Below are 57671 nucleotides of genomic sequence, written 5' to 3'. Positions count from 1 at the left end.
AACGGCTTCGGTGAAACCGCCAACAGCTTTATGCCACCAGTCGCGGCGATTGAGCGTATCGAAGTGATCCGTGGCCCCATGTCCACCCTCTATGGTTCAGATGCAATGGGTGGGGTCGTCAACATCATTACCCGCAAACCGGCCAAAGAGTGGATGGGCGCCCTTACCCTGGAAAATACCCAACAGCAGCACCGGGAATTTGGCAACAGTGCGGCGGTCAGTTTCTATACCAGCGGTGCCCTGATCGAAGACAAATTGGGGCTGACCCTGCGCGGCAGTGTGTTTGACCGCAGTGCCTCTGATATTCGCTATCAGGACGCCAATGGCCTGGAAAAAACACCGATCATGGGGGCAAACCCGGTAAAATCTGATATTCAGAATCTGGGCGGAAGAGTGACGTTCACCCCCACCAGCAATCAGGATATCTGGCTGGACATTGATCGCGGCAATCAGAAATATGACAACAGCGAGGGCCAGCTTGGCACCCTGGATACACCGACCAAGATCGGTGGTTACGAGAAACAGCAACGCTACAGCCGCGATCAATACGTGCTGGCCCACGATGGCCGTTTCAGTTTCGGTAACCTCTCCAGCAGCATTACCCGCAGCGAAACCGACACCGAAGGACGGACCCTGCCCAAAGGTGTTCCGGGGAAAACGGCAGGTGCTCCCCGTACCCTTGAGCTGGAAAACACCATAGTCGACAGCAAGCTCGTCACAGTGCTGGGTGACAATACCCTCTCGGTCGGCGGCCAGTGGTGGAAAGCAGAGATGATCGACGGGGTTGCTACAGCACCGTTCGAGCATAAGCAACTGGCACTGTTTGCTGAAGATGAGTGGCGCTTCCTGACTGATTGGGCACTCACTGTTGGTGCTCGTTATGATGACCACAGTGTGTTTGGTAGCCAGCTCAGTCCACGTGGTTATCTGGTGTGGAATGCCAGCAGCAACTGGACCTTTAAGGGGGGGGTCAGCCAGGGTTACAAGACCCCTCGCCTGGATCAACTGACCAGCGGCATCGTCGGATTCGGCCGCCAAGGGGCTCTGCCGCTCCTCGGCACCCCCAGCCTGACACCCGAGACCACCACCAGTTCGGAGCTGGCAGCCTACTATCAGGCCGATAATGGCTTTAACGCCAACCTCACCCTGTTCCAGAATAACTTCAACGACAAGATTGCCAGCGGCACGCCGGTAGCTAACTGCCATTACAGCAAGGCGCCCAATCAGCCCGGCTGTGTCGATATAGGAACCAGCTGGAACGATATCAAAGAGTTTGGTCAGACAGTCAATATCGACGAGGCCATTACCCGGGGGGTCGAGGTAGGATCTTACATTCCGCTGGCAGAGTATTGGGATCTCAAAGCCAACTACACCTTCACCGATAGCGAGCAAAAATCGGGCTCACAAGCGGGCCAGCCGCTGACCGATACCCCCAAACACATGGTCAACATGAAGCTGAACTGGCAGACCACTGCCCAGCTGAATACCTGGCTGCAGGGTGAGTATCGCAGCAAGCGTTGGCGCGGGGTCGGTGCCGAGCAAGAGGCGTTTGGTGATTACAACGCATTTACGCTGTTCCACCTGGGTGCGTCATACCGGATCAGCGAGAATGTCACCGTCAATGGCACCATCTACAACTTGCTGGATGAAGACTTCTTGCAGTACCACGCCTATAACGACGCTGGCAAAACTGAGTATGCCAACGAATACAACAATAATCAGGAAGGGCGCCGCTTCTGGATCTCGACCAATATCACCTTCTGATCCTCTGATCTGCACTTAACAAAGATGGCCCGTCACGGGCCATCTTTGTTAACGTTAGCGGACGTCATCAGGTCATGGAGACACTCGTCTGCCGACCCCATCGCCTCACCCTTACTGCATCATTGGCAACGATTGCCAACAACCGTTCCTACCATCATTGCCATCAGGCAATTGAGGGCGAGCAAAGCGTGATATCGGTTTGCTCACTGAGCTTCTGGCGCAACCAATAAGCCGATTCAACCTCGACAAAACAGAGCAGATCACCGCCGTTGGCCGCCATCGCCATCAGCTGTTCAAAACGCAGTTGCTGTTGTTGCTCCCACGCGGCAGCGAGTTTCACCCCATGGGCCTCATCGACAACCTCACGGCGCAGCTCAAACAGGTTATCGGTGATCGGGCTGTTGATCTTGGCCGCACTGTGCCAATACATCAGCAGGTTATCCATCATCTCGGTGTCGTAGTTGGCCAACGCATCCAACTCGGGCGTGTCGCCGCTGTCACTGGCGGCAAAATCACACCAGCCGGAATTGAGTGACGCCAGCTCATGTGCCACCGCCCCTTTGACATGCTTGCGTAGCACCGCGATATCGGCTCCCTTGCGCGCAGGCAACCACACCTCACCCTGATGAGCATCCAGCAGTGACGTCAATAAAGACGTGGGGTAGACCGGAAAGCGGGGACAAAGTGAATGCAGCAGGGATACCAGAGTGATCTTGACCATGAGCGATACCTTGAACTAAGCGCACAGCCGCCAACGGCCGCACTATGTAAAAAAGTGCCTTATCCTATCACGTTTACAGTGGTTAGACCCTTGGTGAAGCCAGTTGGCCAAGCATTTGATTCCGCCGAAAAAAACAGCATTTGAAACGAGCAATCCAGCCAAAGATCAATAATTTGAACCAGCGCCCACTAAAGTGGATTCGGGGATGCTAGTTTGCATACATCTTTAGCGTAAGGAGTGAATCCATGATTGGGATCGACCAGGTTTCTAACGAATTTGTCAACGATTTGAAAATACTGGCATGCTTTGATCCGGCCAACATGAGTTTGGGGATTAAATTACGCAGCGATATGTCTGACGACCTGTGCCAGGCAGCTGCCCGTCTGCATCAGCAGGGGCTCATCAGCGCAGTAGATGGCGGCTATCTCACCCCGTTCGGCATGACCATGGTGGAACACCTGCAGCACCTGCTGGTCGCACTCAAGCCCCTTTAATCGGCTGTGGTGCCCAGAGCGAAAAGTTAAGTAGCTCCCAACGCTCGCCTTGATGAAGATGGCAAGCAAACAGCAAAGGACCTTCGGGTCCTTTCACTTTGCCATCCACCAACCACTCCCCCTCTCTTTTTGGTACCAGTCGCGCCTTTATTTCTTCGGGCTGTAACGCTTGCCCAAGACGGACTTGGACAAATTGCTGGCAGATCACCTGTGCTTCCATCGCGGAGTGAACCGGTACCGGCGCGTCAGAAGTCGGTGTCAGGGTGGCAGCAAGCAGAAGCGATAGCAGCATGATTCAGCACATGGGAGTCAGTAGCGGAAGCCAGATAAACAAAAAGCCGTGGCACCAGAGGTACCACGGCTTTCTTAAATTCTGTAAGAATTACAGAGCAGTTACGTTCTCAGCCTGCGGGCCTTTCTGACCAGTGGTCACGGAGAACTGTACGCGCTGACCTTCAGCCAGGGTGCGGAAGCCGGCACCTTGAATTGCGCTGAAGTGAACGAAAACGTCCGGGCCGTTTTCTTGCTGGATGAAGCCAAAACCTTTGGTTTCGTTGAAAAACTTAACGGTACCGGTGATCATGTTAGACATATCTTTAAACCTGTATTCAAAATAATTACTTATGCTTTTCAGCGGATAAAGCTTAAAAAACGGGATGACTATGAACAACAGGACAAGATGTAAAACATCGTATTCATTGACATAACTATCGCCCTTTCAAGCTGGAGTGAATTATACGCAGCTTTGTCGATTACGCAAACAAATTTGTGCCCTGCCAATGGCAGGGCACAACTGTCTATAGCGTGGCGGCTTCCAGTGCATCCACCAGCACCTTGAGAAAACGGGCAGCCTCCCCACCAGTACAAGCCCGATGGTCAAATGTCATCGACAGTGGCAAGGTTCTGACCGGACGCGCTTCACCATAAATGAACACCACTTTCTCGAACAGTTTGCCTGCCCCTATGATGGCCACTTGCGGCGGCGTGACGATGGGACTGGCATAGCGGCCCGCGATGGCGCCGAAGTTGGTGAGGGTGATGGTCGCCCCCTGCAACATCTCACGGGGCACCGCTCGGGCCTTCACATCGGCGATCATCCGATCCAGCCCCTGTCGGATATCGGCCACCTCCCGCTCGGCCACGTTCTCCATCACCGGCACATAGAGGCCATGCTTGGAATCCACCGCAATGGCTACATTGACCTCTTTGAACAGCCGCCTTGACAAGGTTTCGCCATCAAACCAGGCGTTCATGGAGGGTTCGGCGCTGCACGCCACGCCAATGGCCTTGATCAGGCGCACCGTCACATCTTCATCAGGGCGCCAGTGACGCAAATCCACCTCATCGGTGATACTGACCGGCACCACCGTCTGATGAGAGAGCTCCATCGCCTTGGCCATGGCCCGCCGTGACCCTTTGAGGAACTCGTTGCCGCTGCGCTGCTGGGCCTCGAATGCCTGCTGCACATCCAGTTCGATCACCATGCCGCCGCTACCACTTCCCTTGATCCGCTCGATATCCAGACCCAGTTTTTGTGCCAGCAACCGCACGGCAGGCATGGCTTGCACCAGCGCGCCACCCGGGGCTATGGCCCCCACCACGAAGTGATCCTCGATATGTTGCTGATGGGCACTCACCTTGCCCACCACAGTGCCATCATCCTCGCCCCCCTCGAACTCCACCAGCGGCGCGCCGATATGGAGAATATCTCCCTCGGCACCACAGAGACGGGCGATCACCCCGGCCACCGGAGAGGGCACATCCACCAGCGCCTTGGCGGTTTCCACCGACAACAGCACCTGATCGACAGCAACGGTATCACCGGCACTCACCTTCCATTCGACGATCTCGGCTTCGGCCAACCCTTCACCCAGATCCGGTAATTTGAAAAATTTCATAGCCACTGGTTCTCCATCAGCTGGTGAGCGGCATTGGCAATATCCTGCTCGGTGATGAGGTAATACGCTTCGTTGCGATAGTAGGGAACGGCGGCATCCACGCCGGTCAGCCGTTTGGGCGGCGCCTTGAGGCTTGGAAGTGCCTGTTCGGTCACCCGCGCCACAATTTCGGCTCCGACCCCGAAGCTGCCACACGCCTCGTGTACCACCAGCAGCCGGCCGGTCTTGCGCACCGAAGTCAGGATGGTCGCCATATCCAGCGGCTTGATGGTGGCCAGGTCCAGCACTTCACACTGGATATCCTGCTCGGCCAGCAGGTTCGCCGCCCGCATCACCTCCTGAATGCAGGCTCCCCAGGCCACCACAGTAATATCGCGGCCCGGTCGCAGGGTGAAACAGACATCCAGCGGCAAGCCGACACCGTCATCCACCACCTCGGATTTCATCGAGCGATAGATGCGATCCGGTTCGAAAAACATCACGGGATCCGGATCGCGGATGGCCGAGAGCAGCAGGCCATAAGCACGCCTCGGGCTGGAGGGGATCACCACCCGCAGCCCCGGAATATGGGCAAACAGCGCCTCGACACTCTCGCTGTGGTGTTCCGGCGAATGAATGCCCGCGCCATAGGGAGAGCGATAGACAAGGGGACAGGAGAGGCGGCCACGGGTGCGGTTTCGCATCCGCGCCGCCTGACAGATGATCTGCTCCATCCCGGGGAAGATGAAACCCTGAAACTGGAACTCCGCCACCGGCTTGAGCCCCTGGGTCGCCATGCCGACCGCCACCCCGGCGATCAATCCCTCGGCCAGCGGCGTGTCGATCACCCGCTTGAAACCGAACTTGTCGCGCAGGCCCACGGTGGCGCGAAACACCCCGCCGTTGACCCCCACATCCTCACCCAGCACCACCACATCCGGGTCGTGCTCCATCTCGTAGTGAAGGGCCATGTTGACCGCTTCCAGCAAACTGATCTCACTCATGGCCAACCTCCTGCTTCATCCCCTTGGCAATCACTCGCTCGCGCTGGGGCAAGAGTTCGGCGGGCAGGCTGGCGTAGTGGTAATCGAGCATCGCCTCCGGCGGCTGGGGGGCCATCGCCTCATAACGGGCGACCGCCTGCTCTACCTCTCGGGCGGCGTCTGCCAGCAGGCTCTGCTCCTGCTCTTCATTCCACCACCCTTTGCTATGCATAAACTGGCGCAGCCGCTTGACCGGCTCCTTGGCCCAGGCGGCCTCGACCTCGGCCCCGTCGCGATAGCGAGTGGCATCGTCGGCCGTGGTGTGATCGCCGAGGCGATAACTGACCGCCTCGATCAAAGTCGGCCCCTTGCCGCTGCGGGCCCGTTCGACGGCACTGCGGGCGGCATCGTAGACCGCGACCACATCGTTGCCATCCACCTGCAGGCTGCGCACCCCGGCGCCAATCCCCTTCTGGGCCAGCGTAGGGGCGCTCGATTGCAGCTTACGCGGCACAGAGATGGCCCACTGGTTGTTGTTGACTATGATGACCATCGGCAGGTGCCAGACACCGGCGCAGTTGAGCCCCTCCAGAAAGTCCCCCTTGGAGGTGCCGCCATCACCGATAGTAACCACGGCGACCCGTGGTTGATTACGCAGTTTGAAGGCAGACGCAATACCACAGGCGTGGGTGATCTGGGTGGCGATGGGGACGCAAATCGGGAGATCTTCAGAGGGAGTCCCATCGAGCTTGAGAAAATAACTGCCCCGCTCGTCACCGCCCCAATATTGCAGGTTTTTCTCCATCGGTACGCCCCGCACATAGAGGGTGGGCATGTCCCGATAGTAGGGGACGTAGACATCCTGCGGCTGCATGGCCAGACCAATGCCAATCCCCACGGCTTCTGCGCCGAGATGGGAGGGAAAAGTACCGAGTTTGCCGGTTCGTTGCAGCGCAATCGCTTTTTTGTCATAGCTGCGCACCATCACCATATTGCGATAGAAGGTGTGCAGTATCGCCTTGTCCAGCCAGGTCGGTAAGGTGGCGACCGGGCACCCTTCCGCATCGAGGTAACGAAGGAAAGGGATGTCGACATGGGTCATAACTGGCTCCTTGCCGTTGTGAGCGCCACCGATGCTGGTGACACCTAGATGTAAATACCTTGTTAAATAAAAAGCAAAGGAATTTACTCAGGTAAGACCAGTAGAAACTTCTTTAAAGTAGTGAAGGAGCTGAATTTTCGGCGATGAGTGGCAAGGTATGCCGTAAATGGTGCAACTTTGCAGTACTGAAGACAGGATGCCGAATGTTGAAAAGGGGAGCCAGGCTCCCCCTTGAGTTACTCAAGTCAGCGGTTACTCCAACCAGCAGTTACGCCAGCCAGCAGTTACGCCAGCCAGTGTTGCAGCTGGCGGGCCATGCCGGCTGGCAGCAGGTGAGCGCGACTCAGCAAGTGGCTGCGCCAGGGTTCGGCCAGCAAGGTGGGGCAAATTCGCATCTCCCGTCCCCGGTCAGCCACGCGCACCAGCCGATCTACGAGGGTCTCCAGCGGCGGATGCGCCAGCCAGTGGGGATAGAGATCGGCAGTCGTGATACCGGCCAGCTCGCACACCCTCTCCTCTTCCTCATCTCCCTTCTCATCAACCATTGGCCAGGGGTGAAGCACCTGCAGCCAACCCGGCCGTGCCGCCTCCAGCAACTGGCCCAGGGTCAGCTGCGCAAAGTGGGGATCCCCTGCGGCTTTGAGCAGATGACGCGCCCCCGCCAGCACCACCACCCCGCGCGAGGGAAGAGTAAACAGATGGTCGGCCAGCCCCTGATCCCGCCCCCTGTTGTGCTGCTGCCACAGCGCTGGGGTCAGCTCTTGCCACTCGAATAAAGGCTCGCAGAGATGCACCCGCAGTCGCTGATGTGCAGGACACGCCAGATTGCTCTGGCGCAGGGCGGTGAAGAGAGCCGGAAACTCGGGGGCCATCCAGGCGGGAAAGGCGCAGGAGTCGAGCCAGACCGGATAGAGCCGCGCCAGCGTCAGCGGCTCCCCCTGCCAGCTCTCCTCCCCCGCCAGCCAGGCATCGAGCAGCCCCTGATGGCGGCGGTTGCCGCACTCCAGCACCAGATCGGTCATTATTCCCCAGAGTGCCGGATCGCACAGCCAAGCGTGCTGGCGCCGGATAAAGTCGGGGTGCCAGTGAGGCTCCCCCAGCCCCACCAGCTTGCCCGCCAACAAGGCTTCCCGGATGGCGGCAATCGGGGTCATGCATCCCCCTCCTGCCGGATGTGCGGTTGTTGTCCGACAACATCGACCCGCTCACAAATAAGGGCGCCGATCTTCGCCAGCCAGTCGGGATGCACCATCTCCTGATGCAGGCAGGGGAAGCGCTCATAGCGGATTTCGCCTTTTGTCAGCGACGCCCAGCCGCGCCCATCCAGCCAGGGCTGGCGGGAGGCTGACGCCTCGATAAAGGTCACCTCCCCGTGATAGCAGTAGTCGACTGGCTGGCGGATCAGCCGGTTGTTGTGGCCAACCAACTCGATCATGGCGCTCACCACCTGCTCGTCGAGCATGGCCAGCGCACTCCCCTCTGCCCCCAGTCGGGCCACCACCTGGTCGCGAGTGAGGGAATCCAGCGCCTCGTCTGCAACCGCAATGCCTCCCATCCGCAGCAACGCATCGAGCATCCGCTGCTCGTCGGGCAACGGCTGGGTTTGCCACTGCTGACAGGGGTAGGCATCGAGCAGCAGCACCATGGCCACCTCCTGTCCCTGCTCTTGCAGCATGGCGGCCATCCGGTGCACCAGCATGCCCCCCAGCGACCAGCCGAGCAGCCAGTAGGGCCCCTCGCTCTGCTGACGACGTAGTTCGGTCACATAGTCGAGTGCCAACTCGTCGAAGCTGGCAGGCAGCGGCGCATCCGGTTGGCAGAGCGCCCGCGCCTGCAGGGCATAGACCGCCATGTCAGCCGGCAGATGGGGCACCAGCTGCGCATAACACCAACCGAGCCCACCGGCGGGATGGACGCAAAAGAGAGTGGGGCCCGATGCACCCGACTGCGCACTGGGCGCCCGCAGGGGCAACAGCATGGGCATTGCCTCCCGCTCGCCGCCAAGACGGCGTGCCAGCTGGGCGGGGCTCGGCGCTTCGAACAGGCTGGCCAGAGTGAGAGTCTGTCCGATTGATTCCTCAATACGCACCGCCAGCTGCGCCGCCAGCAGGGAGTGGCCGCCGAGGGCAAAGAAGTTATCGTCGGCGCCGACTCGCACCAGCCCCAGCAGCTCGGCGAAGAGGCGGCAGAGCCGCTCCTCCAGCAGGGTTTTCGGCAGCGCCTGACCGACCGCCGACGCCATATCGGGCAGCGGCAGCCCCTTGCGATCCAGCTTGCCATTGGGGGTGAGCGGCAGCTCGGCCAGGGTCACCAACAGCCCCGGCACCATGTAGTCGGGCAAGGCGGCGCTAAGGGTTAGTGTCAGCTCGGCCAGCGTCAATTCGGTGCTATCTGCGGCCACCACATAGGCCACCAGACGGCGATCGCCGGGGGCAAATTCGGGGGCCAGCACCACCGCTTGCGCCACCCGGGGATGACGCAGCAGCACCTGTTCGATCTCCTCCAGTTCGATGCGTTGACCACGGATCTTCACCTGAAAATCGAGGCGCCCCAGATACTCGATGGCGCCATCCTCGCGCCAGGCAGCCAGATCGCCGCTGCGATAGAGCCGTCCCGTCCCGAAGGGGTTGGCAATAAAGCGCTCGGCGGTGAGCTCGGGCTGGCCAAAGTAGCCCTCCGCCACCTGCACGCCGCCGATCCAGAGCTCCCCCGCCACACCGGGGGGCACCGGCTGCAACCAGGGATCGAGAATGCGGATGCAGGTATTCCAGACCGGATAGCCGATGGGCACGCTGGTCACCGCCTCATCTTCCCGGCATGGATACCAGGTGACATCCACCGCCGCCTCGGTCGGGCCATAGAGGTTGTGCAGGGGGGCTGAAAATGCCCCATACCAGCGCTGCACCAGATCCGCGGGCAGCGCCTCACCGGAGCAGAATACCTGGCGCAGGGCGCGGCAACGGGCAGGCTCGGCCTGCGCGACGAAGATCTGCAGCATGGAGGGGACAAAGTGCAAGGTGGTGATCCCGGCCTGCTCAATCAGCTCGGCAAGGTAGGCGGGATCCTTGTGGCCGCCCGGTTTGGCGAGCACCAGCCGCGCCCCGGTCATAAAGGGCCAAAAAAACTCCCAGATGGAGACATCGAAACCGGCCGGGGTCTTTTGCAGCACCCGATCCGCCGGGCCGATGGGATACATGTGCTGCATCCAGAGCAGCCGGTTGACGATGGCGCCGTGGCTCACCACCACCCCTTTGGGCCGACCGGTCGAGCCAGAGGTGTAGATGATATAGGCCGCATCTTCCGGCTTGGGGGCAGGCAGATTGCAAGGTGCTGTCGTCGCAAATTCTACCGCCGCCAGCTGCTCTGCCACACCGGGTGCATCGAGGCAGACAAGTGGCGCAGCCACATCGAGCGGCATTTGAAGCGTATGGCTTGTCAGCACCAGCGCGGGATCACTGCTGGCCAGAATGTAGCCGATCCGCTCCGCCGGGTAGTCCGGATCAACGGGCACATAGACGGCCCCCACCGCCATGATTGCCTGCTGGGCGAGAATAAGCTCGGGAGAGCGCGGGATCAGCACCGCCACCCGGCAACCGGGGCCCACGCCTCTCCCCGCCAGATAGCTGGCCAGCTGGCGGGTGCGCTGGCGCAGCTGGGCCACACTCCAACGCTCGGCGCCACACTCCAGCGCGATGGAGCTCTGATCTGCCGCCGCCAGCCCCTCGGCCAGCAGTGCGCTCAGGGTGGTGGTCGGCAACGGATGGTCGGTTTGGTTCCAGCGCGCCAGCTCAGCCTGCTCGCAAGGCAGCAGCAGCGGCAAACGCACCGCCAGGGCCTCGTCACCCGCCTCACTCCAGGCGGCCAGATAGGCAATCAGCCGGGCCAGATGACGTTCGCTCTCCTGATGGCTGAAGCGCCCCTGATGTGCTTCGAGGGTCAGGGTCATAGCGCCCGCCTCCTCGGCAAAGTAGAAGGCGCACTCCTCCACCGGCCCCGCCGCCAGCATCTGTACCTCGCCACGAACTTGGTTGTGCCCTTCACCAAAGCTGAGGGTGCGGGCAAAGGGCATCAGGTTGACCTGAGGGCCAAACAATGGCTGGCCGGGCTGACGCTGCTGCAACCACTCCTGACGGCAGCCCTGATGACGACGCAGGGCAGCAAATTGCCGCTCAACCTGCGCCAGCAACTCCCCTACCCGGCTGGTGCCACTCAGCTCGATGCGCAGCGGCACCACATTGACCTTCATGCAGGGGGTATCGGCCGCCGCTGAGCCCAGTCGCCCCATCAGCGGGATGCCCAGCACCACCTCGCCAGCACCGCTCATCCGCTGCACATAGCTGGCCACCGCCGCCAGTAGCAAGCTGTAGGGGTGACAGGCCGAGCTACTGGCCCGCGCCACCAATGCCTGCCACTGGCGGCCAACCAGCCGCTGTTCGAAACGATAAGTGGGGCCCGGCCCTTGCGCCGGACGGCGGGAGAGCGACGCCGGGTTCTCCACCCCGGCCAGCTGCTGCACGAAGAAATCGAGATCCCGTGCGGCGCGCGGCGAATCCTGATAAGCCCCCTCCTCGGCCAGCAGCTCTTGCTGGGATGCATAATGGCAGGGTGCCGGTTGCTCGCCCGCACAGAGCGCCTCATACCAATTTGCCACCCGCTGGCAGAGCAGGCTCAGGCCAAAGCCGTCGATGGCGATATGGTGCACGGCTATAAACCAGGCCCACTGCCCCTCGGCAAGGCGATAGAGGGTGGTGGCAAACAGCGGCCCCCCGGCCAGATTGAAGGGAACGGCCAGCTGCGCACGCATCTCGGCCTGTGCAACTGCGAGCGGGTCGGCTTCGCTGCGCAGATCCCGCTCAGCCAGCTGCCAGCAGGCGGGATTAGCTACCATTTGCGGGCCATCGGCAGTGGCCACAAAGGCGCAGTGCAGACCGGGGATCTCGTCGATGGTCTGGCGCACCGCACGGGTGAAGTGATGGGGAGCCAGCGATCCTTCCTGCAGCCAGTACTCGCCGGTGTTGCAGGCCGGGCTCTGCGGGTATTTTTGCTGGGCAAACCAGATACCCGCCTGAGCTGTGGTTAGCGGCCAGCGCTGGTGCTCACCACGCTGGTGGGTGGCGCGCATCGCCATTGTCTGTTCCATGGGAATGTCCTTGCGCAAACATCGAGCGGGCAGCGGCTTGCCCCTGCCCGCATGGCTGAAAAGCGAGGAGGCAAGGCCTCCTCCATGAAGAAGGTGTCACGCCTGCCAGATTGGCAGCGCGCGGGCTAGACCCCCAGGGTGGCACCGCCATCGACCACCAGATCCTGCAGGGTAATATGGCTGGCGGCATCGGAGGCGAGAAACAGCACGCAGGCCGCCACCTCGTTGGGTGTCCCGAGCTTACCAAGGGGGATCCCCAGCTTGAACTGCCCGGGCAGGCCAGCGATGGTGCGAAGCTCCCCCTCGCGCTGCTCTGCCTCCCCCTCCTGCCACATGCCGCAGAGCATCGGGGTGCGGGTCGAGCCCGGCGACACCAGATTGCAGCGCACCCCATAGGGAGCGAGCTCCAAGCCTGCCGTTCGGGTCAGGCTGGTCAGCGCCGCCTTGGAGGCGCCATAGATGCCCATCCCCACTCGCGGCACCCGACCGGCATTGGAGGAGACATTGACGATGGCGCCCCTGCGCCGCCCCTGAAACCAGGGGGTCAGAGCCCGCATCAGGTAGAAGGGGGCGAAGGTGTTGATGGCGAAGGTGCGCAACAAGAGGGCGTCATCCACCTCATCGAGCCTGCCGGTGGCCAGCACGCCCGCGACATTGACCAGCACATCGGGCCCCAGCCCCTCGTCGAGCAGCTGTTCGCAGCAGCGAGTCACGGCCTCGCTGTCGCTCACATCGATCACCACCCCCTTCACGTTGCCGGGTAGCGCCTCGGCCAGTTGCAGATCGAGTGCCACCACGCGGGCCCCCGCCTCGACAAAGGTGCGCACCACCGCATGGCCAATCCCCTGCGCCGCGCCGGTTACCCAGACGGTTCTGCCTTGCCACTCGCTCATGGGGTGCACTCCGGTTCGGTGACGTGATCTTCGTTGACCTGATGAGCCCTGGCCTGACTGACATTGTGCTGACTGACATTGAGCTGACTGACATTGAGCTGACGGGAGAGGATCCCCCACCAGTGAGCCAGGGTCGGCGTGCGGGCCAGCTCGGCCAGCTCCACCACCAGCCCCTGCTGACGCCACTCCTCCACCAGCCCCATCACCGCCAGCGAGTCGAGACCGTAGTCGAGCAGGTTGTCATCCTCGGCAGGCTGCTCCTGCTGCATCTCGGCGGGCAGCCGCGCCAACACCTGAGCGCGTAGCGACTCCCGAGTCAGGGGGCGCTTACTGGCTGCCGCCATCACTTCGGCGACCGTGATCACCCGACCGGCATTGCGACTGACGTAGGAGAGCGCCAGCAGATGATCTTCGCGGGAGAAGTCGGCGATGGCATCAGCAACAAGGAAGGGGCGGATATCGCGCATAAAGGCGTCGACCGCCGTCTGCATCACCCCGATATGGCCGTAGATGCCGCAGATCACCAGCTGATCCCGCCCCCATTCGGCCATCAGCTCGGCCAGCGGTGAGCGGCAAAAAGCGCTGTAGCGCCACTTGGTCAGCACCGTATCCTGCAGCTCGGGGGCCAGCGCCGGAACTATCGGTTGACGCTCCGGCGCTCGGGTCAGCCCCGGCCCCCACATATCGCTCAGCAGGGCCCGATCGGCCTGACTCTGCTCGGTGGGCTGGGCGGTATAGACTACCGGCATGCCGAGAGCCCGCGCCTGACGGATCAGGGTGGCGATATGGTCGATGACCTGATTGATCAGCGGATTGTCCTGCCCGTAGAAATCGACGAAATAGTGCTGCATATCGTGGACCAGCAAGGCGGCGCGGCCCGGTTCGAAGGGCCAGTTCACCCGCCCGGTGGGAAGCTCCTCGGCAGTAGGCAGTGGGTAGGCGGCGAGGGATTGAATGGTCATGCACACTCCTTGGCGAGCTGCTCGCGCAGCGTCTGTTTGTCTATCTTGCCGACCGGGGTGTGGGGCAGTTGCGCCACCAGCACCAGTCGATCGGGCAGTTTGTAATCGGCCACCCCCTGCTCGCGCAGAAAACGGCGCAAGCGGAGCAGATTGAGGGGCTCGCGGCACATCAGAAAGGCGCAGCTGCGCTCCCCGAGCATGGGATCAGGCATGGCGACCAGCGCCGCCTGCCGCACATCTGGATGGGTAATCAGCAGCTCTTCAATCTCGAGGGCGTCAATCTTCTCACCGCCCCGGTTGATCTGATCCTTGTTGCGCCCCACCACCATCAAATGGCCGCTGGGCAGGCGGCAGACCAGATCGCCGGTGCAGTAGAAACCGTCCCGATCAAAAGCCCGCTGATTGTGGGTATCGGCCTTGAAGTAGCCGCGAAAGGTGTAGGGGCCGCGCGTCCAGAGCTCGCCACACTCACCATCAGGCAAGGGGTGCCCGTCGCTGCCTCGCACCGCCACCTCGTCGCCCGAGCTCATCGGGCGGCCCTGGGTATTGACGAGATGCCAGTGGTCATCCTCGATGCGGGTGTAGTTAACCAGCCCCTCGGCCATGCCGAACACCTGCTGCAGGCGGCAGCCAAGGCGGCTCGCTACCGCCTCGGCGTGAGCCGGGCTGAGGCGCGCACCGCCCACCTGCACACACTCCAGAGAGGTCTGTGGATCGTGGCTGGCTGCCTCCAGCCAGAGCGCCAGAGCCGGTGGCACCAGCGCCGCCCAGTTGACCTGATGACGCTGCACCAGCGGCAAGCAGGTTGCTGCGGATGGATCTTTTGCCAGCACCACACAGCCACCGGCATGAAACACCCCGAGTGCGCCGGGGGAGCTCAGGGGAAAGTTGTGGGGGGCTGGCAGGGCGCAGAGATAGATCACCCGCTCATCCCAACCGCACACCACCACGCTCTGGCGCACGCTGTAGCCATAGTCATCGTGGGTACGGGGGATCAGTTTGGGAGTGCCGGTGCTGCCGCCGGAGAGCTGGAAAAAGGCGACCTGATCGGCCGGAGTCGGTGCAGGAGTTGGCGCGATGGCCGCCAGTGGCGAACCATCAGCACGGGCTATGGGGTCGGGCTTGTGCCATGCAAATCCAGACTGAAGATCGCCCCCTTCTGCCTGCTCGAACAGCAGTGTCTGGCAGGAAGGCGATACCAGCTCATCAAGGGCCGCCAGGCTTCCCGCGTCACCGGCAAAGCCAGGATGAGAAGGACTGAGTACCAGCAAGGCGGGCTCAATCTGACGGGCAAAGGCCACCAGCTCGCGCCGCTGATGGCTGTAGAGGGCGTGTACCGCCACCACACCACAGCGGATCAGGGCAAACCAGCAGATGTAGAACTCGGCGCAATTTGGCAACTGCACCAACGCGGTATCGCCATGGCCCAACCCGTGCGCCGTCAGCCGCGCCGCCAGCGCATCGACCTCACGCTTTAACTGGCCATAACTGAGGGTACGTTCCCCGCAGATCAGGGCCGTGCGCTCGGGAAAATGTTCGGCGGATTCATCGAGCAGGACGGTGAGCGGTTGTCCGCGCCACCACCCTTGCGCCCGGTAGTGGGCCGCCAGCTCGTCAGGCCAAGGGGTAAAGGGCACCAGCGGCTTCATGTTGTCACCTCCGGCTCCCGGTTCTCGAGACCGAAGGCGCGCAACATGGTGCCGAGCTTGGCGGCGGTCTCCTGCCACTCAGCCTCTGGCGAGGAGCCCACCACTACCCCGGCACCGGCATAGAGCCGCAGCTGCCTGCCGGCCAGCACGCCACAGCGAATGGTGACCACCCACTCGCCATTGCCATCGGCATCCATCCAGCCGACGGCGCCACAGTAGAAGCGGCGATCATACCCCTCGAGCCGGGCGATGGCCTGACGTGCTGCCGAGAGCGGCGTGCCGCACACCGCCGGTGTCGGGTGCAGCGCCAGCGCCAATGCCAGCACGGGAGAGGGCTTATGGAGCCGCCCGGCGATGCGGGTCGAGAGGTGCCACATGGTGGGGGTCGCGATCACCTGCGGCTCGATGGGGACATCCAACTCGCGGCAGAAGGGAGCGAGAGCGGCGGCGACCGCATCAGCCACCAGCGCATGTTCATAGCGATCCTTCTGCGCCCCCAGCAGTTCGGCACTGGCCGCCTGTTGCTCGGAAAATGCGTAGCGCGGACGGGAGCCCGCCAACGGATTGCTCACCACCGCCATCTCGCTGCGCGATACCAGCAGCTCCGGGCTGGCACCAAGCAGGGTCTCCCCCTCCGGTAGCGGGATCTGGAACACATAGGCACCTGGATTCTGTGCCAGCAGAGAGCCATAGGCGTGTGCGGGGGAAGTCTGCTCTGCGCTCTGCACATCGATGGCGCGCGACAGCACCACCTTCTCAAGCTGACCCTCGCAGAACTGCTGCAGCGCCGCCCGTACCGCTCCCTGATAGTGGGCAGCGCCGGTCACTTCACTCACCTCACCATGGAGCTGGCAACAGCGGGCGGGTAACAGCGCATCCCTTGCGACCCACTGCGATTGCGCCGGGATCACCAGATGCCAGGGAGATTGGGTATCAAACGGGATGGCGCCGATGGCGATGGGATTGACTATCCCCTGCTGGCGCAACTGACGCAGATGGGCGAGCAGCTTCTCTGGTGGGATGCCGGTAAAACTGTCGTGGATACCGGAAGCGACTAGTACCCTGTCACCGCTGGCAAAACAGCACACTTTATCCAACCCGGCCGCTGTGGCGGGCCACTCTCCTTCCAGTGCATGGTCACACATGACGGTGCTACTCCTTGGAATGAATCACTGCCTGACACGACTTAAGGTGAGTCATTTGACTCACCAGATATCAGGGTGAACGGCATCCTAACAAGGAGCGAAAAAGCGATCAATACAAATGATAATCAATTTCATTAACTTCTTTTTAGTCAAAAGAGGGTGACGAACGAAACTGAATTTCGCCGATAAAAAAGAGTTGCGATCGGAGCAAATTCAACTCGATAATGATAACGCTTATCATTTGTATATTATGGAAGATGTAAATAATGAAATCCTCAACCTCCCGTTTTATTGCTCCCAGCCTGCTGGCCACTACCATCGTCACCCTGCTGACCCAGCAAGCGATCGCCGCCAGCAACGCCCCTCAAGCCGATGAGGTGATCACCGTCACCACCACGGCGCACAATACCCGCTCGGCACCGGCCTCTATCTCTGTCATCACCGCAGAACAGATCGCAGCCGCACCGGTCAATGACCTTGCCGACCTGCTGCGCCACGAAGTGGGCATTCAGGCAGAAGCTGACACCAATGGCCGCAGCGATATCGGCATTCGCGGCATGTCGGGCAAATACACGCTAGTGCTGGTGGATGGCAAACGCCTCTCCTCCTCCAATGCCCTATGGCGCGGCGGCAACTTCGACAACACTCCGGTTCCCCTTGGCATGATCCAGCGGGTCGAGGTGATCCGTGGCCCCATGTCGGCACTTTACGGCTCCGATGCCATCGGTGGTGTCATCAACATCATCACCAAGCAGCCGGGCAAAACCTGGCAAGGGGCGGCCGATGCCGACTTCAAAGCCATCGAGGGCAAGGATGGCGGCGATCAGCACAGAACCAACCTGGGCTTTACCGGCCCGCTGACCGACAACCTGCTGATCCGGATGAATGGCGAGGTGTATGACCGTCAGGCATGGACCCCCACCGAAGCGGCGGACGGCATTCCCCTGATCGAAGCCAAGCAGACCCGCAACTTCGCCTCCACCCTCAGCTGGCTGGTGGATGAGCAGCAGCGCTTCGAGCTGGATTACCTCTACAACCAGGATGAGCGGCCTCTCGATATCTTCCGCAAAATCGGCAATAAGATACACAGCCGCCAACAGCAAAACGATCGCAACCTGTTTGGGCTGACCCACAAGGGGAACTGGAGCTGGGGTGACACCACCGTCATGGTCAACTACGAAAGCTCCAAGATAGATGACTTCAACGACGTTCTAAAAATCCACCAGCAGCCTAAAGAAGAGAACAACTTTACTTTGAAGGGCTACACCAACCTGACGCTGGCCAACCACTACCTGACCCTGGGTGGTGAATATCTGGATCGGGAGCTGGTGGATGCGGTGAGTTACCAGGATATCGGCGGCAAGGAGAGCAACTCCCAGGAGGCGCTGTTCGCTCAGGACGAGATCGGCCTGACCGACAGCCTGACCTTCACGCTGGGCGGCCGTTACGATCACCACGGGCTCTACGGCAGCCACTTCACCCCGCGCGGCTATCTGGTCTATGAGATGAACGATGTGGTGACCGTGAAAGGCGGTGTTAGCCAAGCCTTCAAAGCGCCAGCCTCGCATCAGTATACAAACGGCTACAGCACCGAGAGCTGCGGAGGCCGCTGCAGCATCTATGGTAATGACAAGGTCAAACCGGAAACCAGCACCAACTACGAGCTGGGGGTCATCGCAGGAGAGGGGATCTGGGAGACCAGCGCCACCCTCTTCTACTCCGATATCGAAGATATGCTGACCTACAAATCCTTGCCCAACTCCAAAGATCGCACCTGGTACAACCTGGAGAAGGCCACCACCAAAGGGCTGGAGCTGACCGGCAAGCTCGATCTGACCGACGATATCAACCTTGGCGCCAACTACACCTACCTCAAGGCTGAAGGCGATCAGGGTCAGGCTCTGCCCGAGCGGCCGGAGCACAAGGCCAACGCCAAGATCACCTGGCAGGCCACCGAGCGGGTCAATGCCTTTGTCGGCACCACCTACACCGGCACCCAGTTCATCGAACACAAGGTAAATAATGCAACCGTGAGAGACAAACTGCCCAGCTATCAAACCTTCGATCTCGGCACCGGCTTCAAGGTCACCGAGAACTTTGACCTGCGACTGGGGATCAACAACCTGACCGACGTGCGCCTGCAAGAGAAAGATACCCTCTTCCAGAACGTCGAACCGGGTCGCAGCTACTACGTCAGCGGCTCGGCCCGCTTCTAAGGCAGCCAAGGCTGATAACAGCAGCGCGGGCCCATGCCCGCGCTCTGTTAACCAAGACAATAAGGGGAAGATCCCCACTGGACAGCAAAGAGCATGCAGATTTCCATTTTTCACCAGGATCGCTCATGTTCACCTCACTTCTGAATGCTTCACCCCTTGCCACCCTGCCCACCCCTGACGAGATGTTGCAGGCCAGACCCTGTCCGGTACGGCTCACTCGCCAGATCGCCCGCAGCCGCCAACAAGTCCGCCATATTCTGCAGGGAGAGGATGATCGCCTGTTGCTGGTGATCGGCCCCTGCTCCATTCACGATCCGGCTGCCGCCCGCGACTATGGTGGCCGACTGGCCGAACTGCAGGGCCAATACGGGGATCAGCTGCAACTGGTGATGCGCACCTATTTCGAAAAGCCGCGCACAACGCTGGGCTGGAAAGGATTTATCTTCGATCCCGACCTCGATGGGAGCGATCGACTGGAAAAGGGACTGTGCCAAGCCCGGGAGCTACTACTGGCATTGGGGCAAGAGGGGCTCGCCTGTGCCACCGAATTTCTCGATCTCACCAGCATGCTCTATCTGGGGGATCTCATCAGCTGGGGCGCCATTGGCGCACGCACCACCGAATCCCAGCTCCACCGCCAACTGGCCTCAGCCCTCCCCTGCCCCATCGGTTTTAAAAACGGCACCGATGGCAATATCCGGATCGCGGTCGAGGCGATCCTCGCCAGTCGGGCTGCCCACCTCTATACCCAGCCTTCCGGTGACGGCCAGCTGGCGCTGGTGCGCAGCCATGGCAACCCCGACTGCCACCTGATCCTGCGCGGTGGCCGCCAACCCAACTATCAGAGCAGTCATGTGGCAGAGGCTGGCGAGCTGCTGCGCCAACATCATCTGTCACCTCGGCTGATGATCGATTGCAGCCACGGCAACAGCCAGAAACAGCATGCACGCCAGCTGCTGGTTGCCCGGGATATTGCCGACCAACTGGGAGACGGTAGCCACGCCATCGCCGCCATCATGGTAGAAAGTTTTATCTGCGAAGGGCATCAGGAGATTGGCAGCAAACCGCTGCGCTACGGTCAGTCGATCACCGATAGCTGCATCGGCTGGGAACAGACGAAGGTGTTGCTCGATCTGGTGGCTGAAGGGGTGGAGGTTCGCCGCCAGCAGCGGATCGCCTTGGCAGGATGAGTGGTCTATTCCTCAGAAAACCTGGATAAGAATGTGGCCCCGATGGGGCCACGTTGTTGTTCGCAGTATGACGCTCGTCAGGCGACTGACTCACGCTCGACCAGCTGGGCTTCAAACTTGAGCGTCAAGCCATCGACCGGCTTGTGGGCGAGCAGGCGTAGCGCCAATTCTGCGGCGCAACTGCCCATCTCCTCGATGGGATAGCGCACCGTGGTGAGCTTGGGATAGATGTAACGGGCATAGGGAATATCGTCAAACCCGACCACAGAAATCTGCTGCGGGATCTTGTAACCGCGCTCCAGCAGGCAAGAGATGGCGCCGGCCACCATGCCATCGTTAAACCCGAGCACAGCGGTGAACTCCACCCCACGGGCAAGCACCTCACACATTGCCACATAACCGCCATTTTCGTCGGCAAAGGCGCGGCTGATGAGAGCAGGATCAAACGCGATCCCGGCCCTGGCCAGGGTCTGGGTGTAACCGGCCATCCGCTGCTGACCATCGACAAACGCCTCGTCATCAGAGGTAATAAAGGCGATCTTGCTATGCCCGGCATCCAGTAGATGCTGGCACGCGGTGGTGATACCGGCCTGGTTATCGAGCCAGACACAGCGATCTTCAAAACCGGGGACCTGGCGGTTGATAAAGACGATGGGGGTTGAACCTGCGGCCAACTCGCACAGCTCCTCGTCCGGAAGCGCCTTGCTGTGCAGGATCAGGGCATCACACTGACGTTGTAACAGTGCCTGAATGGCATGACGCTCACGGGCGATATCGTGGTTACCGGACATCACTATGGTGAACTTGTTGGCCTTGTCGACCATGGTTTCGATACCACGCATCATCTGGGCAAAGAAAGGGCCGCCACAGAGATCGCCAACCAGCACGCCAATGCAGTTAGAGCGCTTGCTCACCAGCGCCTGAGCAAAACTGTTGGGCCGAAAATTCAGTTCCTTCATGGCCGCCAATACGGCCTCACGCTTGTCTGGTGCTACCTGCGCCGTGCTGTTAATCACACGCGACACGGTGGAGATAGACACATTTGCCAGCTGAGAAACGTCTTTAATCGTTGCCACTATCCATTCCTTTATTGTGGGGGAACCTGTCGGTACCGACGCCCGAGTATACCCTGAGGCCTGGCACAATTACCTGCGCCAGGTCACTAGAGATGTTTCACTTGGTAACGCAATATTACCCCGCGCTCCCAGACATCAGCCTGATGAAAACAGCGGGCGCCATTGAGGACTACCCGGCTCAATAGGCGTGATTGAGCTCCCGCTCTGACATAAAGCGCAGCGGTTGCTGCAGCTTGTGCTGATAGATGAGATCGAACGACAACACGTTCTGCACGTAGTTACGGGTCTCCTTGTAGGGGATACTCTCGACCCACACATCCATCGGCTTGTTGTCACTCTGGTCACGCCAGCGTTTTACTCTACCCGGCCCGGCATTGTAGGCAGCGGCAGCGAGGATACGGTTGCCGTCGTAGACATCCAGCAACCGCTTGAGATAAGCGCTGCCAAGACGCACATTGAGCTCGGGATCAAACAGTTGCTGCTCATTGCGGTAAGGTACCCCCAGCTTGCCTGCGGTCTCCTTTGCCGTTGCGGGCATCAGCTGCATCAGACCACGGGCCCCCACCGGCGATTGCGCCAGGGGATAAAGCGCACTCTCCTGACGGGAAATGGCGTATAACAAGCTCATATTAACCGAACGCTCCCGCGCTATCTGGCTGAAGGTCTGTCGGTAAGGTTTGGGGAAGCGCAGCTCGAGGGCATCCCACGCCTCGGCACGGATGCTGGAGAGAATCGCCAGTTCATGCCAGCCCTGATTAAGGGCGATATGGCCAAATTCGATGCGCTGGGCCACCGGATTGCGATCCATATTGTGGATCCACTCCGAGCGTGCCGCCGTAATCTCGTTCATCGACAACAGCTCGCGTACCCGCAGTAAAAAAGGCCAACGCTGACTGGCGCTGCGCCAATCAGGCACTTGCTTGGCGCTCTGGTTTTTCATGCGATAGGGTATACCGGTGCGCTGCGCCGCCATAAAACCATAGAAACCACGCAGATTGGCGGTTTCGAGATAAAGATCATGGGCCGGTTTTTTCTGCCCTTGCTCCTCCAGCGAGCGAGCCGCCCAATAACGCCAGCGATCCTCTTTCTGGCGCGCCATCGGCATCAATTTCACCCAACCGGACAGGCTACGCCAGTCTTGCTCCCAGATGGCCAACCGGGCACGCAGCTCGGTGATATCGGGATCCGCCAGCTTTTTCACCGTACTATCGACCCAACTGCGCTGGACAATGGCGCGATCCAGCAGCAGACGACGAGCAATGGCCCGCTCGATGGGCTTGAGCTCACTCTGGCTCAAGCCAAACCGGCTACGATACAAGGCCAATTGCCGCAACACCGATTCTGGCTGCTGATTGGCATAACGGGCCAAGCCCAGTGACAGCAACTTTTTAGAGTAAGGGTTGGTGCTGAAGTAAGCAGGGTTCATCACCTTGGCGGGCTGTGCAAAGAGGGTCACCATCTGATCGCCATAGGGCTGCAATCCGCTCCCCAAGGTCGCGCCAAGGTGACTGATCAAATTGGGATTTTCTGCCTCGAACGCCAGCGTCATCCGTTGCCAGATCTTCTCCTGAGTACGCAGCCCTGCCCCTTGCCATAGCTGGAACAACGGGGAACAGGCATCGGGACGTGACTGACCACTCATCCACAACTCACCCGCCCCCCTTAATGCCTCTTGTTTCTTGCCGGTGTAATAACCGGCTTGATAGTGCATGCAGAGCAGGTCAGTGGAGCTCGGTTTAGCCGGATAGAAGCGCAAGAACTGCGACCACTGCTGGCTTTGGGCCAGATAGGTCAAATAGCTGCGCTCCAGCCGGTTCGATTGCGGTGTATCGCCGTGCTGACGAATAAAGCGGGTCACGTCGCTGTACTCGGCAGCCCCCGGGCGAAAGGCAAGCTGATAGTAATCGAGATAGGGTAACAGGGGATAATGGGTCAAACGGGCACGAATTTGCTGAAAACGGACCTGATCATTGGCCCGTACAGCCTCATGGGCCTGACGGTATAAGGTCTGGTCTGCCGTTTGTGCCATAAGATTCGGCACAAACAGTGCCGCTAACATAATTCCCCATACAGCTTTCACTGAGCATCTCCATTGAGGGCAATACACCGCCTATCGGCGGTGGTTCTACTGCCTCTCATTCTACCCGTTGCCGGGCGGCGCTACAGCGGGGAGAAGGGACTATTTTTCTGCATCGCTCAGCTGTATTTCGCGCAATTGCTCCGGTCTGGTCAGCCGCTGTACATATTTCTCCAGATACGGCACCGGCAACGGCTTGGAGGCGAGATAGCCCTGATAGAAATGGCACCCTTGTGCCTTAAGAAACTCCAGCTGCTGGCGCGATTCGACCCCTTCCGCCGTGACGTTGAAGCCCATATGGCGGGCCATGGCGATCACCGCCTCGACAATCGCCATGTTGTCGCCATCTTTCGGAATGTCCTGAATAAAGGAGCGATCGATCTTGAGCTCGTCGGCAGGCAACCGCTTGAGGTAGCTCAGGGAGGAGTAACCGGCGCCGAAATCATCGATGGCAAAGCTGATGCCTAGCCCCTTGAGGTCAGTCATTTTGCTAATCGTATCTTCGGCGTGGCCGAGCACCACGGATTCGGTGATCTCCAGATTGAGGCAAGCGGGATCCATGCCGGTTTGCGCCAACACATCGTGGATCCGCTCGACAAAATCGGTGGCGTGGAACTGCTTGGCACTGACATTGACCGAGATCTGCGGAATGTGGATGCCGTTCTCTTCCCACAGCACGTATTGGGCACACGCCTCGTGCAGCACCCAGTTACCGATGTCGACGATCAGATCCGTCTCCTCGGCAATGGGGATAAACTCGGCTGGCGAGACCAACGCACGTCCGGCTGGCTGCCAGCGGATCAGCGCCTCGACGCCAATGATGTCGCCCCCCTCCACCATGTGCTGCGGTTGATAGTACAGCGTCAGCTCCTGCTGACTGAGGGCATTGCGCAGCTCGTTGTGAATAAGCAAGCGGCGATCCGCCTGCTGCTGCATCGAGGCATCGAAGAAACGGCGGGTCTTGCGGCCAGCAGATTTGGCCTGATACATGGCGGTATCCGCCTGCTTGAGCAGATCATCAACCCCCTGCTCCCGATCAGGAAACAGGGTAATACCCACACTCGCGCCAATATGCAGTACCTGCCCCACGTAGGTATAGGGGGCCGCAATTTCACTGATCAGCCGCTCGGCAATAATATCGGCCTGCATCTCGGCTTGCGGTGGGCTGGCCGACAGGGACGGTAGCAGCAGCACAAACTCGTCCCCACCGAGGCGCGCCAGACAATCCCCTTGTCGCACCAGTCGTTTGAGGCGAGTAGCCACCTCTTTGAGCAGCCAGTCGCCGGTGGCGTGACCGAGGGAGTCGTTGATGGTCTTGAAGTGATCCAGATCGATAAAAAGCAGCGCCCCGACCAGGCCATTGCGAGTCGCCTCATTGAAGGTCTGCAACAGGGTTTCGTGCAGCTGGCGGCGATTGGGCAGGCCAGTCAGCTCATCGTAATAGGCCAGATCCTGGATCCGTTTCTCGGCCGCCTTGCGCTCGGAAATATCCTCAAAACAGATAACAAAGTGGCTGATCACCCCTTTTTCATCCTGCACCGGCGTCACTATCTCCCACTGGGGATAGGTGTGACCATCGACGTGGCGACGCTGGGTCTCCCCCTGCCAGCGACTGAGGGTGTTGAGCTCGTAACCCAGCCCCCCGAGATTGGGCCAGAGATCCTCTTCCAGCTGCAGGCCCAGCACCGCCTGGCTGTCAAAGCCGGTGATCTGGCTAAAGGCATTGTTGACCCGCAGGATCTTGAACCCCGGATCGGTGATGATGATCCCTTCGTGAGTTTCAAAAGCCACGGCAGAAAGACGCATTTGGGCGTCCGATTGCAGCCGCTCCAACTCCGCCACCATCCGTACCGAAAAGGTATCAAGGACCGATTTGAGATTGGCTATCTCCGCTGGCGCCGAGTAAAGCAGCGCCAAATGGCCCAGTAGCTGGCCACGATCATCGAACAGCGGTTGGCCATAGTAGGTCTTCCCGACCGTCAGCCAGGGCTGGTAGCGCTGCGACTCATCGATGACATCGCAGCAGAGGGCACCCTGCTGATAAAGTTGCTGACAAGGGGTGCCCGCCAAGGGGTACTCCTTGAGTGCCAACCCATCGGCGGCCAATACCCGGAGCCGATCTGCCCCGCTCAACTCCCCCACCCACACCGCATCCACCTTGAGGATATGGGCCAGTTGACTCACCAAGGTGCTGAAAAAATCGAGTCCGGTACAAGCAGAGAGTGCCTGGGCAAGCTGGGTCAGCAGGGTGGTCTGTAACAGCGGCAGGGAGATATTGAGCGAGCTCGCCACGTTGTTGACTGAATCGAGGGGGGCCAACCAACCACAACACACCTGCTGATGGGGCACAAACTGGGCGCTCCAGAGCACATGATTGATAACACCCTTGCCATCGTTCAGATGGCCGATAAATTGTTCCGGCAGATGTGACTCATGGAGCCGGACGAGAAAGTCGGCAAAGCCAGCTTCATCTTCCGGTTGCAGGCGTTCGGACCAGGGATGCTTCCCTTCCCCTTGCCACTGTTGGTAGGAACCCTGATCAGAAAGACTCCACTGATCCTGTTCCCGATTGAAAAACCACATGACCTGCGTGGCTTGCTGCTTCATTTACCACTCCAACCAGACAACCGACCACGTTTGATGTCCAGACAAGCGGGCACCGCAACTTCCCCAAAGCCATCATCAGACCAACGGTGAGCGGGGAAGAGTACAAACATGCGATATCAAGCAGTGGAAACCGGACATGAGGTCGACACGAAGTGCTGCCAAGAAGGGACAGAAACGATCCTATTCCCGTCATATTGCCTGCCAGTTTCATGCAGCTCAAGCTGTTTTTGGCACGAAACCGAGAAAGATCACAATTTATAGGTTACTGAATAGCAAAGGCAAAGCTTCGTGACGCAGATCACATTTTCATCTTTACCAATGAGTAATCTGAAGGTGAAGACACAAGCAAGACGACCCGAAGGGGGCCAATATGAAAATCGAAATCACCAGCAAAATCATCGACATTACCCCGGCTATCCGCGAGCGCATTGAATCACGTTTTGAAAAGCTCGAACGTCTTCAGGTACCTCTCATCACTCCCCATGTGATTGTTTCCAAAGAGCGCCTGATGTTCACTGTCGAAGCCAGTGCTGGCATCCCCAACGGCAAACTGTTTGCCCAGGCAGAGCATGAGGATCTCTACGCCGCCATCAATGAACTGGGACAAAAACTGGAACGCCAGCTCAACCGTCATACCGCCAAACCGATTGCCCGTCGTGCCAACGCCGGACTGAAGGATCAGCCGCAAACGGATGAAGCTGACGCGTAACAAGGTGGCACTCAGGAAAAAGGACAGCGTGCAAAAAGGCGGGATATCCCGCCTTTTTTGTTGCCTGTGATTGACCGAATAGGTGGCAGCCGCGTCAGTGCGCCCACCATCAACCGAGCCAGTGCAGACGGGTATCTACCCCCTGTTGCAAGCACTCAAGGATCGGTAGCATGACCAGCGGATCCTCTTGGCGCGGCACCACCGCCAGAGCGCCTTGCAGCCGCTCCCGCGCCAGCGGTGACAGGTTGTCATAGACAGCCTCATCAAATAACGGCGGCTTCGTAATCAGGGCTGGTCTTTGCAGTGCTAGCCAGAGCCGCACATCCATCATGCTCCCCCCCTGCTGTAGCCGCTCATTGATGGCGCAGCAATCGGTCTCCTGATCATCAGCAACCAGCACAGCTCTCGGCCTCAGCTCAAAGTGCGCGCGCCAGTCACGATCATCGGCACTGGCTGTCGGCTTGGTATCGAACCAGGGCTGCTCCTCCACCGCGTCGGTAAGCAGGGCCAGATGCAACCGGAAATCCGCCCGGTCACCATGTTGCAGGTCACGGTTAAGCCGTTGCCCCAACTGCCCCTCATCGACGAGCAGGTGATTACGGATTGAACTGGGCAGCATGAGATAACTCTCAAAAATGGCGATTTCATTGGTTATCGGCCACAAATCCAATTCTTTTAATAGAAAAATTTTGCTTGGGGGTTCCCAAAAGCGGAAGATCTGTTAGTATGCGCCTCGCACTTGTGGAGGGGTTCCCGAGTGGCCAAAGGGATCAGACTGTAAATCTGACGGCTCTGCCTTCGAAGGTTCGAATCCTTCTCCCTCCACCATTTCAAGTGCGACAATATGAACGTAATACCCCGTGGAGGGGTTCCCGAGCGGCCAAAGGGATCAGACTGTAAATCTGACGGCTCTGCCTTCGAAGGTTCGAATCCTTCTCCCTCCACCATCATTTAGAAAACCCGGCCTGGTGCCGGGTTTTCGCATTTCTGGTCTGCCCAATCCGTTATCTCTCTGCACTGCCAGCCTTTATCGCCGTTTGCCAGCTGCCGATCGCGCAATAAAAAAACGGGAGGCCTGCGCCTCCCGTTTACTCTCATGTCTGCCCTGTTACTGGGTGAAGCGTTACAGGGTGAAGCGATAGAAGATATCGACCGCTTGAGCCACCCCGCTCATCGCCTGCAGATAGAGCCGTGGCAATACCTCGTAGCGCAGCTTGAATTCGGCGATGGGGCTGAATACCCCGACCCCGTACTGGAACTGCAAGCCCGGCAGCAGATAGGCCGACAAGGTCACCTGGGTGTTGTCGCCACTGCCCGCGGTATCGAGGGAGACATCACTCATCCCCAGCGACTCGCCAATGCTCGACACCACGCCGTTGGCCTGACTCACAGCACCGGCCACCAGCAAGCCGTTGAAACCGCCATCCTCACCGCCGGTCTGTAACCCTTTGCCGCGCAGCAAATAGGAGAGCTGTTCCGACTGCGCCATCTGCGGCTCGGAGTAGACAGTGATCTCCGGCTTGCTGGCAGGGCCGGTCACCCGCACCCCGACCGTCACCTGGCCCTCGATGGTGGCCGGGTCACGGTTGGCCTCGATGTTAAGGAACGGCCGATCCAGTGGACCGGAGAAGAGGATCCGCCCCTCCTTGATGATGAGGTTCTGGCCATAGGCCTTGAAGCGACCATTGGTCAGCACCAGCTGGCCATTGCCTGCCAGTGGCTTCTCGGGATCCTGCCGAAGATTGATCCCGCCGGAGACATCGGTCTTCAGACCCATGGCATCGATCTTCACATCACTCCCCAACCGGATCGCCACCTTCATCGCCAACGGCAGGCTGGCCTGCTGGGGTACGGGAGGCAGATCGTCATAGACCACGGTCACATCGTCAGAGACCGCCACCGCCGAATCCGGCAGGCTCTTGACCAAAATGCGCGCCCAGGGAATATCCACCTGACCGGTAATGCGGGTCTCCTCACCCAGCGACACGGCAATATCGGGCGAGACTCTGACCCGGCCCATGCCCGGATATTGCGCCTCCAGATCCTTGCCCTGAATGGTGAGGCTGCCGCTGACCGGCATCTTGGCCCAGCTGAGCCAGCCGCCCAATGCCAGCGGCCCCTTGCCCACCAGCATGGAGCCATCGAGCTCGGCGCGGTTGCCCTCGATCTTGAGGCGGGTCACCAGCTTGGTCAGGGTCACCATGTCGGAGTGGGTCTGCACTTCACCGTCACGCAGGTTGAGCTGGCCAAACAGCAGGGGCGCCGCCAGCGTGCCGTCGAAACGGGCATCGGCGGAGATGATCCCTTGCAAGGAGCGCACCTCAGGAATGAGTGGCGCAAAGGTATTGAGCTTGAGATCGTCAAACTTGAGCTGACCGCCGAGCAGGCCGCGCCCAGCAGGCTCCTTGATCAACAGGTCTGTATCTATATTGCCGATCTGCTTGGAGGCAAAATCGAGGCGGATCGCCGCCTGCTGCCGCTCGAAATCAAGGGCCAGAGCCAGCTGCTGATAGTCAGTCTTGAGGCCATCGGCGACAAAGGTGCCCGGCGTGGTACGCACTACCGCATGCAGGGTGGGCTGATTGCCACGCCAGCTGGCACGGCCGTCGGCCGAGAGCATCGCCTGCCAGCGGAAATTATCCGGCAACCAGGGGCGCAGCCGCTTGAGATCAAACTCGCTCAGGGCAAACTCCAGAGTACCTTGCGCGGCTGAGACCTGACTCCCCTTGACGCAGAGGCTGGCACCCTGGGAGCCGAGGCAGAGATCCCCCATCGCCAGCCGCTGACGCGGCAGATCGAGATCCAGCGCCCAGGGGGAGCTCAAGTCCCAGCGCCGCAGCGGGGTTTTCAGCTGCAGCTCGGAGAGCGCCCCGCGCCAGTGATCCCCGCGCACGCCGCCACCCAGCTTGAGGTTGGCCGCAACAGGGTCACCCTTCATGGTCAGGGTCAACAGATGCTGACTGATATCACCGCTGAGGTTCAGGGCCAGCTGGTTGAGCTTGGTTTCACCCTGTTTCAGCTGCGCCACCAACAGCGAGAGCTCACCGGCCGGTTTGGCGCCGATCGCCGCATTGCCCTTGAGGCTGATCCCCTTCAGGTCGGTGCCGGCATAGTAGAGCCGTTCGGAGGTCAGATCCGCATCGATTTTTGGCGTCTGCTGATTGCCGCTCACCTTCACCTGTCCCTTGATATCCCCTTTCAGGCCGGGATAGATGCCCCCCAGCTGGGGAGCCTGCAGGTTGGCATCGAGCCTCCACTGGGCGCTGCTGATACTGCCCTTGGCCTGCAACTGGTTGGGGCCACTTTGCAGCGAGAGCACCGGGATCTGCCACTCCATCTTGTCGTTGCCGCTGAGCTCCCCCTTGAGGGCCAGCTGGTACTGATTGAGTTTGCCATCCACCTTGAGCTTGGGCAGTTTCAGCTCCCAGTGGCCCGCCTCGTTCATCACGAAGCGGCTCTCCAGCTCACCGGCCAGGGTCCCTTTCAGCTCAGGCACCAGCTCGGCCGGATTGATCCCCTTGAACAGGGTGGTCCCCTGCCACTCGATCCCCTTATTCCAAGCCAGCTTGCCATCGAGCTTCAGCTCCCCCTTGAGGGCGTTGAGCTGCAAGGCGATCTTGCTGAGCCGCTCCAGATCCCCCTTCCCGTCCAGCGCAAGCTTGAAGGGGGGTACATCGGTCCCCTTGCCGGAGGTATTGAGGGCAAACTGGTAACCGGAGAGCTTGCCTTTGGCAGTCAGGCTCCCCTTGTCCAGCCGATAGCTTGCCTCTTCCTTGGCAGGCTTATGAAATGGCCAGCCGAGGCTCTTCCAGTCGAGGGCCAGATCAAAAGGGAGAGCCGGGTCGAGCGCGGCCAGAGAGCCCTTAAGATTGGCGGCAATCGGCCCCTTGGCCGACAATGCCAATCCCAGCTTGCCGACCGAACCGCTCAGCGCCAGCGTGGCCTGCTGCCCTTGCAACTCGCCATCGAGCAGCCCCTTGCGGGCCTTGGCATCCAGCGTCACCGCCAGCGGGTAGTCGTCACTTAGCTGGATATGACCCTTGAGCGCCAGATCGGCCATGGCGTGGCGCAGCGAGAGCTCGCGCACCTCGATGCGATCGTCGGCGGCGGTGGCCGAGAGCAGCAGCTTGTCGAGCCCTTCAATCAGCTCGCCCTGCTGGTATTGCACCCGGGTCGCGCTGACCCCTTCCAGCTGGATGGGGAAAGGAAGGTGAATGGCGGGCAGGACAATGGGGGCGGCCTTTGCAGTTTTTGCAGCTGGCGCCCCTTTGCCCTGTTTAGCGGTCTCGGCGCTGGCCTTGTCGGTACGGGCTGCTTGCTTCTCGTTAGCGGCTGGCTGCTTGGCTGATTTGGCTGCATTGGCGGGGGCCGCGTCGTCCAGCGTCACCTTGAGGTTATCGAGCACCGGACCGCGCACAATCAGCCCCTTGCGGTTGAGGGTGGCGCCGATATCGAGGGATCCCAGGGTCACGGCCACCCCGGGCACTGCCAGATCGAGATCAGCTACCTTGAGGCTATCGACCTGGATCTTGAGCGGCAACGGGCGCCAGACAAAGGGTTCGGAGGGCTCTTCCGGTGCCGGTTCAGAGTCCACCACCTTCACCACCGGATGGGTCACCGCCAGAGATTTTATCCAGAGCTTGCCCTGCAGCAACTTGCCCAGATCCCAGTCGAGCACGGCGCGATCCACCGTCACATCCACCAGCTCATCCTGCCAACCGACCCCTTCCAGGGTCCAGCCGTAACCAAGCTGACCGGCCACCAGCTCCCCCTTGAGGGAGGGCAGCGCCCCCTTGGCCTGTTGCCACAACCACTTATTACCCTGATGGGTAAAGCCCAGCAGGCTGACGCCGATCAGCAGCAGGAATACCAGCCCCATCAGCCAGAGAAAAATGCGTTTTAGCCAGATCATAATTCAGGCCCCAATGCGAAATGCAGCCGCAAGGGCTTGTCATCCTCCGATACCCCGACTGCCAGATCCAGCCTGACCTGACCAATGGGGGTCACCCAGCGCACACCGACCCCGGTACCAATTTTCCAAGGCTCGCTGTAGTCGATGGTCGAGGTACCCCCATCCACAAACATGGCTCCCAACCACTTCTCGCTGAAACGATAGTTATATTCCAGACTGGCCACGCTGGTGTAGCGGCCACCGGTCAGCTTGCCATCCGGCCCGGTGGGGGAGATGGTCTCGTAATCAAAGCCGCGTACCGTCTGATCGCCACCGGTAAAGAAGCGCAAGGACGGCGGCACCAGCGAGAAGCTGTCACCTATGATGGCCCCCTGCTCGGCCCGCATCAGGAATCTGTGATTATCGCCGAGGGTACGCAGCCACTTGCTGCGCCCCCACACCCGCATAAAGCTGATGTCGGAGCCCCAACGTGGGTCGGAGAACTCCAGCGTCACCTGTTGGCGATCCCCCCACTCGGGCACCAACCCGCCGCGCACCCGCAGCCGGGACCAGGAGATCCCCGGGATCAGCAGCAAGCTGTTCCCCTCATCGGCGCCCTGGGTATAGATCTCGTTCTCCAGTCGGATGAACACATCCCGATCCCAGCTCTCCGGTCGCCGCGTCCAGCGGTGCACACCGACGGTGGTGAGATCGGAGCGGGTATCGTTGTTGTCTTTGTACTGATAACCGGCCTGCACCGAGTAGTAGTCTCGCAGCGGATTACCTACCGGGATCTGGTAATCGAAACTGAGCTCGGACTCCGGTGCCGATACCTTGGCGGTGGCAAACAGACGGTGGCCATAACGGTTGACCCAGGGTTTCTCCCAGGTAGCGCTCATCCGCGGCCCCACGTCGGTGGCGTAGCCCACACCCGCTTCAATCTCGTGATCAACCCGGTTGTCCAGGGTCACTGCGATGGGCACCCGGTAGTTGCTCGCGTCACTGAGCACAGGTTTGATATCGACCTGACGGAATAGCTTGGTGGAAGAGACATCCTGCGACATCTCGGCCAAGCGGATGGCGAGATAGGGATCACCGCTCTGAATATTGATGAGTGGCCGGATCAGGTGCAGCGCTTCCGGGGTGGCGTCATAGCGGATCTCACCGAAACGGTAGCGATGGCCCGACTCGAACAGAATGAAGATCTCCGCAGTGCCCTTGTCCGGAAACACCTTGACCTGACTCTTGCTTAACTTGGCATCAAAGTAACCGCGGGCCAGCCCGAGGCTACCCAGATCAGCCTTGATCGATTCATATTTGGCGTGATTGAGAGGGTCGCCCTCTTTGAGGGGCAACTTGTCCAGCAGTTCGCTATAACGCTCATCACTACCGGCATCCCCTTCGAGCAACACATCCAGTCGGGAGACGATAACCGGCTCCCCTTTATCCACCTCGATCACCACTTTGGACGGGGTCTGCTTGTCGCGACTCAGGGTGATCTTTGGCTGGTAGTAGCCATAAACCTGCAGCGCTTTTTGCACACTCTCGGTGATTTTGGCGCGGGCTGGACGGTACTGACGCTCCTGATAAACCGGCAACGCATTGAGGTAGGCTTCGACGTTATCCTTGTTGTCCCCTCGTAATCCCTTGATCTGATAGGTGAGCTTGGCGGCCAACACCGGCGCAGCCACCAGCGACAACAATAAACCAAACCCCAGCACCCGCAGACCACGGCGTAATGCAGGGCCGAACCGTGAACGCCCTGCCAGCAGGGATGAGAAGCATCCTGTCAAAGGTCAATATTCCTGAATCTGTGGTGAAGGAAACAGCCCTTTCGAGCTCCACCCGAAAACGGCACAACAGGCTATGCAACATAGCCGTGGCCCAATAATCCGTGCCAATAATCCGCGCCAACAATGCACGCCAATAATGCACGCCAACAACATGGCGGACCTTATCCTAACATAGGCATCGGCCAGCAACAGCGCGCCACCATTGGCAAATTCACCATATCTTTTAGGAGGTTGACTACAAATCACACATTTTGGTAACCATGGTGTGGCCCAGTCCTCTGCCACAGGCCACCCTGACTGCCTTAAGGGGAGCCGTCCGCAGTGCCTGCCCTCCACGCGCCTTGCTGCCCAAGAGTTCGCCGCAACCGCTCGCCCCACGACAAGGCTTGACGGCATCGATGTCGTGGTGATCTCGAACGTATCCCACTGGCCGGCCCACTGCCGCTTGACGATTCAAAATATGGATTAAGAAATGCTCGTTCAGCGCAATCGAATTATCCCGCTGCCTTTGCAAGCGCCCCTCCCTCACACTTGAACCATCAACTGAAGGAGACACATCATGCATGCACGTAGCGAACAGATGGCTGACTATATTGCCGATCGTCTCGAGTTCATCACCTTTCTCGCCTGTTGCAGCGCCCTGCTGGCCCTGCTGACCGGCATGAGTGGCCAACAGGCGTTGGCCTTTACCGCCCTGAACCTGCCATTTGGCCTCGGCATTCTGCTGGCGATGGCGATGCTGGCCCCGCTGCCCGCCCACTGGCGGCTGCCGGGGATCACCTTTCTGCTGGCAGGTTGCGCCCTGATGACCCTGCAACTGGGGGGCGAATGGCTCAATCCGCTGGCCATCTGGAGCCTCTACGCCCTGCTCGGGCTGGAGATCATCTGGCAAGCTCGCCCCCGCGCCGTGCTGGCCACCCGCGCTCGCCAATAATCCCGCGGACAAACACAGGTAAACAGCGGGCTGTGATGGCTGACGCCGGTGGCAAATTGGGGTACTCTTGCGCCCCGATTTGCCACCACGATTTGCCGCCATCTTGGCGTGAACAATCGCCGCCATCACTCCGAGGAGCGCCCCGATGAAAAAAGCCTGTGCCCAGCACATTCTGGTCAAGACCGAAAAACAGTGTCTGGAGATCAAGGAGAAGATCGAGAAGGGAGCCGATTTCGGCCAGATGGCCAAGCGCTTCTCCACCTGCGCCTCTTCAAAACGCAGCGGCGATCTGGGGGAGTTCAATAAAGGGGATATGGTCAAGCCCTTTGACGATGCGGTATTCAAGGGCGAACTGCTCAAGGTACTGGGACCGGTGCGCACCAAGTTCGGCTTTCACCTGATCAAAGTGCTCTATCGCAATTAAATACCGCACTTAAATATCGCACTTAAATATCGCAATTAAAGCGCGCCACGCCATCGCAACTGGTCATTTTCTCGGTGAAGCTCCCAGCTGGCGAGCTTCACCGCCCTCTGCATCACCCTCGCAAAACTGGCTGATATAACGCCAAACTCGCATCAATTTACTAACGTTATCAGGCAATTAAGTTTATCCTTCTCGGCATTGTCCACATTCGACGATGGATCCCGTGCTATGCCCCGCTCTTGCTTGTGGCCCCTGCTGGCCTGGTTACTCCCCCTCGCTGGCGCCCTCGGCAGCCGCTTTCATCTCTGGCCCTGGTGGATCGGTTTTGCCATCTGTCTCATCGGAGCACTTGTCTCCCTCATCTTGCTGGTGCGCCTGCCCTGGAGCCGCAACCGCTACGCCAGCAGTCTGGGCGCCTTGCCACTGCTGCTGCCGCTGCTCTTTGTGGTACAGGCGCTGCGCATGCCGCTGATCAACGATGTGAGCACCGATCCCTATAATCCCCCCCTGCTGCGCTGGGCAGCAGAGCTTAGAACAGCGCAGGATCTGCCAATAAATAGCGCCCCGCTGAAAGCATTTGAGACAAAACCCGGTCCTCTCTTTACCCGCACAGCCCCCGAAGAGGTGGTCATCGAGGCAGAAGAGCTGATGCAGGAGCTGGGCTGGCAGGTGCGACCAAGCCCGGATGGTCTGGATGCGCTGGTCACCACCGGCTGGTTCGGCTTTCAGGATGATGTGGCGCTGCGAGTCTTTGCTGGCCCCAAAGAGACCCGCATCGATATGCGATCGGCCTCCCGACAGGGACGCAGCGATCTGGGCACCAACCGGGCGCGGATCGAGGATTTCCTGACCCGCCTGAACGAGCGGCTCGGCCAAGCCTACAAACCCAATTTGAAACCGTAAGTGTGAAACAACAAGAAGGTAACTGATGCGCGTTGAGGTCAAACCCGACCGGGAATATGCCTGGTTTATCCGCCCTTTTTTCTGGCTGCAAAAGCGCAACTATGGTCAGGTACTCATTCCGGGCAAGTGCTGGGGCCGCTCGCCGCGCCTGTTTGCCGCCGTCGCCACCCTCTACGGGGTGATCAACCGCAAGCGCTCTCCCATCGATCCCGTGCTGCGCTCTCTGGTGACGGTGCGGGTCTCCCAGCTCAACTGGTGCCGCTTCTGCGTCGACATCAACGCCATGACCCTGATCAAGCGGGCGGGCTCCAACGAAAAGGTGGAGGCGCTGGCCAACTGGCGCGAAAGCCCCTTGTTCGACGAGCGGGAAAAAGCAGTACTCGACTACACCGAAGCGATGACAGGGCTGGATGGGGTGAGCGATGAACAGGCGGCCCGCCTCAAGCCCTGGTTCAACGACGACGCCATGGTAGAGCTGACCGGCCTTATCGCCTTCCAGAACATGTCGGCCAAGTTCAACGCAGCCCTCGATATCGCGCCGCAGGGGTTCTGCCAGCTACCGGTGCAGCCGGAACGCCCCGCCCAGCCAGACAGCAAGGACGCCTGATGAACCGGACCCGCCTGCTGCTTGCGCTGGTGATGGGGGGCCTCATCGGCACCTTCTTTGCCCTCGATCTTGGCCGCTATCTCAGTCTGGGCGCCTTGCAGGCCCAGCAGGCGGCAGTGGCGCAATGGGTCGACAGCCACTTTGTCACGGCCAGCCTGCTGTTCGTGCTTATCTATGTGCTGAGCACCGCCCTCTCTCTGCCCGGCGCCAGCCTGCTCACCCTGGGTGGCAGTGCGGTGTTCGGCGTCGCCTGGGGGTTGCTGCTGGTCTCCTTTGCCAGCACCATTGGCGCGACCCTGGCCTTTCTCAGCGCCCGCTTTCTGCTGCGCGACTGGGTCACGGCCCGCTTTGGCGACAAGCTGGCCACCTTTCAGTCCGGCATGGCGAAGGAGGGGGCTTTCTATCTGCTGAGCCTGCGCCTCATCCCCATCTTCCCCTTCTTTCTGGTCAACCTGCTGATGGGGCTCACCCCCATCAGAGTCAGCACCTACTACTGGGTGAGCCAGCTTGGCATGCTGCCCGGCACCTTCGTCTATGTGCTGGCGGGTAGCGAGCTTGGCCAATTAACCAGCACCGGCAATATCCTCTCCCCCGGTCTGATGGTGGCGCTGACCCTGCTGGGGCTGATGCCTTGGCTCATCAAGAAATTGACCGCGCACCTCGCGCTGCGCCGTCAGCTCGCCCCCTACCGCAAACCCGCTCGTTATGACTACAACCTGCTGGTGATCGGAGCCGGTGCCGGGGGGCTGGTCACCAGCTATATCGCGGCGGCGGTGAAGGCCAAGGTGGCGCTCATCGAGAAGCACAAGATGGGGGGCGATTGCCTCAACAGCGGCTGCGTCCCCTCCAAGGCGCTGATCCGAAGCGCCCGCTTTGCCGCAGAGCAGCGTAAAGCCGACGAGCTGGGCTTTAGCCCAAGCCACTCCTGCGCCGATTTCGCCGCAGTGATGGCGCGGGTGGCTGAGGTTATCAAGGAGGTCGAACCCCACGATTCTGTGGAGCGCTATCAAGGGCTTGGGGTCGAGTGCATCGAAGGGGAGGCGCGGCTGGTCTCCCCGTGGGAGGTGGAAGTGAACGGCCAGCGCCTTGCCAGCCGCCATATCGTCATCGCCACCGGCGCCAAGCCGCTGGTGCCCAAGCTGCCGGGGCTGGATCAGGTGCCTTACCTCACCTCGGATAACCTCTGGCAGCTGCGTACCCCACCACGCCGCCTGCTGGTGCTCGGCGGTGGCCCCATCGGCTGTGAGCTGGCCCAAAGCTTCGCCCTGCTCGGCATTCCCGTTACCTTGGTAGAGCTCTCGGAGCAACTGCTGCCCCGCGAAGATCGGGCGGTGGCCAACGCCCTGGCCGAACAGATGAGCCGCGATGGCGTGCGGCTACTCACCGGCTGGCGCGCCGAGCGAGCCGACTATCTGCCTGCGGACGAGGGGGAGCTACCGATCCGGCTGCAACTACGCCGGGGCGATGAGACGCTGGAGGTTGAAGGAGATCAGCTGCTGCTGGCGCTGGGTCGGGTCGCCAACGTCAGCGGCTTCGGGCTAGAGGCGCTGGGGGTCGAGCTGGCCCCCCGCGGAACCATCGCAGTTGATGGCTTCCTTGCCACCAACTTCCCCAGCATATTGGCGGTGGGAGACGTAGCAGGCCCTTACCAGTTCACCCACTTTGCCGCCCATCAGGCCTGGTATGCGGCGGTCAATGCCCTGTTTGGCCAGTTCAAGCGCTTTCGGGCCGACTATCGGGTCATTCCGGCAGCCACCTACACCACGCCGGAGATTGCCCGGGTCGGCCTCAATCGCAAGGAGGCCGAGGCGCAGGGGATCCCCTTCGAGGCGACCCGCTTCGAGCTGGCCGAGCTGGACAGAGCCATCGCCGATGGGGAGCGCCACGGTTTTGTCGAGGTGCTGACCGCGCCGGGCAAGGATACTATCCTTGGCGCCACCATAGTGGGCACTCACGCCGGTGAACGGATTGCCGAGTTCGTGCTCGCCATGCGCCATGGCTTGGGCCTTGGCAAGATCCTCGGCACCATTCACGCCTACCCCACCCTGATGGAGGGGAACAAATATGTGGCGGGTGAATGGAAACGGGCCCACCAGCCCACCCGGGTGCTGGCGCTGCTGGCCCGTTATCACCGCTGGCGCCTTGGCGCCTGACAACCAGAGAAACGTTTATGCTCAAGCCATTCTCACACCTCAACCCTCGCCTCAAATCTCGGCTCAAGCAGCGGCTTAGCGCCCTGCTGTGTGCCCTGCCACTGCTGGCCAGCGGCCCGCTGTTAGCCAATCCCGATAACAACTGGCAGCAGACCCTTGAGGAGGCGAAGGGGCAGACCGTCTACTTTAACGCCTGGGGCGGCAGCCCGGAGATCAACGCCTATCTGGTGTGGGCCAGTCAGGAGCTGGCGCGCGACTATCAGGTCAAGCTGGTACAGGTGAAGGTGGATGACATCGCCCAGAGCGTCAGCCAGCTGCTGGCCAACAAGCAGGCGGGCAAGCAAACTGGCGGCCCCATCGACCTGCTCTGGGTCAACGGCGAGAACTTCAAGGCGCTCAAGGAGCAGGGGCTGCTTGGCACTCCCTTTACCGCCGAGCTACCCAACATGGCGTTGGTAGACAGCACCCTGCCGGTAAGTGAGGACTTCACCCTGCCGGTGGAAGGGCTGGAAGCACCCTGGGGCATCGGCCAGCTCAATCTGATGGTCGACAGCGAAGAGGTCACCAGCCCGCCCACCTCAGCTGCAGCCCTACTTGCGTGGGCCAAGGCCCACCCCGGCCGCTTCACCTATCCCAAGCCGCCCCAGTTCCATGGCTCCAGCTTTCTCAAGCAGATCCTGCTGGAGTTGACGCCCGACCCTGCCCCCCTCTATCGGGAGGCGACCGATGCAGAGTTTGCCCAAGTGACCGCCCCGCTCTGGGGCTGGCTCGATGAGCTGCACCCGGCGCTCTGGCGCAAGGGCAAGCTGTTCCCCACCAGCGCCGCCGAAACCCGCCAGCTGCTCGATGATGGCGAGCTGGCCATGGCCATCAGCTTCAACCCGCAGGAGGCGCAGAGCGCTGCCCAGATTGGCGCCCTGCCCCCCAGCGTGGAAGCGGTCGCCATGGCGAAAGGGGCGCTTACCAACAGCCATTTTCTCGCCATCCCCTTCAACGCCAACGCCCGTGCGGGTGCCAAGGTGGTGGCCAACTTCCTGCTAAGCCCGGCCGCTCAGGCACGTAAAGCCAATCCGGCCTTCTGGGGTGATCCCAGCGTACTGCGGGCCGATGCGCTGCCTGATTCAGCCAAGGGGCAACCGGCACTGCGCTTCAAAGCGGTAGCCGAGCCTCATCCCAGCTGGCAACTCAAGCTGGAAGCGGCCTGGGCCGAGCGTTACGGTCACTGATGAGTGTCACTGGTCACCCGCTTTCCCGCTCCCGACCGTGGCGCCGGTTGACACGCCACCCCAGTATGAGTACGGGGATGGCGGTCATTTATCTGGCGATCTTCGTCATCCCCCTGCTGGCAGGGCTGTGGCAACTGCTGGCGGAGGGGATGACCGCCTCTCATCTCGCCTTGCTGCTGGCCCAGCCTGGTCTTTGGCACTCCGCTGCGCTGAGTCTGTGGATTGGCGCCGCCTCAACCCTTGGCAGTCTGCTGTTGACCGCCCTGCTGCTGGCCCACAGCGACAGCCGGGCTTTCGGGCTGCTCCGTCGTCTGCTCTCGCCCATGCTGGCCATGCCCCACGTCGCCTTTGCCATCGGCTTTGCCTTTCTGCTCGCCCCCTCCGGCTGGCTGCTGCGGCTCGTCTCGCCAACCCTCACCGGATTTGAACTGCCCCCCGACTGGCAGACCATTCGGGATCCTCTGGGGCTCGGGCTGATTGCACTGCTCGTTTTCAAAGAGACCCCCTTTCTGCTGTTGATGGCGATGGCCGCGCAGCAACCCATCCAGCTGGCGCGCCAACAGTGGCTGGGGGCGAGCCTCGGTTTCAGCGCCCCCCAGATCTGGTGGCGCCTGCTGCTGCCCGCCCTGTGGCCTGCCCTGCGCCTGCCCATCTATGCGGTGGCGGCCTACGGCGTGGCGGTGGTGGATCTCGCCCAGCTGCTCGGGCCCGATGCCCCCGCCCCGCTGGCGGTACGGCTGTGGCTCTGGTATCAGGACCCGGACCTGCTCTGGCGCGGCGCCACCGCCAGTGGCGCCCTGCTGCTGCTCGCCATCACGGCGCTGTTGATCGCCCTGCTCAGATTACTGGAGTGGTTTCATAACGAGATGGGCAAAAGCTGCTGGCTCGATGGCAAACGGGTGGCGTCCCAACCCTTTGCCAACCGGCTCGCTGCTGGCTTTGCATTCACCCTGATCACTCTCAATCTGGCGGTACTGGCGGCCCTGCTGCTCTGGTCGCTGGCGCGCCGCTGGCCCTTTCCCGCCCTCTGGCCCAGCCAGTGGAGCGGCCACTACTGGCTGGATCTGCTACCAACCCTGCTGCCGCTGCTGGCAACCAACGCGCTGTTGGCACTGGCGAGCGGCTTGCTGGCGCTGGTGATGACGGTGCTGAGTCTGGAGGCGCAAGCGGGGCGCCGCCCCTGGCCACTCTGGCTTATCTGCCTGCCGCTGTTACTGCCACAGGCAAGCCTGCTGTTTGGTATCCGGCTCGGACTGGACTGGCTTGCACATCACTCGATCAGCAGCGGCATTGGCTGGGGCTGGGTGCTCTGGAGCCAGCTGCTGTTTGTCTTTCCCTATGTTTATTTGTGCCTGCACGGCCCCTATCGCCAGTTCGACCCGCGTATTACCCAAAGCGCCCTGCTGCTGGGGGCAACCCCATGGCGAGCCTGGTGGCAGGTGAAAGCGCCGCTACTGGCGCGCCCGCTGCTGTTTGCCTTCAGCGTCGGGGCGGCGGTGAGTTTGGCCCAATATCTGCCGACCCTGCTCTTTGGCGCAGGCAGGGTGGTCACCATCACCACCGAAGCGGTGGCCATCGGCAGCGGCCTCAACCGGCGGCTGGCGGGGCTCTACGGCCTGCTGCAACTGCTGCTGCCGCTCGTTATCTATCTGCTGGCGCTCTGGCTGCCAGCGCGGATCAATCCGGCGCTCAAGGGGGGCGGCTCACGATGAACTCTCATGATGGAAATAGCCATGTGCTGAACACCACGCCTCTTCGGCTTTATCTTGATGAAAAGCTGCTGCTCTCGCTGCCCGCCCTGCAGGTGGCCCCCGGCGAAGTGTTGACCCTGATGGGGCCAAGCGGCTGTGGTAAAAGCTCCCTGCTGGCTGGGCTGGCCGGGGTACTGCCCGGCGCGCTGACGGGGAGCGGCCCGATCCGGCTGGAGGGGGAAATAAAGCTCGGCGAGCGGCCACTCAACGCCTTGCCAGCACAAGCGCGGCGCATCGGTATGCTGTTTCAGGATGACCTCTTGTTTGATCATCTGACGGTGGCGGAGAACCTGATGTTCGGCATGCCTGCAACCATCAAGGGAAAACGCGCGCGGCGGGAAAAGGCACTGACCGCATTGACGCAGGTCGCGCTGGCGGATCAGGCTGACAAGCTGCCACAGTTGCTGTCAGGGGGTCAGCGGGCGCGAGTCAGTCTGCTGCGGGCGCTGCTGGCCGAACCCGATGCCCTGCTGCTGGACGAGCCCTTCTCCCGCCTCGACAAGCCGCTGCGGGCCGCCTTTCGCCAGCTGGTGTTCGCGCAGATCAAGGCGCTGGCCATTCCCGCCATCCTGGTGACCCACGACGCGGAAGACGCGCCGAGCACCATACTCCACCTCACCGAATCCTGTTTTTGACCGAGGAGTTCACCTTGTTTGACCGCCATCTGATCCCCGTGATCCGCAGCCCCCTCACCCAGCTTGCCAAGCCGCTCTGCCGTGCCGGGGTCAGTGCCAATCAGGTGAGCCTCACCGGCTTTGCCATCGGCATGCTGGCGCTACCGCTGCTGGCCTTTGGCTGCTATCAGTGGGCACTCGTGGCCATCCTGCTCAACCGCTTGCTGGACGGACTGGACGGCGCCGTGGCGCGGGAAACCGGCATCACCGACTGCGGCGGCTTTCTCGACATCACGCTGGATTTCATCTTCTACGCTGCCGTGGTACTGGGCTTTGCCCTCGCAGCCCCCGCCAACGCACTGCCCGCCGCCACCCTGCTGTTTGCCTTTATGGGCACAGGGTCGAGCTTTCTGGCGTTTGCCATCATGGCAGGCAAGCGGGGGATCGAAAATCCGGTCTATCACCACAAGTCCCTCTACTATCTGGGTGGCCTCACCGAGGGGAGCGAGACCATCGCTCTCTTTGTGCTGATGTGCCTGTGGCCCGCCGCCTTCGCCCCGCTCGCCTACGGCTTTGCCCTGCTCTGCCTCATCACCACCCTGACCCGGCTCTGGAGCGGTTATCACACCCTACGTCACACCCCGCGCTGACCCCTCGCTGAACATTGCAGCCCTCACCGGAGGGCTAATCCATCGCTCGATGAATTGACGGCCAATAAGGCACACGGAACACTTGCACGCGGATGACAATGTTTTACCATGACGGCACTTTTTTCAGTCTCTTTGAGAACCCTATGCGTCGCCTTGCCTCTCTTCTCACTCTGTCGTTATTCCCCCTGCTCGGTGGCTGCAGCAGCGCCCCGGCCCCCAAGCCCGTGGTCATCCCCCAGCCCAACAGCGCCTTTATCAATCAGGCGCCCTCGAGCAAACCTGTTTACACACAAGGGGTTAGCAAAGGGGATTTCGCCAATCGCTCCAATGTGGACAGATTCGTCCAGAAGATGGTCGAGAAGCACGGTTTTGATAACGCACAACTGCATCAGGTGCTGGCACAGGCAGAGCGTTACGACTGGATCATCCGCCTGATGGATGCCCAGGCACCGACTACCGCCAAGCCCACCGGCCCGACCGGTGCCTGGAACCGCTATCGCGCCAAGTTCATCACCCCCGACAACGTGCAAAACGGCGTCAACTTCTGGCGTGAATACGCGAGCGAGCTGAATCGGGCAGAACAGATCTATGGGGTACCGCCGGAGATCATCGTCGGCATTATCGGGGTCGAGACCCGCTGGGGCCGGGTGATGGGCAAGACCCGGATTCTGGATGCGCTGGCCACCCTGGCGTTTGATTATCCGCGCCGCGCCGAGTTCTTCACCAGCGAGCTGGAAGCCTTCCTGGTGATGACCCGCGACGAGGGGATGGATCCTGCAGAGCCCAAGGGCTCCTACGCCGGTGCCATGGGTTATGGCCAGTTTATGCCCTCCAGCTTCCAGCGCTATGCGGTGGACTTTGACGGCAACGGCCACACCAACCTATGGGATCCGGTGGATGCCATAGGCAGCGTCGCCAACTACTTCAAGGCCCACGGCTGGGAGAAAGGCCAACCGGTGGCGGTGCGCGGCCAGGGCCAACTGCCCGGCTATGAGCATGGCTTCCAGACCCGCTACCCGGTCGCCACCCTGCGCAGCGCCGGTTTGACGCCCACCAGCAACCTGGGCAATCACAGCGAGTCGAGCTTGCTGCGCCTCGATGTGGGCACCGGCTACCAATACTGGTACGGCCTGCCCAACTTCTACACCATCACCCGCTACAACCACAGCACCCACTACGCCATGGCGGTGTGGCAGCTGGGTCTGGCAGTCAAAGCGGCACGCTAGCAACACAATGAGGCGCCATGGCGCCTCATATCAACAAACGGGAGGCAGGATCTGCTGGCTATAAACCAGTCGTTCCTGCCTCCCGTGTTCTATTGTGGTTCACCATTTATGGTTCACCGTTTGTGGTTCAGCATGGTTGCGCACCGATGTGGCAACTCATCTATCACTGCTCTGGCAAGTTAAGATCCAGCTTGGCGGCAGGTTGCGCCGATTGCTGATTTTCAGCCTGCGCCGCAGCCAGGGCACGCTTGAGGGCCCGACGTTTTTGCACCACCACAAATCCGACCCCACCCAGTATGACGGCCAATAACACCCCGCCACCGGCCAGCACCCAGACTAACCAGCTTATACCTTGCTGTTTTGGTACTTCATCAGTCGCTGCCGCACTGGAGGCCACTGGTGCTACCACCACAGGCTCAGGAGGTGGTGGCGGCGGAAAGATGTTGAAGGTTTTGGCCGGTAAGGTGATTTTCAGCTCACGACCCTGCAGGGTGGTGCCATAGAGGGTGGCATTCACCACATGTTGCCCGACCGCGGTGATCATGGAGAGATCAATGTCCAATTTGGGATCAATGGCCATCTCGCTAAAAGCGTAATCCCCCCCCACATTGCTGGTCACACGGCCTTTAACCACCACAGAGGCAGGATCTAGTTCATCGCGATCAATCAGCAGTGAAAGTTTGGCCCCCAACTCTTCTGAAGGCGGCGCCAGGCTGTAGGCAAACGGAGAGGGATAGAGCAGGATGTCCTGATAACGGGCCCGCACGAACACCTGATTACCGGTGCTGAACATGGCGCGGTACTTGCCGCCGGGAATATCCTGCAGGCTCACTTCCGCGGTCATGATGCCGTCGCCCGGCACTTCGTCGAGCCCCTTGCCATCATCGCGATAGTGGCCAAGTACCTCATCCAGCACCACCCTTTGCTGGCTGGCATCGCTGAAGGATTGCAGCTTGACGGTCATCCCCAGATCAGAGAGGTAATATTTATCCTTTGGCGGCTGACCATTAATCAACAGCCATGACTTGAGCTTGATCAGCTCCCCCTGATAGAGCTGCATCGGTAGCGCCGCGATATCGAGCCGGATATCGGAGAGGATGCGCACCCGGTTATCGGGGTCGACCTCGCCAATGGCCTGCCAAGGTCCCGGCATAGGATTGCGCAGGGTAATAAGGTCATGTTCAGGGAGTGCCAGCCAGCCGACCTCATCGGGTTTGACCTTGCCGACATAGAGCTTGCTACCATCGGGCCGCACCAGGATCACCGAGGGAGTTTGTGGCTTGCGCTTGACGATAAAGGTGATCTCCTTCACCCCGTAATCAATACGAAAACGGTTATCCAGCAACGGAATATCGGAGGGTGCAAACACCTCAGTCTCGGTCGCTGTTGCGCCCAACGAGGCTAACAGCAGCAGGCAGCCCCACCACTTGCTCACTCGCGCCACAGGCAACTACCTCCTTTTTTCTGCACCAAATCGAGTCGGGCCTCGTGCAGTGTCAGATCCTCGGCAGTGGCGCGCACAATGTTGAGCGCGGGACGGTTGCTCTCCAGCCGCCGAATACTGGTGTCCTGATTGTTTTCATTTTCGCTGTTTTCGCTCGCCAGATTCAGCTTGGTCTGGCCACCGGTCATCAGCAGATAAACATCCGCCAGGATCTCCGCATCGAGCAAAGCCCCGTGCAAGGTCCGGTGAGAGTTGTCTATGCCGTAGCGATCGCACAGCACATCCAGGTTGTTACGCTTGCCGGGAAAGATATCCCGGGCCATCGCCAGGGTATCTGTGATGCTGCAGATATCTGCCGTCTTGAAGTCGAGTCCGAGCTTGCTGAACTCATAATCCATAAAGCTGACGTCAAACGGCGCGTTGTGAGCGATAAGCTCAGCGCCACGAATAAACTCGATGAAGTCATCAGCGATCTGTCTGAAGGGAGGCTTGTCCGCCAGATACGCATCCGTAATGCCGTGAACCTGGATAGCTTCCGGGTCAACCAGCCGATCCGGCTTGATATAGACGTGGTAGTGATTACCGGTCAGCTTGCGGTTGATAACCTCCACACAGCCGATTTCGATGATGCGGTGACCCATATAGATAGGGCCGCCACTGGTGTTCATACCCGTGGTTTCAGTATCCAGGATGATCTGGCGATTCAGTTGGGGTGTGTTCATGATCCAATCTATGTCAAACTTCGGTTTTACTCGCTAGTTTACCCCAAGCCTCATGCTAAAACAGATTGATTGCTCATGTTAAAACACATTGATGTCTATACCGATGGCTCCTGCCTCGGTAATCCCGGCCCGGGTGGTTACGGCGCCGTCATGGTCTACGGTACCCATCGTAAAGAAATTTCCGCAGGCTTTACCCTGACCACCAATAACCGGATGGAGCTGATGGCCGCCATCATGGGCCTGCGCACCCTCAACGAACCGTGCAAGGTACGTCTCACCACCGACAGCCAGTATGTGCGCCAGGGGATCACCCAGTGGATCATCGGCTGGAAGAAAAAAGGGTGGATCACCGCCAGCCGTCAGCCGGTCAAAAATGTCGATCTCTGGAAGGAGCTGGATGCGGAAGTGGCTCGCCATCAGATCGAATGGCTCTGGGTGAAAGGCCACTCGGGTCACCCCGAAAACGAGCGCTGTGACGAACTGGCCCGTGACGCCGCCTGCGGCAAGGATCTGGCCGAGGATACCGGCTACCAGCCCTGACGTGCCATTCCCGGTGTGGCAAGCGACTTTGGCAACTGCCAGCGCCGCCGCACTGGGAGCAATGGAAAGCGCCGTTTACGGGCCGCGATCACATATACCGAAGCAAACGCCCTGCAATAATCCCGCCCGACACTCTCTCTCCACCAGCTGTGCCAGCTCTGCTTGCCCATGAGCGAGTAACCAAAACGATCATCAAACATCACCTCACAGCCCAATAAATGGAGCCAGTCCGTGACCCGTCCTGGGGTGAACATCCGTGCCGACCAGGGCAGTTTTCGCCGCAAGAACGGCACACAATGACCGATCCCGACCAGACTCAAGGGGTTGTAGCCACTGATGATCAGCCAGCCGTCATCGGTCAGCACCCGTTCGGCTTCACGCAATACCTGATGGGGGTCGGCAGAGAAGTCGAGGCAGTGGGCCAGCAGGCAGGCATCGACGCTGCCGCTACGTACCGGCAGATCCAGCGGATCGCCGTACATATCGAGCAAGCGCCCGCTGGGTGCCACCCCTATTTGATGACGAATGGATGAGCGTTTACAGGAGAGTTCGGCACTCAGGGCGCCAATTTTCAGCAGATGATAACCAAACAGATTGGGACACCAGTTGTCGAGCCGATCTTGGATTTCTGCGGCGACCCAATCCCCCATAGGGAGGGCAGACCAGCTGGTCGGTATCTCGATTTGTTGTTCGGTATGTGCCACCTGCATAATAGAGCTCAACTCGGGGTTTCGAACGCCATCCTGTTATATAAGATACCCTCCCTAAAGAGAAGCAAACTCATGTATACCGTCATCACAGTTCCTGCCTTTAATGACAACTATATCTGGTTGATCCGCCACGAAAATCACTGTCTGGTGGTCGATCCTGGCGAGGCCACGCCGGTGCTGGAGCGGCTCGCCGTGCTGGGGTTGCAACTCGATGCCATTTTGCTGACCCATCATCATCATGATCATGTGGGCGGCGTCACCGAACTGCTCGCCCACTTCCCCCATGCCAGACTCTATGGCCCCAAACTTGACCCCATGCCGGATCACCACGGCCAGTGGCTGGACGACGGCGATCAGATCACCTGGCACGGCCTCGCCCTCGAGGTGCTCCATGTGCCCGGCCACACCCGTGGTCACATCGCCTATTACGGCAATGGCATGCTGTTTTGTGGTGACACCCTCTTCTCGGCAGGGTGCGGGCGCCTTTTTGAAGGGACTGCGGAGCAGATGTACCACTCACTGCAACGACTCGCCGCCCTGCCCGATGAGACCCTCATTTATTGTGCCCACGAATACACCCTCTCCAACCTGCGGTTTGCCTATGCGGTCGAACCGGGCAACCCGGCGATCCAGCGTCAGATCGGTCTGATCAGCAAACTGCGCCAGCAAGGGCTGCCAAGCCTGCCGACCCGACTGGCAGACGAGCGCACTTTCAACGTTTTTCTGCGCTGCGAGCAGGATTCGGTAAAATTTTCTGCTGAAAAACATGGGCTAAAATGCGTGGAAAATCCGGTAGATACCTTCACCATACTGCGCCAGTGGAAGGACGTTTTTTGAACAAACCTTGATCAGAGGGGCATTGCCCCTTATGATGCCCGCTGTTTTTCCTAAAAATGACCGGAGCGAGATGAAGGTACGAACGGCCTTATTGGCGGCGCTGTTGCTCAGCGGCTGCCAAAACCTGAGCCATCAGGATGACCGGGCGCTAACGGCAATCGAGTCGATCAAGTCCCCACAAGTCAACAAAAAAGCGCACAAAAAGCACGCTTCCGGTTTTCTGTTTGGCGATGAACAGCTAGACGAAATGGAAGATACCGACAATCTGTGGGTACGTATCAGCAATGACATGCAGCTTGATACCCCAGAGAATGATCGCGTGCGCCAACAACGTGCATTGCTGTTGCGTAATGATATGCATCTGGCGACCATTGCCAGCCGGGCTGAACCCTACCTCTATTTGATGGTGGCGGAGATTGAACGGCGTGAGCTGCCAATGGAGCTTATTACTGTCCCGATGATCGAGAGCATGTTTGATCCCCATGCCCGATCCCGCAGCAATGCGGTGGGTCTGTGGCAGTTTGTGCCCGCCACGGGCAAGAACTTCGGTCTGCGCCATGACAACTGGTATGACGGTCGCCGCGATGTGATGGCCTCGACCAATGCGGCGCTCGACTATCTGGAGTACCTCAACCGCTTCTTTGATGGCGACTGGCTGCAAACCCTGGCCGCCTACAATGCCGGTGAAGGTCGGGTGCGCAACGCCATTCAACGTAACCAGCGCGCCGGTCGGCCGACCGATTACTGGTCGCTGGACCTGCCCCGCGAAACCCGGATGTATGTCCCCAAGATCCTGGCCATGGCGGACATGATCAGCAATGCCGACAAGTACAACGTCCAATTGCCGGTACTCGCCAACCAGCCGCAGCTGCGGGTGGTAGATACCGGTAGCCGGATCGATCTGAACGTGGCGGCGCAACTGGCGGGCCTGCGCACCTCACAGCTCAAGGAGGTCAATCCGGCCTTGAGCCGTGGCGTGATGTCCCCCCGTGGCCCTTACCGTCTGCTGGTACCGGTAGAGTATGCCGATACCCTGGAGCTGGCGCTGGCCGATCTGCCCCAAAGTGAGCGCACTCGCCCCACCACGGGCTCTGGCTCCTATCTGGTCACCAGTGGCGACACCCTGTCACGGATCGCCCAGAATCACGGCGTCAGCGTCAGTGAACTGAAACTGGCCAACAATCTGCGCAGCAATAACCTGCGTCGTGGTCAGCGACTGGAGATCCCGGGCAACGGTCGGGTCAGCAGCAAAGCCACCCTCGCCAGCAAGCCTCAGCAGCTTGCCAGCCGTGGCAGCAGCCAAAACAAGATCAACTATAAAGTCCGCTCAGGTGACAACCTGTGGAGCATCAGCCAGACCCATGGCGTCTCCCATAGCGAACTGGCCAAGTGGAACGGTCTGAATGCCAAATCGGCACTCAAGCCGGGCATGAAGTTGGTGGTCTATACCAAGCCAGGCAAGAAGAGCGGTAAGTCGATGGTGTATCAGGTACGCCGCGGTGACTCTGTCTCCTCCATCGCAGCCCGCTTCCAGGTTGCCATCAACGATGTGATGCGCTGGAACCAGCTGGATAAAGGGGAGTACCTCAAGCCCGGTCAGGAGCTGACCCTGTTTGTGAAGAACAACAGCTAAGCGCAACCGCTTGAACCCGATACAAAACGGGGCCAGTCAAACGACTGGCCCCGTTTTTTTATTCCTGCGGCAAACCGCTGTGTCTCAGTCGCCAACCCAAACGGTGGCTTGGCGCTGCCTGCGAACGCCTCACCGCTCTTCTGGCAAAGAGCTCAAGCGCTATTCCCAGAGCCTTGTTGGCACCACCAGCAGCACGGTGCGCTGGCCGACCGCCACGTTGGCATTGGGAAAGACAACGGCTTCTCGCGGCTGCTCGACCGTGTAGCGCAGCTCGCCATCCTCGGCCAACACAAACCCTTGGGGAAATTCGGTGAAGTTGTCCACATCGCTGGCAAACAGGAAGCGAAAGTCCGCCGATTTTTTAGTGATCACCCGATCGATGACAAACAGGGTGAAATCCTCTGCCCGCCAGGGCTCCAGCACCACTTCATCCTGACTCACCAGCTCTTGCAGCGCCTGCCGGGTTTCGATAAAGCGGGTCATGTCGTTCTCGCCAAACGGCCGTACCTTGCCCAGCTCCACCGTGAAGGCATGAGCACCATGCTGACGGGAGCTGTAGTAGCTGAAGGTAGTGGTAGGGGCATTAGACAGCAATAGGGTACGCACCCCGCAGGCGCCGAGGAACTGCACCTGCTCGCGGCAGTGAGGCCGCTCGTGGGGGAAGGGGTAGACGGCGAACTTCTCGTGGCGAGAGCCGCGAATGGCGGTGTGCAGATCGTAGTGATAGCGGGGCCGGGCCGGATCGGCAAAGAAGCGGCTCACATACTGCTCGAGGCGCATGGCGCGGATCCGCTCCCGATTGCAGAGCCCCTCCCCCTTGCTGTGAGCGCCAGAGAAGAGCCGATTCATGTTCTCTTCTACCTCCCGCAGCCCCAGGTTCATCGCCGCCGGATTGCCAAACAGGAACAGCACCCGATGGCGGGCGCTCAGCTCGCCACAGAGCAGACGGCTCAGCAGCTGATTACAGATCTCGATGGGAGCGGTCTCGTTGCCGTGAATGCCGCAGGAGAGCACGATATCCTTGCGCCCGCCCGGCAATTCGCCTGCGCCTTTGGCAGGCTCCAGACAGAGCACCCCCGTATCCCAGACGCTGACCCGCGCGCCGTCGGGCAGGGCAAATTCAAAGGGCTCAAGCTGCCACTCATTGCTGCGGGTCAGGGCCAAAAAATCGTGCTGGGGAATCATCCGTCTCACCCTCTTGCTCTGGATCACTATGGCCGGATTATACGCAAGGCGTCGCGGCTTAAAATCGTTTTTTAAACAAATTCAAACATTAACGATACATCCGTGATAACAATCGAACAACGGCAGCAATGAAAATAGCGATGTGAAATAAAGAGGAGAGGAAACAGGATCAACAAACAACAGGGGGAAAACGGGAGGAGATAAAACAGACTATTGCCAGCCCGATGGCAGGGCGCCACAGGGGGCAGAACAGCAAACGAGTCAGCAGAAAAACAAGGCATCCATGCCCGGCTGATCAACCACGCCAGAACGGCTTGGTGGTCTCTTGATAACGGTCAGCTTCGTTCAGGCCGATGTCTTTGAGCAGGTACTCGGGCAACTCGGAGAGCTGGCGACGGCTGCGGCTACGCTCCAGCCAGGTCAGAACGGCCATTTTCACCCGAGCAACCAGATTCAATTGGCTGGACTGCTGGTAACCGGTTTCGGTATAAGTCATGTTGGCCATGTTGTGGCTCCTCTGGATTATGTTTGCGCACTGGGCTTAATTTGATGCGCAAAGCTTAGTCAGGGAGAACATCCGACTCAATTGACGAATTTTGATACATTACATTAGTAAAACTAATGGCATAAATCTGACTGATACGATTTTAATCATTTGATTTATAACGAGTAATTAAATCACCATTCGGCCATCCACTGCCCACAGCATATTGTGCTGCATGGCACCACCTTACATATGCAATTTACCGCGCTGCCTATGCACTCGCCAATATGCCCCCAAGCGCTGGCAACCCCACCATTACATTCGGTTGTTAATCAGGAGATCTTTTGGTGATCTCTATTTAACACAATGATACATAAAATAAACTCCAGTTCATTCACTCACATCCTGCTGCACAGCAACCTGTAAACGAGCCCCTTGGCGCGCAACCGACACAATGATATGGTTATTTATACAGTAGTTTAGTCGCCCGCCCTGACGCCATAGCTTATGCCGTCAACGGCGGATGAAACCACAGGATCATCGATGGATACCTTTACCCCGACCGCGGCCCTGCGCCAACAGATGGCAGCCATTGAAGCCTCCCTGCACCAGCTGACTGACCTGCTCGGCCAGCTCGCGCTGCAAGAGGCCCATGTCTACCCCCTTCCCCCGGTGCCGCAAGGGGAAGAGCACGACCCGATCGCGCAGATTGAGGTGGGTTACCTCAACGGTGAAGCGGCGCTGGCGGCCACCCTCGCAGCCTATCGGGATCATAGTGCCCGCCCCGGCTGCTCAACCAAGGCGACTCACCGGCTGCCCGGCTGGCTGCGCTTTCCTGCCGCCGCCGCCCCCTTGCTGCAACCGCTGATCGACCAAATCAACCAGCACAAGCTCGATTTCAAGACTCTGGTACAGCAGGCGGGCGGACGGGACGAGAAGTTCGATCTGGTGCACACCGCCCTGCCCGGGGTCATCACCTTGCAGGTCTATCGCAAGCTGACCCTGCTGGCCGGGGAGCTGCAATCCCTCGGCTTTACCTGGGCCGACAAGCAGACCATCAATCGCCTCAGTCGCGAGCAGGTGCTGGAGATGCTGGAGCGCAGCCGCCGCTACATACCGGCCCTCTCCAATAACGAGGAGTGGAGCAAGATGGTGGATCAGGAGGTGTATGACATTCGCCGCCTGCCCGCCGATGCCGAGTTGCGGATCCGTCGCCCGGTCAAAACCCACCCGATGATCAACCTGCTCTGGCTGGAGCGCACCCCGCGCAAACAGCAGATCAAGGCGAGCCTGCCGCTGCTGCTCTGCTCGGATACCCCGCCCGCAGTCACCCATCTGGGCAACTATCCCCCCAAGAGCCGACAGGCGCGGCGGGATCGCAAAATTGGCGGCGAGCCCATCATCGAGCGGCTGCACCTCTATCTCTATCAGGGGTAACTGGATCAGGGATCACTGGGCCGCCTTGCCGCGATAAACGGCACATCCCACATCAGCATCCCAAACGAGAAAGGGGAGAACATCTTTGGATGTTCTCCCCTTTTCTGTATGGATAGCGGTGTGGAAGGCGGTAAAGCCAATCAGCCCATCAACAAGGCCCGCAGGCTCTCTACGTCTAACCCGCGCACCTCCGACTGGCCGCTCAGCAGCCCATCGGCCAGCGCGCGCTTCTCGTCGTGCAGGGCGACGATCTTCTCCTCCACCGTCTGCTCACACACTAGCCGGTACACGGTCACCGGCTGGGTCTGTCCCATCCGGTGGGCCCGATCGCTCGCCTGATCTTCCACCGCCGGGTTCCACCAGGGATCGAGGTGCAACACGGTATCGGCCTGAGTCAGGTTAAGACCCGTGCCCCCCGCCTTGAGGCTGATCAGGAACAGCGGCACCGCTTCATGGCGAAAACGCAGGATGGACTCCTGGCGGGATTTGGCCGAGCAGGCGCCATCCAGATAGCAGTAATCCCACGATTTCTGCTCGATACGGGCCCGCAGCAGGCTCAGCAGATCGACAAACTGGCTGAACACCAATACCCGATGACCGTTATCGATGGCCTCTTCCAGCAGCGCCATCGCCTCGTCCAGCTTGCTGCTGGTTTGCGACCACTCGGGCATCACCAGCTCGGGCGAGCAGCAGAGACGGCGCAGCCGAGTCAGGCCGCTCAGCACATGCATCAGGGCGCGGCCATCGGCACTTTGCACCTGCTGCACCACCTCGCGCCGGGTCGCTTCGTAGAGCTGACGCTCTTCGGGGGAGAGGCTGATGTGGTGGATGATCTCGGTCTTGTCTGGCAGCTCGGTCAGCACCTGCTGCTTGAGACGGCGCAGGATGAAGGGGCTGATCACCGCCCGCAGCAGCGCCATGTGCTGGGGATCCTTGACCGCCTTGCCAAAGCGGCGCTTGAACTCGCCGAGGCTGCCGAGCAGCCCCGGGTTGATAAAGGTAAACAGGCTCCACAGCTCCCCCAGATGGTTCTCGATAGGGGTGCCGGAGAGGGCGAGGCGAAAATCACCGTCGAGCTGGAACAGCAGCTTGGCGCGCTGGGTACCGGCATTTTTGATCTGCTGCGCCTCATCGAGCACCATGCTCGACCAGCGGCGGGATTTGAGTGCCTCCGCCAGACTGCCGAGCATGCCGTAGTTGATGAGGATCAACTGACCGGCCTTGGCCTCGCGAATGATCGCCTCGCGCCCGGACGCATGTTCAAACACCACCACCTCCAGTTCGGGGGCGAAGCGAGCCACCTCCTCCTGCCAGTTGGTGACCACTGACTTGGGCACCACCACCAGCGCCGGGCCCAAGTGCTGGCGCATCCGCAGTACGATCAGCGCCTGCAGTGTCTTGCCCAGACCCATGTCATCGGCCAGACAGGCGCCAAAACCGTGATGGGCCAGGGTCGCCAGCCAGCGCACCCCATCCTTCTGGTAGTCTCGCAGGGCGGTGAGCAGCTCGTCCGGGCACGCGACCTCCTGCTGCCACTCCTGCTGCAGGGATTGCCACGCGGTATCCCCTTCGGTGGTGATGACCGAGAGCAGGCGCGTGAGCGGATAAGCCAGCTTGTTGTTGATCCGCTGCTCTTCATCGAGCATGGCCCCCAACATGGTGAGCCGCTCCACCAGCTTGTCGCTCAGCATCAGGCTGGTCTTCTCGTCGAGCTGAACGGTGCGCTGGCCCGGGGTCATCTGGCGCAAGATAAGGCGCAGGTCGAGGATCTGATGCTCATCGAGCGCCAGCGCCCCTTCGACCTGGAACCAGTCCTGGCGCCGCTCGATGCGCAGGCTCAGGGCCGCTTCATCAAGGCTCTTGAGGCGGGCGCTGTCCTGATGCCAGTGAATGACCACACCGGCATCCACCAGCTCGGGCAGGGCATTGACCAGCGCCAGCGCCTGCTCCCCTTGCAGCAACCACTCGCTGCCGGGCAGGCCGATGGGCAATTGATTACGCAGCAACTGGGCCTGCACCTTCTCGGCCGCGAGATCCCGCAGCCAGTAGTGATAGGCCTTGATCCCCTGCCGCACGATGGGCTCCCCCTTGCCAAGGGGCTGGGGCGGCAACTCGTCAAAGCGGGTGACCAGCTTGACCGAGAGCTGGCCATCCTGCCAATCCAGTTGCACCGAAGGAATACCCGGCCAGGGGGCCAGTTCGGCATTGCCGCTAAGCCCCGCAACCTGGCTGTGCCAAGGGAGTTCAGCAATACCATCCAGGGTGCGTTGCAGCTCGGCGAGCCCTTCGGCGGGCAGCAGCGGGATAGATTCGAGCGCAGGCAGCCGGTCGAGCAGCGCCTGCGGGGTGAGGATCAACTGCCACAAGTCTTGCGCCAGCGGCACTATATGGGCCCCGCGCGCCGCGGCATCCGGACAGAGCACCGCACTCATTCCCTGCTCGGTGGCGACCACCTGCAGCAGGGGCGCACTGATGGCAAGCTGCAGTTTTTGTCCCTTGGCATTGAACAACCGCGGATGATCGGCCAGCGGTGGCCAGACATCCCGTGGCAACTGCCCCATCACCCGTGGCAGGGTGCGCACCAGCGCCCAGTCGTACTCATCGAGCATGGCGGCATATTGGGTGGAGAGCAGCGCCGGATCGACCCGACGACCCGCAGTCCACTCCCCCTTGGTACTCAGCTTCTGGATCTTGCACTCCAGCTCCGGGCCCTCGGCATGGAGCAGCCACACCAGCCGCTCCTGGGGCTTGCGCACCCCGCTGGAGCGACCCAACCCCTGCAACCAGTTGAGCCAGCTGGCAGAGGCCGCACTGTTATCTTCGTCGGCCTCCTCTTCTTGCTCATCAGCTTGACTATCTGCCGAGCCATGGCTGCTGCGCAGCTGGCAAAGCGGCGCCCCTTTGGCCCCCTCCCCCAGCAAAATACGCAGCAGATCCTGACAAAACGCCATCAGGCGATGATGGGGCTCGGCATCGAGCAGATGGGTAAGATCCCACTTGTGCAGCATCGCCACTTGCGGACTCTGGGCACCGTGACGGGCCAGCGCGCAGAGATCGAGCCAGAGATAACCCCAGTGGAGCTCCTCCACCGGCAGTTGCAGGGTATCGAACAGACCGACCGCCTGACCGTGACGATCGCCCGCCCACTGGCTGAGCAGATCAGAGAGCAGCGGGAACTGGCCAGTCAGGCTGCGCTGCCACTTCTTGCGCTGTTCGCTGGCAATGACCGGATCGGCCTGCTGCAACCAGCCAAGCCAGAGCAGGGCGCTGAATGAACGGGGCCACTGCCCTGCATTACCTTCATCACTGCCCTGCCACTGCCCCAGCGCCGTCAGCAAGTGCTCATCGAGCGGACCACTCTGGCTCTGCTGGGCCAACGCCTGCAGCGCAGGCCAGCGGGTGGCGGCATCCTTGTTACTATCCAGCTCACCATCACCGCAAAGCCAGTGCCACTCTGCCTCACACTCTTTGGCTCGGGCTTGTACCTCGGGAGTACAGCGCACCAGGGCATTGGCCAGCGGCCAGCGCTCTTCATACGGGGCATCGAGCAGCAGTTGCAGCGAGAAGTGCTCCAGCAGCAGTTGCTGCCAGGCGGGGCTGGAGCCTGCCAACAGTTGGTGTGCATCCGGCGTATCGAGCAGGGTCAGCAGATCGCTGGCGGAAAAATAGGTCGGTATCTCCCCCGCCTTGCCGCGACATAGCTCGCGCACCACCGCATGGGTGAGGTCCTGCCCGGTCAACGAGGGCACCCGGCTCCAGTCCGGTGCTGGGCAGAGTCCGGCACGCACCCCGAGGATCAAGGCCAGGGCGCCTTCGGCAGTCAAGCTCCACTGCTGCTCTCCGCGCAATCTCACCAACCCGGCCTCTTGCAGCGAAGTCAGTTTATCGATCAGCGCATGGCCAACCGCCAGTTGATCTTGCAGCAAACGGGTACTGGCGACGCGCTGCAATTGCAGGGTGCTGAGCAGGGCATAACTATCCGAAGAGAGGGTGGACGCAGACATCAAGACTCACGGGCAGGTGCAAAAGCGGAATTTTAACGGTAAAGCGTCAGCGGCTCGACCCTTAACTGCGAAATAACTCAAAAAAAAACGGCCATCCGTGATGACCGTCGAAAGTAACGAAGGAAATAGCCGGATTGTCCGGTACTTCCCACAGCGGGAAAATCGAGGGCGTGAGCCCCAAATTCGTGCCGTCATGCTAGAGCTTGACGACGGAAAAAGCTATGAAGCAGATCACAGTTGAAAAGGATTTCTGAAAGCGCTTTCAATTTTTGAACGATAACTGGCCGACCTTGGGTAAATGGATACTGCAGCAGGGGCTGACATTACGACCTTCGCATTGCGAATGCGAATGCGACCTCTTATCAGCTGAATTGAGGTGCATTGCTATGCCCCGAGCTTAATAAACTGCGTCTCATCAAGGCACTGGAAGCCAAGCTGCTGACCGGTGAGCTGGATGGCCAACGCCAACAGTGCATCACTGTCCAGCACGGCAGGTTTCATCTGTGAAGCCGATACTTTGGGCAGCCTGGCCATGTCTATATCGCCCTCTCTTGTGCAGGGGATGGCAGCGGCCATGATGGCATTCCGTTAGCCTTGGTTCATGGCCTAACTGGAACCCATGTGGCAAAATAACGGCCAATTATGCACCCCGCTTGCCGTGTACCAGCCCCTGCTGGTAACAAGCGGTTTCATGGCTGCGCCAGATCGTTCACTCCAAGAGAATTCGTTTAGATGGCTATTGCTCCTGTCAAAACCACAGCCCCCAAAAAATCGCCCGCCAATAAAGGCTTTGAAGAGACCCTCTGACGCCAACCAGGTGCGTGGCAGCATTGAATAATCGGAATACAAGTACATGGTGCGTTCATTTTTTAGTTTTTCCTAGGGACTGTCGTCATAA

44 protein-coding genes and 2 tRNA genes (1 of these 46 running past the window's edge) are annotated in these 57671 nt (G+C 60.2%); 21 read left to right on the top strand and 25 right to left on the bottom strand.

The genetic code is table 11. The features are described from left to right. A protein-coding gene (locus tag CF137_RS16685; protein ID WP_139720454.1) for a TonB-dependent receptor domain-containing protein crosses the window boundary here: on the top strand, nt 1-1764 show its 3' portion. It extends 351 nt beyond the left edge of the window; 1764 of the gene's 2115 nt are visible here — the last part of the coding sequence; its start codon lies beyond the left edge, outside the window; its stop codon occupies nt 1762-1764. Between the two features lie 163 nt (nt 1765-1927). Here CF137_RS16685 and CF137_RS16680 read toward each other — a convergent pair whose 3' ends face one another. Further along, entirely contained in the window at nt 1928-2485 is a 558-nt protein-coding gene (locus CF137_RS16680) for a hypothetical protein (protein WP_139720452.1), read from the bottom strand. A gap of 245 nt (nt 2486-2730) precedes the next feature. Here CF137_RS16680 and CF137_RS16675 point away from each other — a divergent pair, with 245 nt between their 5' ends. Continuing rightward, nucleotides 2731-2979, top strand: coding sequence for a TIGR02647 family protein (locus tag CF137_RS16675; RefSeq protein ID WP_042021271.1), 249 nt, complete (start codon nt 2731-2733; stop codon nt 2977-2979). Here CF137_RS16675 and CF137_RS16670 read toward each other — a convergent pair. The 11 genes from CF137_RS16670 to CF137_RS16620 all read right to left on the bottom strand — a co-directional run bounded on the left by CF137_RS16670 (nt 2966) and on the right by CF137_RS16620 (nt 16730). Beyond that, nucleotides 2966-3271, bottom strand: a complete 306-nt coding sequence (locus CF137_RS16670; RefSeq protein WP_139720450.1) for a hypothetical protein — start codon at nt 3269-3271, stop codon at nt 2966-2968. The two genes, CF137_RS16675 and CF137_RS16670, sit on opposite strands and share 14 nt — an antisense overlap. A gap of 90 nt (nt 3272-3361) precedes the next feature. Then, nucleotides 3362-3571: a cold-shock protein gene (locus CF137_RS16665; RefSeq protein WP_082186781.1), complete on the bottom strand. Its 210-nt coding sequence runs from the start codon at nt 3569-3571 to the stop codon at nt 3362-3364. A gap of 205 nt (nt 3572-3776) precedes the next feature. Further along, nucleotides 3777-4877: a dihydrolipoamide acetyltransferase family protein gene (locus CF137_RS16660; protein ID WP_139720448.1), complete on the bottom strand. Its 1101-nt coding sequence runs from the start codon at nt 4875-4877 to the stop codon at nt 3777-3779. After that, the gene (locus CF137_RS16655; RefSeq protein WP_139720445.1) at nt 4874-5860 is read right to left on the bottom strand and encodes an alpha-ketoacid dehydrogenase subunit beta; all 987 of its coding nucleotides are present in this window, start codon (nt 5858-5860) and stop codon (nt 4874-4876) included. Before CF137_RS16655 ends, CF137_RS16660 begins: the two co-directional genes overlap by 4 nt. Then, a complete protein-coding gene (gene pdhA / locus CF137_RS16650) occupies nt 5853-6941 on the bottom strand; it encodes a pyruvate dehydrogenase (acetyl-transferring) E1 component subunit alpha (protein ID WP_139720442.1) in 1089 nt (362 codons plus the stop codon). The genes CF137_RS16655 and pdhA overlap by 8 nt, the downstream gene beginning before the upstream one ends. 284 nt (nt 6942-7225) lie before the next feature. Beyond that, nucleotides 7226-8095 carry a hypothetical protein gene (locus tag CF137_RS16645; protein ID WP_139720440.1) on the bottom strand — a complete coding sequence of 290 codons (870 nt, stop codon included), beginning with the start codon at nt 8093-8095 and terminating at the stop codon, nt 7226-7228. Then, the gene (locus CF137_RS16640; RefSeq protein WP_139720438.1) at nt 8092-12081 is read right to left on the bottom strand and encodes a non-ribosomal peptide synthetase; all 3990 of its coding nucleotides are present in this window, start codon (nt 12079-12081) and stop codon (nt 8092-8094) included. Before CF137_RS16640 ends, CF137_RS16645 begins: the two co-directional genes overlap by 4 nt. A gap of 125 nt (nt 12082-12206) precedes the next feature. After that, the gene (gene dhbA / locus CF137_RS16635) at nt 12207-12974 is read right to left on the bottom strand and encodes a 2,3-dihydro-2,3-dihydroxybenzoate dehydrogenase (protein WP_139720436.1); all 768 of its coding nucleotides are present in this window, start codon (nt 12972-12974) and stop codon (nt 12207-12209) included. Further along, the gene (locus CF137_RS16630; RefSeq protein ID WP_139720434.1) at nt 12971-13936 is read right to left on the bottom strand and encodes an isochorismatase family protein; all 966 of its coding nucleotides are present in this window, start codon (nt 13934-13936) and stop codon (nt 12971-12973) included. The genes dhbA and CF137_RS16630 overlap by 4 nt, the downstream gene beginning before the upstream one ends. Further along, a complete protein-coding gene (locus CF137_RS16625) occupies nt 13933-15585 on the bottom strand; it encodes a (2,3-dihydroxybenzoyl)adenylate synthase (protein ID WP_139720432.1) in 1653 nt (550 codons plus the stop codon). Before CF137_RS16625 ends, CF137_RS16630 begins: the two co-directional genes overlap by 4 nt. After that, nucleotides 15582-16730: an isochorismate synthase gene (locus CF137_RS16620; RefSeq protein ID WP_139720430.1), complete on the bottom strand. Its 1149-nt coding sequence runs from the start codon at nt 16728-16730 to the stop codon at nt 15582-15584. The genes CF137_RS16625 and CF137_RS16620 overlap by 4 nt, the downstream gene beginning before the upstream one ends. A 266-nt stretch (nt 16731-16996) precedes the next feature. Here CF137_RS16620 and CF137_RS16615 point away from each other — a divergent pair, with 266 nt between their 5' ends. Together CF137_RS16615 and CF137_RS16610 are read left to right on the top strand one after the other, a co-directional pair. Next, nucleotides 16997-18946: a TonB-dependent receptor domain-containing protein gene (locus tag CF137_RS16615; protein WP_139720429.1), complete on the top strand. Its 1950-nt coding sequence runs from the start codon at nt 16997-16999 to the stop codon at nt 18944-18946. Nucleotides 18947-19071: 125 nt separating this feature from the next. After that, a complete protein-coding gene (locus tag CF137_RS16610; RefSeq protein ID WP_139720427.1) occupies nt 19072-20136 on the top strand; it encodes a 3-deoxy-7-phosphoheptulonate synthase in 1065 nt (354 codons plus the stop codon). A 77-nt stretch (nt 20137-20213) separates the two neighbouring features. Here the strand turns inward: CF137_RS16610 and CF137_RS16605 are convergent, their stop codons facing one another. The 3 genes from CF137_RS16605 to CF137_RS16595 all read right to left on the bottom strand — a co-directional run bounded on the left by CF137_RS16605 (nt 20214) and on the right by CF137_RS16595 (nt 25896). Beyond that, nucleotides 20214-21212: a LacI family DNA-binding transcriptional regulator gene (locus CF137_RS16605; RefSeq protein ID WP_139694256.1), complete on the bottom strand. Its 999-nt coding sequence runs from the start codon at nt 21210-21212 to the stop codon at nt 20214-20216. 178 nt (nt 21213-21390) lie between these two features. Further along, nucleotides 21391-23292 (bottom strand): transglycosylase SLT domain-containing protein, encoded by a 1902-nt coding sequence (locus CF137_RS16600; RefSeq protein WP_139720425.1) that lies wholly within the window; start codon nt 23290-23292, stop codon nt 21391-21393. A gap of 99 nt (nt 23293-23391) precedes the next feature. Then, the gene (locus CF137_RS16595) at nt 23392-25896 is read right to left on the bottom strand and encodes a putative bifunctional diguanylate cyclase/phosphodiesterase (protein ID WP_139720422.1); all 2505 of its coding nucleotides are present in this window, start codon (nt 25894-25896) and stop codon (nt 23392-23394) included. Between the two features lie 370 nt (nt 25897-26266). Here CF137_RS16595 and hpf point away from each other — a divergent pair, with 370 nt between their 5' ends. Continuing rightward, nucleotides 26267-26605: a ribosome hibernation-promoting factor, HPF/YfiA family gene (gene hpf / locus CF137_RS16590; RefSeq protein WP_042021257.1), complete on the top strand. Its 339-nt coding sequence runs from the start codon at nt 26267-26269 to the stop codon at nt 26603-26605. A 109-nt stretch (nt 26606-26714) separates the two neighbouring features. Here the strand turns inward: hpf and CF137_RS16585 are convergent, their stop codons facing one another. Then, on the bottom strand, nt 26715-27224 hold the full coding sequence (locus tag CF137_RS16585) for a VC2046/SO_2500 family protein (protein ID WP_139720420.1): 510 nt from the start codon (nt 27222-27224) through the stop codon (nt 26715-26717). A 124-nt stretch (nt 27225-27348) separates the two neighbouring features. Here CF137_RS16585 and CF137_RS16580 point away from each other — a divergent pair. Together CF137_RS16580 and CF137_RS16575 are read left to right on the top strand one after the other, a co-directional pair. Beyond that, nucleotides 27349-27433, top strand: a tRNA-Tyr gene (locus tag CF137_RS16580). Between the two features lie 34 nt (nt 27434-27467). Then, nucleotides 27468-27552: transfer RNA gene (locus tag CF137_RS16575), tRNA-Tyr, on the top strand. 176 nt (nt 27553-27728) lie between these two features. Here the strand turns inward: CF137_RS16575 and tamB are convergent. Further along, nucleotides 27729-31517: an autotransporter assembly complex protein TamB gene (gene tamB, locus CF137_RS16570; RefSeq protein WP_139720418.1), complete on the bottom strand. Its 3789-nt coding sequence runs from the start codon at nt 31515-31517 to the stop codon at nt 27729-27731. Then, nucleotides 31514-33289 carry an autotransporter assembly complex protein TamA gene (gene tamA, locus CF137_RS16565; RefSeq protein WP_139720416.1) on the bottom strand — a complete coding sequence of 592 codons (1776 nt, stop codon included), beginning with the start codon at nt 33287-33289 and terminating at the stop codon, nt 31514-31516. Before tamA ends, tamB begins: the two co-directional genes overlap by 4 nt. A gap of 559 nt (nt 33290-33848) precedes the next feature. On the opposite strand from tamA, the gene CF137_RS16560 reads away from it, so the two are divergent. From CF137_RS16560 to mltB, 10 genes are all read left to right on the top strand, one after another. After that, the gene (locus tag CF137_RS16560; protein WP_139720414.1) at nt 33849-34223 is read left to right on the top strand and encodes a hypothetical protein; all 375 of its coding nucleotides are present in this window, start codon (nt 33849-33851) and stop codon (nt 34221-34223) included. 145 nt (nt 34224-34368) lie between these two features. Beyond that, complete coding sequence (locus CF137_RS16555) at nt 34369-34647, top strand: peptidylprolyl isomerase (RefSeq protein ID WP_033136755.1); 279 nt, start codon at nt 34369-34371, stop codon at nt 34645-34647. Nucleotides 34648-34875: 228 nt separating this feature from the next. Next, nucleotides 34876-35550 carry a DUF1499 domain-containing protein gene (locus CF137_RS16550; protein WP_139720412.1) on the top strand — a complete coding sequence of 225 codons (675 nt, stop codon included), beginning with the start codon at nt 34876-34878 and terminating at the stop codon, nt 35548-35550. A gap of 25 nt (nt 35551-35575) precedes the next feature. Continuing rightward, nucleotides 35576-36157 carry a carboxymuconolactone decarboxylase family protein gene (locus CF137_RS16545; RefSeq protein ID WP_101324190.1) on the top strand — a complete coding sequence of 194 codons (582 nt, stop codon included), beginning with the start codon at nt 35576-35578 and terminating at the stop codon, nt 36155-36157. After that, nucleotides 36157-38310, top strand: a complete 2154-nt coding sequence (locus CF137_RS16540) for an FAD-dependent oxidoreductase (protein WP_139720410.1) — start codon at nt 36157-36159, stop codon at nt 38308-38310. The genes CF137_RS16545 and CF137_RS16540 overlap by 1 nt, the downstream gene beginning before the upstream one ends. Nucleotides 38311-38327: 17 nt before the next feature. Beyond that, a complete protein-coding gene (locus CF137_RS16535; protein ID WP_162515967.1) occupies nt 38328-39536 on the top strand; it encodes an ABC transporter substrate-binding protein in 1209 nt (402 codons plus the stop codon). A 77-nt stretch (nt 39537-39613) separates the two neighbouring features. Further along, complete coding sequence (locus tag CF137_RS16530) at nt 39614-41248, top strand: ABC transporter permease family protein (RefSeq protein WP_139720406.1); 1635 nt, start codon at nt 39614-39616, stop codon at nt 41246-41248. A 23-nt stretch (nt 41249-41271) separates the two neighbouring features. After that, on the top strand, nt 41272-41922 hold the full coding sequence (locus tag CF137_RS16525; protein WP_139720496.1) for an ATP-binding cassette domain-containing protein: 651 nt from the start codon (nt 41272-41274) through the stop codon (nt 41920-41922). Nucleotides 41923-41936: 14 nt separating this feature from the next. Further along, complete coding sequence (locus CF137_RS16520; RefSeq protein WP_139720405.1) at nt 41937-42551, top strand: CDP-alcohol phosphatidyltransferase family protein; 615 nt, start codon at nt 41937-41939, stop codon at nt 42549-42551. A 143-nt stretch (nt 42552-42694) separates the two neighbouring features. Next, nucleotides 42695-43777 carry a lytic murein transglycosylase B gene (gene mltB / locus CF137_RS16515; protein ID WP_139720402.1) on the top strand — a complete coding sequence of 361 codons (1083 nt, stop codon included), beginning with the start codon at nt 42695-42697 and terminating at the stop codon, nt 43775-43777. Between the two features lie 163 nt (nt 43778-43940). On the opposite strand, the gene CF137_RS16510 is transcribed toward mltB, so the two are convergent. Both CF137_RS16510 and dnaQ read right to left on the bottom strand, forming a co-directional pair. Then, nucleotides 43941-45212 carry a TIGR03503 family protein gene (locus tag CF137_RS16510; protein WP_162515970.1) on the bottom strand — a complete coding sequence of 424 codons (1272 nt, stop codon included), beginning with the start codon at nt 45210-45212 and terminating at the stop codon, nt 43941-43943. Beyond that, complete coding sequence (gene dnaQ / locus CF137_RS16505) at nt 45209-45943, bottom strand: DNA polymerase III subunit epsilon (protein ID WP_139720398.1); 735 nt, start codon at nt 45941-45943, stop codon at nt 45209-45211. Before dnaQ ends, CF137_RS16510 begins: the two co-directional genes overlap by 4 nt. A gap of 75 nt (nt 45944-46018) precedes the next feature. Here dnaQ and rnhA point away from each other — a divergent pair, with 75 nt between their 5' ends. Beyond that, the gene (rnhA, locus tag CF137_RS16500; protein WP_042021226.1) at nt 46019-46483 is read left to right on the top strand and encodes a ribonuclease HI; all 465 of its coding nucleotides are present in this window, start codon (nt 46019-46021) and stop codon (nt 46481-46483) included. On the opposite strand, the gene CF137_RS16495 is transcribed toward rnhA, so the two are convergent. Then, a complete protein-coding gene (locus tag CF137_RS16495) occupies nt 46471-47193 on the bottom strand; it encodes a methyltransferase domain-containing protein (protein WP_162515966.1) in 723 nt (240 codons plus the stop codon). The two genes, rnhA and CF137_RS16495, sit on opposite strands and share 13 nt — an antisense overlap. Nucleotides 47194-47265: 72 nt before the next feature. On the opposite strand from CF137_RS16495, the gene gloB reads away from it, so the two are divergent. Both gloB and CF137_RS16485 read left to right on the top strand, forming a co-directional pair. Next, complete coding sequence (gene gloB, locus CF137_RS16490; protein WP_139720395.1) at nt 47266-48030, top strand: hydroxyacylglutathione hydrolase; 765 nt, start codon at nt 47266-47268, stop codon at nt 48028-48030. Nucleotides 48031-48100: 70 nt separating this feature from the next. Continuing rightward, nucleotides 48101-49663, top strand: coding sequence for a lytic transglycosylase (locus CF137_RS16485; RefSeq protein WP_139720393.1), 1563 nt, complete (start codon nt 48101-48103; stop codon nt 49661-49663). Between the two features lie 159 nt (nt 49664-49822). Here the strand turns inward: CF137_RS16485 and astE are convergent, their stop codons facing one another. Continuing rightward, nucleotides 49823-50848, bottom strand: coding sequence for a succinylglutamate desuccinylase (gene astE, locus CF137_RS16480; RefSeq protein WP_139720391.1), 1026 nt, complete (start codon nt 50846-50848; stop codon nt 49823-49825). Nucleotides 50849-51143: 295 nt separating this feature from the next. Beyond that, nucleotides 51144-51353, bottom strand: coding sequence for a DUF1127 domain-containing protein (locus CF137_RS16475; protein ID WP_042021218.1), 210 nt, complete (start codon nt 51351-51353; stop codon nt 51144-51146). Between the two features lie 522 nt (nt 51354-51875). On the opposite strand from CF137_RS16475, the gene CF137_RS16470 reads away from it, so the two are divergent. Next, the gene (locus CF137_RS16470; protein ID WP_139720389.1) at nt 51876-52769 is read left to right on the top strand and encodes a DNA replication terminus site-binding protein; all 894 of its coding nucleotides are present in this window, start codon (nt 51876-51878) and stop codon (nt 52767-52769) included. Between the two features lie 140 nt (nt 52770-52909). Here CF137_RS16470 and CF137_RS16465 read toward each other — a convergent pair whose 3' ends face one another. Both CF137_RS16465 and CF137_RS21990 read right to left on the bottom strand, forming a co-directional pair. After that, on the bottom strand, nt 52910-56773 hold the full coding sequence (locus CF137_RS16465) for a DEAD/DEAH box helicase (protein ID WP_139720387.1): 3864 nt from the start codon (nt 56771-56773) through the stop codon (nt 52910-52912). Nucleotides 56774-57157: 384 nt separating this feature from the next. After that, nucleotides 57158-57349, bottom strand: coding sequence for a hypothetical protein (locus CF137_RS21990; protein WP_162515965.1), 192 nt, complete (start codon nt 57347-57349; stop codon nt 57158-57160). Between the last annotated feature and the right edge of the window lie 322 nt (nt 57350-57671).

Source organism: Aeromonas sobria (genome assembly GCF_006243315.1).
In the GTDB taxonomy this organism is placed as follows: domain Bacteria; phylum Pseudomonadota; class Gammaproteobacteria; order Enterobacterales; family Aeromonadaceae; genus Aeromonas; species Aeromonas sobria_A.
This window is presented reverse-complemented; position numbering and strand designations above follow the sequence as displayed.

Excerpts from the sequence above, each read along its gene's own strand:
- CF137_RS16680 (WP_139720452.1), bottom strand. The coding sequence starts at position 2,485 with ATGGTCAAGATCACTCTGGTATCCCTGCTGCATTCACTTTGTCCCCGC.
- CF137_RS16675 (WP_042021271.1), top strand. The coding sequence starts at position 2,731 with ATGATTGGGATCGACCAGGTTTCTAACGAATTTGTCAACGATTTGAAA.
- CF137_RS16670 (WP_139720450.1), bottom strand. The coding sequence starts at position 3,271 with ATGCTGCTATCGCTTCTGCTTGCTGCCACCCTGACACCGACTTCTGAC.
- CF137_RS16665 (WP_082186781.1), bottom strand. The coding sequence starts at position 3,571 with ATGTCTAACATGATCACCGGTACCGTTAAGTTTTTCAACGAAACCAAA.
- CF137_RS16660 (WP_139720448.1), bottom strand. The coding sequence starts at position 4,877 with ATGAAATTTTTCAAATTACCGGATCTGGGTGAAGGGTTGGCCGAAGCC.
- CF137_RS16655 (WP_139720445.1), bottom strand. The coding sequence starts at position 5,860 with ATGAGTGAGATCAGTTTGCTGGAAGCGGTCAACATGGCCCTTCACTAC.
- pdhA (WP_139720442.1), bottom strand. The coding sequence starts at position 6,941 with ATGACCCATGTCGACATCCCTTTCCTTCGTTACCTCGATGCGGAAGGG.
- CF137_RS16645 (WP_139720440.1), bottom strand. The coding sequence starts at position 8,095 with ATGACCCCGATTGCCGCCATCCGGGAAGCCTTGTTGGCGGGCAAGCTG.
- CF137_RS16640 (WP_139720438.1), bottom strand. The coding sequence starts at position 12,081 with ATGGAACAGACAATGGCGATGCGCGCCACCCACCAGCGTGGTGAGCAC.
- dhbA (WP_139720436.1), bottom strand. The coding sequence starts at position 12,974 with ATGAGCGAGTGGCAAGGCAGAACCGTCTGGGTAACCGGCGCGGCGCAG.
- CF137_RS16630 (WP_139720434.1), bottom strand. The coding sequence starts at position 13,936 with ATGACCATTCAATCCCTCGCCGCCTACCCACTGCCTACTGCCGAGGAG.
- CF137_RS16625 (WP_139720432.1), bottom strand. The coding sequence starts at position 15,585 with ATGAAGCCGCTGGTGCCCTTTACCCCTTGGCCTGACGAGCTGGCGGCC.
- CF137_RS16620 (WP_139720430.1), bottom strand. The coding sequence starts at position 16,730 with ATGTGTGACCATGCACTGGAAGGAGAGTGGCCCGCCACAGCGGCCGGG.
- CF137_RS16615 (WP_139720429.1), top strand. The coding sequence starts at position 16,997 with ATGAAATCCTCAACCTCCCGTTTTATTGCTCCCAGCCTGCTGGCCACT.
- CF137_RS16610 (WP_139720427.1), top strand. The coding sequence starts at position 19,072 with ATGTTCACCTCACTTCTGAATGCTTCACCCCTTGCCACCCTGCCCACC.
- CF137_RS16595 (WP_139720422.1), bottom strand. The coding sequence starts at position 25,896 with ATGAAGCAGCAAGCCACGCAGGTCATGTGGTTTTTCAATCGGGAACAG.
- hpf (WP_042021257.1), top strand. The coding sequence starts at position 26,267 with ATGAAAATCGAAATCACCAGCAAAATCATCGACATTACCCCGGCTATC.
- CF137_RS16585 (WP_139720420.1), bottom strand. The coding sequence starts at position 27,224 with ATGCTGCCCAGTTCAATCCGTAATCACCTGCTCGTCGATGAGGGGCAG.
- tamB (WP_139720418.1), bottom strand. The coding sequence starts at position 31,517 with ATGATCTGGCTAAAACGCATTTTTCTCTGGCTGATGGGGCTGGTATTC.
- CF137_RS16560 (WP_139720414.1), top strand. The coding sequence starts at position 33,849 with ATGCATGCACGTAGCGAACAGATGGCTGACTATATTGCCGATCGTCTC.
- CF137_RS16555 (WP_033136755.1), top strand. The coding sequence starts at position 34,369 with ATGAAAAAAGCCTGTGCCCAGCACATTCTGGTCAAGACCGAAAAACAG.
- CF137_RS16550 (WP_139720412.1), top strand. The coding sequence starts at position 34,876 with ATGCCCCGCTCTTGCTTGTGGCCCCTGCTGGCCTGGTTACTCCCCCTC.
- CF137_RS16545 (WP_101324190.1), top strand. The coding sequence starts at position 35,576 with ATGCGCGTTGAGGTCAAACCCGACCGGGAATATGCCTGGTTTATCCGC.
- CF137_RS16540 (WP_139720410.1), top strand. The coding sequence starts at position 36,157 with ATGAACCGGACCCGCCTGCTGCTTGCGCTGGTGATGGGGGGCCTCATC.
- CF137_RS16535 (WP_162515967.1), top strand. The coding sequence starts at position 38,328 with ATGCTCAAGCCATTCTCACACCTCAACCCTCGCCTCAAATCTCGGCTC.
- CF137_RS16530 (WP_139720406.1), top strand. The coding sequence starts at position 39,614 with ATGGCGGTCATTTATCTGGCGATCTTCGTCATCCCCCTGCTGGCAGGG.
- mltB (WP_139720402.1), top strand. The coding sequence starts at position 42,695 with ATGCGTCGCCTTGCCTCTCTTCTCACTCTGTCGTTATTCCCCCTGCTC.
- dnaQ (WP_139720398.1), bottom strand. The coding sequence starts at position 45,943 with ATGAACACACCCCAACTGAATCGCCAGATCATCCTGGATACTGAAACC.
- rnhA (WP_042021226.1), top strand. The coding sequence starts at position 46,019 with ATGTTAAAACACATTGATGTCTATACCGATGGCTCCTGCCTCGGTAAT.
- CF137_RS16495 (WP_162515966.1), bottom strand. The coding sequence starts at position 47,193 with ATGCAGGTGGCACATACCGAACAACAAATCGAGATACCGACCAGCTGG.
- gloB (WP_139720395.1), top strand. The coding sequence starts at position 47,266 with ATGTATACCGTCATCACAGTTCCTGCCTTTAATGACAACTATATCTGG.
- CF137_RS16485 (WP_139720393.1), top strand. The coding sequence starts at position 48,101 with ATGAAGGTACGAACGGCCTTATTGGCGGCGCTGTTGCTCAGCGGCTGC.
- astE (WP_139720391.1), bottom strand. The coding sequence starts at position 50,848 with ATGATTCCCCAGCACGATTTTTTGGCCCTGACCCGCAGCAATGAGTGG.
- CF137_RS16475 (WP_042021218.1), bottom strand. The coding sequence starts at position 51,353 with ATGGCCAACATGACTTATACCGAAACCGGTTACCAGCAGTCCAGCCAA.
- CF137_RS16470 (WP_139720389.1), top strand. The coding sequence starts at position 51,876 with ATGGATACCTTTACCCCGACCGCGGCCCTGCGCCAACAGATGGCAGCC.
- CF137_RS16465 (WP_139720387.1), bottom strand. The coding sequence starts at position 56,773 with ATGTCTGCGTCCACCCTCTCTTCGGATAGTTATGCCCTGCTCAGCACC.
- CF137_RS21990 (WP_162515965.1), bottom strand. The coding sequence starts at position 57,349 with ATGGCCGCTGCCATCCCCTGCACAAGAGAGGGCGATATAGACATGGCC.